30 protein-coding genes are annotated in these 42,992 nt (G+C 46.6%); 15 read left to right on the top strand and 15 right to left on the bottom strand.

Features of this window, described 5'->3' with window-relative positions:
- Window positions 1–514: 514 nt before the first annotated feature.
- The 5 genes from QUA77_RS18855 to QUA77_RS18835 all read right to left on the bottom strand — a co-directional run bounded on the left by QUA77_RS18855 (window position 515) and on the right by QUA77_RS18835 (window position 3,536).
- Window positions 515–1,603, bottom strand: a complete 1,089-nt coding sequence (locus tag QUA77_RS18855) for an SPFH domain-containing protein (RefSeq protein ID WP_333451766.1) — start codon at window positions 1,601–1,603, stop codon at window positions 515–517.
- A 122-nt stretch (window positions 1,604–1,725) separates the two neighbouring features.
- Entirely contained in the window at window positions 1,726–2,496 is a 771-nt protein-coding gene (locus QUA77_RS18850; RefSeq protein ID WP_333451765.1) for a Uma2 family endonuclease, read from the bottom strand.
- A gap of 68 nt (window positions 2,497–2,564) precedes the next feature.
- Entirely contained in the window at window positions 2,565–2,975 is a 411-nt protein-coding gene (locus QUA77_RS18845) for a type II toxin-antitoxin system VapC family toxin (protein WP_333451763.1), read from the bottom strand.
- Window positions 2,972–3,265, bottom strand: a complete 294-nt coding sequence (locus tag QUA77_RS18840; RefSeq protein WP_333451761.1) for a hypothetical protein — start codon at window positions 3,263–3,265, stop codon at window positions 2,972–2,974. The genes QUA77_RS18845 and QUA77_RS18840 overlap by 4 nt, the downstream gene beginning before the upstream one ends.
- 139 nt (window positions 3,266–3,404) lie before the next feature.
- Complete coding sequence (locus QUA77_RS18835) at window positions 3,405–3,536, bottom strand: hypothetical protein (RefSeq protein ID WP_333451759.1); 132 nt, start codon at window positions 3,534–3,536, stop codon at window positions 3,405–3,407.
- A 55-nt stretch (window positions 3,537–3,591) separates the two neighbouring features.
- Between QUA77_RS18835 and dnaK the strand changes: the two genes are divergently transcribed.
- The 6 genes from dnaK to QUA77_RS18805 all read left to right on the top strand — a co-directional run bounded on the left by dnaK (window position 3,592) and on the right by QUA77_RS18805 (window position 10,820).
- Window positions 3,592–5,712, top strand: coding sequence for a molecular chaperone DnaK (gene dnaK, locus QUA77_RS18830; protein WP_333451757.1), 2,121 nt, complete (start codon window positions 3,592–3,594; stop codon window positions 5,710–5,712).
- A 131-nt stretch (window positions 5,713–5,843) separates the two neighbouring features.
- On the top strand, window positions 5,844–7,013 hold the full coding sequence (locus QUA77_RS18825) for a J domain-containing protein (RefSeq protein WP_333451755.1): 1,170 nt from the start codon (window positions 5,844–5,846) through the stop codon (window positions 7,011–7,013).
- A 286-nt stretch (window positions 7,014–7,299) separates the two neighbouring features.
- On the top strand, window positions 7,300–9,735 hold the full coding sequence (locus QUA77_RS18820; protein WP_333451753.1) for a dynamin-like GTPase family protein: 2,436 nt from the start codon (window positions 7,300–7,302) through the stop codon (window positions 9,733–9,735).
- Window positions 9,736–9,820: 85 nt separating this feature from the next.
- Window positions 9,821–10,009, top strand: coding sequence for a hypothetical protein (locus QUA77_RS18815; RefSeq protein ID WP_333451751.1), 189 nt, complete (start codon window positions 9,821–9,823; stop codon window positions 10,007–10,009).
- A gap of 80 nt (window positions 10,010–10,089) precedes the next feature.
- Window positions 10,090–10,524 carry a KGK domain-containing protein gene (locus QUA77_RS18810; RefSeq protein ID WP_333451750.1) on the top strand — a complete coding sequence of 145 codons (435 nt, stop codon included), beginning with the start codon at window positions 10,090–10,092 and terminating at the stop codon, window positions 10,522–10,524.
- A gap of 50 nt (window positions 10,525–10,574) precedes the next feature.
- Window positions 10,575–10,820: an HNH endonuclease gene (locus QUA77_RS18805; RefSeq protein ID WP_333451748.1), complete on the top strand. Its 246-nt coding sequence runs from the start codon at window positions 10,575–10,577 to the stop codon at window positions 10,818–10,820.
- 51 nt (window positions 10,821–10,871) lie between these two features.
- On the opposite strand, the gene QUA77_RS18800 is transcribed toward QUA77_RS18805, so the two are convergent.
- Complete coding sequence (locus tag QUA77_RS18800; RefSeq protein ID WP_333451746.1) at window positions 10,872–14,684, bottom strand: glycoside hydrolase family 2 TIM barrel-domain containing protein; 3,813 nt, start codon at window positions 14,682–14,684, stop codon at window positions 10,872–10,874.
- Between the two features lie 229 nt (window positions 14,685–14,913).
- Here QUA77_RS18800 and QUA77_RS18795 point away from each other — a divergent pair, with 229 nt between their 5' ends.
- The 3 genes from QUA77_RS18795 (at window position 14,914) to QUA77_RS18785 (ending at window position 26,530) form a co-directional block, all read left to right on the top strand.
- Entirely contained in the window at window positions 14,914–20,421 is a 5,508-nt protein-coding gene (locus QUA77_RS18795) for a PAS domain S-box protein (protein ID WP_333451744.1), read from the top strand.
- 549 nt (window positions 20,422–20,970) lie between these two features.
- Window positions 20,971–25,107, top strand: a complete 4,137-nt coding sequence (locus QUA77_RS18790) for an ATP-binding protein (RefSeq protein ID WP_333451742.1) — start codon at window positions 20,971–20,973, stop codon at window positions 25,105–25,107.
- A gap of 100 nt (window positions 25,108–25,207) precedes the next feature.
- Window positions 25,208–26,530 carry a response regulator gene (locus QUA77_RS18785; protein ID WP_333451740.1) on the top strand — a complete coding sequence of 441 codons (1,323 nt, stop codon included), beginning with the start codon at window positions 25,208–25,210 and terminating at the stop codon, window positions 26,528–26,530.
- Window positions 26,531–26,916: 386 nt separating this feature from the next.
- On the opposite strand, the gene QUA77_RS18780 is transcribed toward QUA77_RS18785, so the two are convergent.
- Together QUA77_RS18780 and QUA77_RS18775 are read right to left on the bottom strand one after the other, a co-directional pair.
- A complete protein-coding gene (locus tag QUA77_RS18780; protein ID WP_333451738.1) occupies window positions 26,917–27,456 on the bottom strand; it encodes a GIY-YIG nuclease family protein in 540 nt (179 codons plus the stop codon).
- A gap of 59 nt (window positions 27,457–27,515) precedes the next feature.
- Window positions 27,516–27,842, bottom strand: a complete 327-nt coding sequence (locus QUA77_RS18775; protein ID WP_333035800.1) for a hypothetical protein — start codon at window positions 27,840–27,842, stop codon at window positions 27,516–27,518.
- Between the two features lie 229 nt (window positions 27,843–28,071).
- Here QUA77_RS18775 and QUA77_RS18770 point away from each other — a divergent pair, with 229 nt between their 5' ends.
- A complete protein-coding gene (locus tag QUA77_RS18770) occupies window positions 28,072–28,872 on the top strand; it encodes a hypothetical protein (RefSeq protein ID WP_333060177.1) in 801 nt (266 codons plus the stop codon).
- Between the two features lie 93 nt (window positions 28,873–28,965).
- Here the strand turns inward: QUA77_RS18770 and QUA77_RS18765 are convergent, their stop codons facing one another.
- Complete coding sequence (locus QUA77_RS18765; protein ID WP_333035797.1) at window positions 28,966–29,829, bottom strand: sulfite exporter TauE/SafE family protein; 864 nt, start codon at window positions 29,827–29,829, stop codon at window positions 28,966–28,968.
- Window positions 29,830–29,916: 87 nt separating this feature from the next.
- A complete protein-coding gene (locus tag QUA77_RS18760) occupies window positions 29,917–30,759 on the bottom strand; it encodes a pentapeptide repeat-containing protein (protein WP_333035969.1) in 843 nt (280 codons plus the stop codon).
- Between the two features lie 419 nt (window positions 30,760–31,178).
- On the opposite strand from QUA77_RS18760, the gene ilvD reads away from it, so the two are divergent.
- Window positions 31,179–32,864, top strand: coding sequence for a dihydroxy-acid dehydratase (gene ilvD, locus QUA77_RS18755; protein ID WP_333451736.1), 1,686 nt, complete (start codon window positions 31,179–31,181; stop codon window positions 32,862–32,864).
- A gap of 116 nt (window positions 32,865–32,980) precedes the next feature.
- On the opposite strand, the gene QUA77_RS18750 is transcribed toward ilvD, so the two are convergent.
- The 3 genes from QUA77_RS18750 to QUA77_RS18740 form a co-directional block, all read right to left on the bottom strand.
- Complete coding sequence (locus QUA77_RS18750; RefSeq protein WP_333035792.1) at window positions 32,981–33,511, bottom strand: hypothetical protein; 531 nt, start codon at window positions 33,509–33,511, stop codon at window positions 32,981–32,983.
- Between the two features lie 234 nt (window positions 33,512–33,745).
- The gene (locus tag QUA77_RS18745) at window positions 33,746–35,677 is read right to left on the bottom strand and encodes an ATP-binding protein (protein WP_333451734.1); all 1,932 of its coding nucleotides are present in this window, start codon (window positions 35,675–35,677) and stop codon (window positions 33,746–33,748) included.
- A gap of 260 nt (window positions 35,678–35,937) precedes the next feature.
- Complete coding sequence (locus QUA77_RS18740; RefSeq protein WP_333035787.1) at window positions 35,938–36,192, bottom strand: hypothetical protein; 255 nt, start codon at window positions 36,190–36,192, stop codon at window positions 35,938–35,940.
- Window positions 36,193–36,290: 98 nt separating this feature from the next.
- Here QUA77_RS18740 and QUA77_RS18735 point away from each other — a divergent pair, with 98 nt between their 5' ends.
- Both QUA77_RS18735 and QUA77_RS18730 read left to right on the top strand, forming a co-directional pair.
- Window positions 36,291–37,934 (top strand): GTP-binding protein, encoded by a 1,644-nt coding sequence (locus QUA77_RS18735; protein WP_333035786.1) that lies wholly within the window; start codon window positions 36,291–36,293, stop codon window positions 37,932–37,934.
- 242 nt (window positions 37,935–38,176) lie between these two features.
- Complete coding sequence (locus tag QUA77_RS18730; RefSeq protein WP_333035784.1) at window positions 38,177–39,106, top strand: phosphoribulokinase; 930 nt, start codon at window positions 38,177–38,179, stop codon at window positions 39,104–39,106.
- Between the two features lie 117 nt (window positions 39,107–39,223).
- On the opposite strand, the gene QUA77_RS18725 is transcribed toward QUA77_RS18730, so the two are convergent.
- On the bottom strand, window positions 39,224–39,736 hold the full coding sequence (locus QUA77_RS18725) for an ARC6/PARC6 family protein (protein WP_333035783.1): 513 nt from the start codon (window positions 39,734–39,736) through the stop codon (window positions 39,224–39,226).
- Between the two features lie 154 nt (window positions 39,737–39,890).
- Complete coding sequence (locus QUA77_RS18720; protein WP_333035781.1) at window positions 39,891–40,097, bottom strand: hypothetical protein; 207 nt, start codon at window positions 40,095–40,097, stop codon at window positions 39,891–39,893.
- Between the two features lie 110 nt (window positions 40,098–40,207).
- Here QUA77_RS18720 and QUA77_RS18715 point away from each other — a divergent pair, with 110 nt between their 5' ends.
- Together QUA77_RS18715 and QUA77_RS18710 are read left to right on the top strand one after the other, a co-directional pair.
- Window positions 40,208–41,188, top strand: a complete 981-nt coding sequence (locus tag QUA77_RS18715; protein ID WP_333035778.1) for an ABC transporter ATP-binding protein — start codon at window positions 40,208–40,210, stop codon at window positions 41,186–41,188.
- Between the two features lie 589 nt (window positions 41,189–41,777).
- A partial coding sequence (locus QUA77_RS18710; protein ID WP_333451731.1) for a DUF4114 domain-containing protein occupies window positions 41,778–42,992 on the top strand: 1,215 nt, incomplete at its 3' end.

Raw genomic sequence — 42,992 nt, 5'->3', positions numbered from 1 at the left:
ATTGTTCGTAATTCATATTATTCAGCTAATTTTTTCTTTTATTTTACTAGAGCGCTCGCACTTTCGCAAGAGGTCTACTGCATCCATTAAGTCGAATAGGGCATCCCTTGCGTTTCCTAATATCTGATATGTCTGCTTGCGAAATTTCTCAAGTTTCTCCAAACTGATCATGATGAAGCCGATGAGTTTATCAATTATCAGCTTCCATCATTTAGTGGTCAGTCAGCTATGGCTGGCCATTTTTCTTGCTTGACTTATGAATCAATACGCTTGGGTAAAGACAGTGCAGTCGGCTTTCACGATCTGAAAAATAGACACTGCGATTACTTCGTTCGGGAACTCGCAATGACAAAACAACCTTAAATGAACTGTATTAGACTATGGATGACTGTTTTTAGTCTAAACTCCAAATTTAAGATGCGTTTACCCTGAATTGGTGATGTAATTGATAATTGGTAATCGGGAAAGCATACCAATTACCAATTACCAATTAACTAAATATGCAAACAAAAATTTAGGCTGCTGCTGGCGGGGGAGGCGGCGGTACTGTTGCCAACAAAGATGCTAATTCCGGCACTTGCGATGCTAACTTCCAGCCGTCAAAACCCGCACGCCACACCATTACCTGATGTGTCAAACCATTTTGCAGAAGTTGATGCAATTCAAAAGGGCCTGATTGTTGACCGTTGTGGGCAATATACCACTGAGTTTGTATTGGCGGGGGAGGTGGCGGTGGAGTCTGCGATGCTGGTGGCTGCATCATATTTGTCATGTGCTGACCTAGTGCCATCCCCATGCCCAATTCTAATGCTTGATTGCCGCCGCTGGGGTTATTTGCTGATGCTTCTACGGCTTTAGCAGCTTGATATTGGGTATATTGCTGCATATTTCCCAGAAGCCCGATCGAGGCTCGTTTGTCGAGTGCTTCTTCAACTTCTGGAGGCATCGAGATATTTTCAATTAATATCTGAGTTAACTCTAACCCGAACTGCTGGATACTTGGCTCTATGGCAACTCGTACCTGTTCGCCCATGTGGGTGTAGTTTGCTGCAAAGTCCAGCAGGGGAACGCGGGAATTGCCAACCCAATTGGCAAAGGCGCTGACTATTGTATTGCGGAGTTGATCGGTGATTTCATCTACTTGAAATAGTCCGTCAGTGCTGATTAGTTGTTTTAAGAGTTGTTCTGGATGGGAAACTTTAATGTTGTATGTGCCAAAAGCCCGCATTCTCACTGGGCCGAGTTCTGGATCGCGGATAATTACAGGGTTAGAGGTTCCCCATCTCAGGTTGGTAAATATTTTGGTGTTAAAAAAGTAGACTTCTGCTTTAAAGGGAGAGTTGAAACCGTAGGGCCAACCTTTTAAGGTGCTAAGAACGGGTAAATTGCGGGTGTACAGTTCGTGCATTCCCGGAGCGAATACATCGGCAACTTGACCTTCGCTGACAAAGACTGCTATTTGTCCTGGCCGTACAGTTAGTTTAGCACCTTGTTTAATTTCGTTTTGGTGACGCTCAAATCGATAGGCAATGGTGTCGCTGGTATTGTCCAACCATTCGATGATATCGACAAATTCGCCGCGAATCTTGTCAAAGAGTCCCATAGATTTATTTGGGGTTGTTGTTTGATATTAGCTTCAATAGGAGCGATCGATATTCCCGATCGCCATTGTAAAGTTTTTACGTGCGATCGCTGGGGAGGGGCGCGATCGCCCTTGCAGACAATTCACAATTGCGGTTCAATTCCAGCCGATCGCAACTGAGCGCGCAATTGCTCTAATTGGTCTTCGGCGCGATCGGCTCTTTGCCGCTCTTGTTCTGCTGTTTCAGATCCAGATAACAACAGATTCCCTTCACTATCCCACCAGCGCAACCAAGGTAATTCCACATTTTGATACATTCCTTGCCAAATTCCCAATTCCACTCCTAACGGTGCGATCGGATAATGACCGCGCTCGTTTGCAGCAACTAATTGATACCTATCTTCGATCAGGTGATAGACTTCAACGCTAGCCTTAGTTACTTCATAAATTCCGTAAAATGCCGGATGGATGACATTTTCATAAATCCAGAATTTACCCGGCTTAGTTTCCTGTTGACCCGATCGCAATAAAGGCGTTCTGTCCCGTTCTTCTGCCCCATTGCCCGATACAAATTCTAACACAATTAACGGTGATACAAACTCTTGCCACATCACATAAGAACGGCGCAATAGACCGTCAATTGTTGGCGGGACATTAGGTACATAAAACCAGTCCGGTGCTTCCGCACCCCGTTCTAGCGGCTCAGTTAATCGCCAGTAAATGCCGCAGTCTTGACCGATGCAATAGTTACCGTCAGCGTGGATTCTTTGCAAAAAGGGAGTAATTGAATCGGTTAATAGAATGCTTTGGGGATGTTCTTGAAAGTTTTTCACAAAAGTGCCGTCGGATTCTGGTAATTGAGTGTGATCCGGCCAGCCTGCGGGATTGTTTTCGACATCGAGGGTGAATTTCATAATTTTATTTTGATTGCAGGCATTGTTGGAGCGAGATTGTGATTGTAGGCGAACCCGATACATCTAACTCATGCCTCTATCTCCCAATCTTCCAGACGCAAACCCTCAACAGGGCTGAACTCGCGGGTATTGTGAGTTACAAGAATTAGGTTGTTGGCAAGAGGAATAGAGGAAATCAAAAGGTCATTAGGGCCAATGGGTGTTCCAGATGCAGCTAATTGAGCGCGAATTTGACCGTAAATTAGGGCAGACTGGTCATCAAAAGGAAAACTTACAAACTCATTGAAAAAACGTTTTAGTCTAGCTAGATTGCTATCTTGACGAGAACTTTTAAAAGCACCCCAGTAAAGTTCGGCTTTAACTACAGAGCATCTTGCTACATCACCTGACCGCATCATTGCTAGTCGGCGAGATACCGATGAGTTGCGGTCGGGATTTAACAAACGGATGCAAGTATTGGTGTCTAAAAGATAAATCACAGCAATTCTTCCCGGATTTCATATTCCAACTGCTCAGGACGAACAAGCGGTTCTCCCTCCCAGCTTCCTATTACTGTCTCAAAAAAACCGGGCGACCAGCCTAAATCTTCGGGTGTTTTAGCCTCAGTTGCAATTGCTATAGGCTGGAAAATTACAATAACTTCCAAATCTGTATCTTTGATACCACCGGGGATTTGCAAATGCAACATCCCGTCGGAACCAACGCGCGATCGCACTTTAATACTTTGCATAATTAACCCGCTAAATTTGCTTTCTAAGCTGTTCATCATTTAAATTTTAGAGGCTATCTAAGGCAGTAAAGGGTTTCAGCCTCTGAAACACCCAGTTTAAATGCTAAACAGCTTATTCTAGTTTAAACAGCATAGGTTGGGCCAGTAAAACGAACCCAACAAATAATGCCGATCCGGGTTAACGCAAATTCCAGCTACACGCGCCTGCAACCCGCCGCGCGCACCCAGCCAACCCCAGCAACCTGAAGCGCAGGTGAGGCAATCCCCCTGCAGCCCCCGCTTCTCGACGCGGTACAATAAATGCAATCATACTTAACGCTTATATTGAAAAGGCTACACACAACGCCACAGGAGACAACTGACGCATGGGTAAAGTAGTTGGCATTGACCTCGGAACAACAAACTCAGTAGTAGCCGTCATGGAAGGCGGCAAACCGGTTGTGATTGCCAATGCAGAAGGGATGCGGACAACTCCCTCGGTAGTCGCTTTCACAAAGGAAGGAGAACGCCTTGTCGGACAGATGGCCAGACGCCAGACTGTTCTCAACCCGCAAAACACCTTTTACGCCGTCAAGCGGTACATCGGACGCAAATATACCGAACTGACTCCAGAATCAAAGCGCGTCCCTTACACAACTCGCCGCGACGAGAACGGGAACATCAAAATCAAGTGTCCCCGCCTGAAAAAAGATTTTGCCCCAGAGGAAATTTCGGCGATGGTTTTGCGGAAACTGGCCGATGAAGCCAGCCGCTATCTGGGACAAGAGGTGACGGGGGCTGTAATTACTGTTCCCGCTTATTTCAATGACTCGCAGCGACAGGCGACGCGGGATGCTGGACGAATTGCCGGACTTGATGTCAAACGGATTTTAAATGAGCCGACAGCGGCTTCTTTGGCTTACGGTTTGGACAGGCGAGAAAGTCAAACTATTTTAGTGTTTGATTTGGGCGGCGGTACTTTTGATGTGTCGATTTTAGACGTGGGAGACGGAGTATTTGAAGTCAAAGCAACTAGCGGTGATACTCAATTAGGCGGTAATGATTTTGACTCCAAAATTGTGGATTGGTTGGCAGAACAATTCTTAGAAAAAGAAGGAATTGATTTGCGACGCAACCGGCAAGCTTTGCAGCGCTTGATCGAAGCGGCAGAAAAAGCCAAGATTGAGCTGTCGGGAGTCGGTGTCACTGAGATTAATTTGCCGTTTATCGATGCGAACGAAGACGGGCCTTTGCATCTGGAAACGCGACTAACTCGCGGTCAATTTGAGGGGCTGTGCACAGATTTGGTGCAGCGGCTGCGGCGTCCGGTGAAACAAGCTTTGGCTGATGCAAGTTTGAGTCCTTCTCGCATTGATGAAGTTGTGCTAGTCGGCGGTTCGACTCGCATTCCTTTGGTACAGGAAGTTGTTCGCAACTTGATTGATAAAGAGCCGAATCAAAATGTGAATCCCGATGAAGTTGTGGCGGTGGGAGCGGCAATTCAGGCGGGGATTTTGGGAGGCGAGGTCCGCGATGTGCTGCTGTTAGATGTAACGCCGCTGTCGCTGGGTTTGGAAACTATCGGCGGTGTGATGAAAAAACTGATTCCTCGGAATACTACTATTCCCGTCAGGCGATCAGACATTTTTTCCACTGCTGAAAACAACCAAACTGTGGTAGAAATTCACGTAATCCAAGGGGAACGGGAATTAGGCCGAGATAATAAGTCTTTGGGACGGTTTAAACTAACTGGAATTCCGCCAGCGCCGCGAGGGATTCCGCAGGTGCAAGTAGCTTTTGATATTGATGCTAACGGGATGCTGTTGGTGACTGCTTTGGACAAAACTACCGGCAGGGAACAAAGCATTACTGTGCAAGGTGCTTCGACGCTGACTCAACAAGAAGTGAATCAAATGATTCGCGATGCGGAACAGTTTGCTCAAGCTGATAAGTTGCAGCGGGAAAGGGTAGAAAAACGCAATCGCGCTGAAGCTTTAGCTTATCAAGCGGAGCGGCAGTTGCGAGAGGTAGCGCTCGATCGCGGAATGCAGTTTGCTCAAAGAAGTCGCCAGCGAATTGAAACTTTAATTCGGGAATTGCGAGACAGTTTGGAACGCAATGATGAGCGGGGAGTTGACCAAGTTGGTTCGGATTTGCAGGATGCTCTTTACGATTTGAGCCGAGAAGTTTCCGCGTTTGCGATGGATGACGATGATGACGATTTCTTTGAGTCTGTGAAGCGGACTTTTACGGGCGACGGTACGAAGCGGCGCAGCGATGACAGCAGCTATTATACCAATGCTAAGCCGTACAGGCGATCGACTGTCGATCCAATTCCCGATCGCCCATATGATCGCAGCGGCGATCGTATGGGCGATCGTATGGGTGATCGTATGGGCGATCGTATGGGCGATCGTATGGGCGATCGTAGAAGCAGTGCTAATCGCCCCACTCGCCCTTATCAAAATCAAAGCGACGATTGGGATGATGACGACGATTGGCTCTAATTAGTGGTTAGTCATTAGTCCCTAGTCATTAGTCCCTAGTTTGAAGCAGGGAAGCAGCATGACTAATGACTAATGACTAATAATTAATAACTAATGACTAATGACTAATAACTAATAACTAATGACTAACTATGCAGAATTTTCGCAATTACTATCTAATTTTGGGAGTACCCAAAGATGCCACGGCTGATGAGATTAAGAAAGCCTATCGACGGCTAGCCAGACAGTTGCACCCTGACGTAAATCCGGGGGATAAATCGGCTGAAGATAGGTTTAAGGATATTAATGAAGCTTACGATATTCTTTCCGATATTGACAAGCGAGCTCAATACGATCAGTTTAGTAAGTTCTGGAAACAAAAGGGATTTCAAGGCAAGCCAGGGGTGCGACTTCCCAATTTCAAAACTTGGGGAAATGGTAAAGCTACCCGCAAAAAACCGGCCGAAGATGTCGATTTTAGCGATTACTCTGATTTTAATAAATTTCTCGATCAAGTGCTCGGAAGGCGCCGGGAAGTGAGGATGGCGACAGCGAATGATGCACCGCGAGTAGACTCCTATGAACCGTGGAGTACGGCTTCTAAGAAAACGAGTTATGTAGCTAATTCTAGGGAAGATAGAAGGGATGTGGACGATCGCGAAATGCGACGAGAAACAGTCGATCGCGAAATGCGACGGGAAACAGTCGATCGAGAAATGCGACGAGAAACAGTCGATCGCGAAATCAGAAGGGATATAGCCGATCGCGAAATGCGACGGGAAATTAGGGAAACAGTCGATCGCGAAACGAGAAGAGACATTGAGGCCAGGCTAACTCTGCCTTTGGAAAGGGCTTATTCGGGCGGTACTGAGCGAATTCGTCTGGAAGATGGGCGAGCGATCGAGGTAAATCTGCCTCCTGCTATGGTATCAGGCCAGCGGATTCGCTTGCGAAATCAAGGTATTGGCGGGGGAGATTTATATTTGAAAATCACGGTTTCTCCCCATCAATTTTTTCGATTGGAAATGTCGGATGTTTGCTGCGAATTGCCACTGACTCCCAGCGAAGCGGTGTTAGGCGGAGATATTGAAGTACCGACGCTGGACGGCTTGGTAAAGATGAAATTGCCACCGGGAGTAACGTCTGGAAAGCGGTTGCGGCTGGCTAACAAGGGCTATCCGACGGGAAATGGTGATCGGGGCGATCAATTGGTAGAAATTCAGGTGTTAATTCCCAAAGAAATTAGTCAAGAGGAACGGGAATTATACGAAAAGTTGCGGCAGGTTGAGTCTTTTAAACCGCGTCAGGATTTATCGGTTTAATGTAGAGTAAGCAAGGCGCCAGTTTAATTTTGTAGGGGCGCAATAATGCGCGCCTTACTGCTAATTGTGTACGAAAAATTAGGAGATGCTTGGCTAAATTTTACTGACATATCACATTTAGCCACTTGGCTGTAAATAGATGATATCAAATCCGTGGGTATACCAATTATTCCTCTTATTCCTCAATCCTGAATCGCATAAGTAAAATTACTGTTGTGATTATTCCTGAACTAGCAGAGAATTAACAATAAGGTAATTTTCCCACAATCAGGAGCAGTCGGCAGCGATGACTCAAATGCCCCCTCAATGCAACAATCTGCAAGAACAAGTTGACTCTTTACTGCAACTGCTGCGTCAGGAATCTTCTTTGCGACAACAAGATATCACGGCGGTACAAGCTTCTCTGAAAAAGGCAATTTCTCCTGAGTTTGAAATTGTGTTTGCTGGCGCTTTCAGTGCGGGAAAATCGATGCTGATTAATGCTTTGCTGGAGCGGGAATTGCTCTACAGTGCAGAGGGACACGCGACAGGTACGGAATGTTATATCGCCTTTGCTGAGCCGGAACAAGAGCGCGTTGTTCTAACTTTTTTGAGCGAGTTTGAGATTAGCCAGCAAGCTTCTGTGCTTTGCCATCAGTTAGGTTTAACGACTGAACTTAATATTAATCAAACAGATGTAGTGTCGCTGTTGTCTCAGGGATGTAACATAATTATTGAAACGGAAGGCGGCGAAAATAAATCCGAGGTAGCCAAAAAAGCTAAGGCTTTGATGCTGCTGTTAGAAGGTTTTGAGGCAAATCGCGATCGCATCCAAACTCTCGAAAACGCTACCTATTCGATGGAACAGTTTAACTTTTCTAATCTCAAGGAAGCTGCTAGTTATGCCCGTCGTGGTAGCAACAGTGCTGTACTCAAGCGAGTTGAATATTACTGTTATCATCCTTTGCTACAAGATGGCAATATTATTATCGATACGCCGGGAATTGATGCGCCGGTGCAGCGGGATGCAGAATTGACTTATGATAAGATTGAAAGCCCGGATACTTCGGCAGTTGTCTGCGTTTTGAAAGCAGCTTCGTCTGGGGAAATGACGACGGAGGAAACCGAGTTGATGGAAAAGACACGGGGAAATCCGGGAATTCGCGATCGACTGTTTTACATTTTCAACCGCATCGACGAAACTTGGTACAACACGCAACTGCGACAGCGCTTAGAAAATCTGATTAATTCCGACTTTCGCGATACTGCGAGAGTTTATAAAACTAGCGGATTGTTGGGATTTTACGGGAGTTTGATTCGAGGGACAACAGGGCGCGATCGCTTTGGTTTAAATACAATCTTTGCCAGCAGTCAAGGGCGAGTTTCTGGAGATGATAAATTAGATTCAGAGTTTCTCGGTAATAGTGAAGAAACACCGCAATTTGTCAGCGAGTTTAACCGATACTGTGCGAATTCCGGCAAGCTATCTCCGAGCAAATTTCGCATTTCAGTGAACAGCTACGAAACACCAAATGAAAATTACGTGCGGATTCTTGCAGAACAAGGACAACCATTAATTGCTCAATTAATTCAAGATAGCGGTATCGAAGATTTTCGCACAGCCATCACCCGTTACCTCACCGAAGAAAAACGCCCGCAACTGTTCAAAAATCTCGCTGACGATTTAGAAGATTTGTGCATTCAACTGCGGAAACATTACCAAACAATTCAGCGGAACTTGGACAGCCAGCCCCGGGAAATTGAAGCCATGAAAGCACAGGAACTTTTGCGGCTAAATCAAGAATTGCAGCAAGTCGGACAGGATTTTAGGGAACATATCGCCGAAGAAGTCAATGAAATGATTATGAACAGATGCGATATTTTCGATACAGACTTTCGGCAACTGCAATCTCGGATGATCCGGCGCTTGGATGAATTGTTAGACGGATTTTCTGTTGAGGCAGCTTACGGACGCACTTTGCGGAATCATCCCCGCAATGCGACAGCACCTTTAATTGCTGTTTTAGTAGAGGCACTTTACTATTTAGCCAATCAGTTGGAAGATATTTTAGTAGAGGCTACTAAGTCACTGGTTGATAATTATTTCCAGTATTTGAAAGATAGCGTTCGCAAGTCAGAATACTATCGATTACTTTATCGGTTGTTGGGGAACGACGGGGGAATTGAACAGCAGTTAGAGGAGTTATCAAAGCGGGTTTCTGATGCTTTGGTAAATGCGGCGGGCGTTGAGTGCGATCGCTACGTGCGAGAAAGTCCCCGTTTTTACGACGAAGGCACATTTTCGATTTATCAATTCCGGGAAACATTGCAGCAAACTTCTCAAGGTTTCGACTGCGAAAACATGGTGGACGCCCAACCGGCAATTCGGCAATTATTGCGGCTGGATTTTGAGCCGAAAGTATCTAGAACTATTCGGCAAACTTTCCGCCAAACTGTCAACCAAACGCTGAAAGAGCATTTGTTGCCGCTGGCCCAAAAGCAAGCTGATGATATTTTGCAGAAATACAGTCAAGCCCGCGATTATTTGGAGCAAACTTTGGCACAGGAAGCGGAGGAAAAGATTGCTGGGAATCTGCGGCGGCAAGCCGAGAATGAGCAGAAGATTCAAGAGTACGAGCGGGCGGTTTCTGGGATTAATCGTTGTTTGCAGGCGATGAAGTTGCACGAGCATTTGTTGCCTGTAATTGGACAAAATGATAGCGTTTCGGTGGATGGTGAATGATTGAAAGGTGGGCGAATTCTATTCGCCCGGTCTCTTTATTGTGTGTATAATGCTATAATAGCCAACAAAGAGCGACTTTAATCCTATGAACATTCGCGAAAAAGTTTTAACAATAATCGAACAACTTCCAGAGGCTAAGTTAGAAACACTTCTGAACCTAGCCCTATTCTTTAAAAGTGGAAAAGAACCTATTCAGCCGATGCTTGTATCCCAAGCTTATCAAGATTGGCTGAGTGCGGAAAATGACATTTTTGACGAAATATTTGCCGACTGAGCCATCAAACATCCGCGTTCATTCGCGTTCATCTGCGGTTAAAACTCATCGCTAAAAAACCTATTAGGTGAGAGATCAATATGGAAGATAAATTTGATTTTCACAACTGCGGTAATGAGGATGCTTTATCTTTCGGTAACGCAATGCTTAAAGTTGAAAAACTCAAGGAAACAGTAAATGGAGTTTTGCCTGAATATGGGTTAGGAGAGAAACTAACTCACTTGTTGAATCAACAAAAACTCTACATTTATGTAGGTTCAAATACTGACGAACAACCTAATGCTTATGAGAACTGGTTTGGTGAAGGTATAGATTGTGAAATTCTCAGAGTGGGTGCTAATGGCTGGAAGAAAGGAAAGATGAAGCTTAAACTCAATGTCACTATAGAGTTTTGTCCAGACGAACCAGAAGTTGAAGAAACACCAGAAAACAACGAGTCAGAAACTAGCAAACCCGAATCCCCCCTCGATGATTTGCGTCGCCAACTTCTCAATCAAGAAAACTTACCCAGCTAATCCATCAAACATCCGCGTTAATTCGCGTTCATCTGCGGTTAAAAATCATCATGTCTAAAACCCCTAGAATCCCCATTCCCCCAGAAGTCAGAAAATACGTATTTACTCGCAATAAATACCAATGCCAAAGCTGCGGCCACACCAAACTAGAAACCCAACTGACGATCGATCATATCATCCCCCTAGCGCGCGGCGGCAGCAACGACATCAGCAACTTGCAAACCCTCTGCGGCACCTGCAACCAAAAGAAAACAGACAAACTAGACCCCCGCTTCCGCCGTAACTTTGACCTGTAATATCCTCCATAACATCCGCGTTAATCCGCGTTAATCTGCGGTTAAAAACTTCTACCATCTATAATACCGATAAGGATCGTCCCCATTCTCAAAATCCGTTCTGTAATCCCAGTGATAAAACTCCCGACTCGAACCGTTAAACACAGAACCATCCGCCTTAAAACTCGCCCCTAAATTAGCCAAAATCTGAGCATTTGCCCTGGTTTGCCGCCAGCGAGTAAAACGCAAATAAGTCTTAGTATCAGCATCCAAACTGTCCGGTTCAATCTGAGAGAAAATCGCCACACCCTTGCCCACTTGTACCCGACTTAACAACCCGTCAGCACCGATTTCTCCCCCAGACTTAATCAACCAAGTATCATAAAAAGAGCGCGATCGCAAATCTGAGGCACTAACCCCCTTCACCTCATCCCAACTCGGAACCGCCAGCGAACCCCCAAAATCCTGCGCTTGCTGCAAACCCACGCCCAAACCCGCAGCAGGCACTTGACGCGGCAAGAAAAACGCCTTTCCGCCAGCATTCAAATAACCGCGCAAATCTGCATCTTTCAGATTCGCTTCTCTCCCCACAATGACCAAACCAACATCATTAGAAAGCGAACTAGCGCGCTGATAAATTACCCCCAAACTGTCCAACTTTTGGGCATCTTCATCTCCCCCAATTAAAACCACTTGATCCGGCTTTCCAAGTACCGGAGAATTCATCCCGTAACTCACAATTTGTTGCACTAACTGCGCCGCCCCAGCATCTACAGAATAATGGTCTTCCAAATCCAATTCGTTTAAAATTAGCCGCCCTTTTCCGTAATCCAATTCCATCAGCGGCGAATAAGCTAAATCAAACTCAGATTCCAAAATGGGACGCCAACCGCTGCGGTGCGGCTTCTCAATTGAAGCGCTGCTGACACCGCCGCGATTTCCCCAACGCCAGCCGTACCAAGGTTTATTTGCCGGACTCAAATTAGGGCCAGTTTGGATCGTATCTGGATAAGCTTCAAGCAGCGTGCTTTCCCCCACCCAATCCCGCAAATCTTCACTGTCTAAACCGTTAATTGCCGGATGTTTGCTGTCAACTGGATAAGCGCGGCGGCTGACGTGGGCAGCAACCCGGAAACCCGTATTTTCCAGCCATTCCCTGCGCTGAGGAAACACAATTACTTGGCCGCCGTTCCTCACAAAACTTTCTACACTTCCCGGCAAATTTTCCCCGCTTGAAAACGCTTCCCTACCGATAATTAATAGCGATGAAACTTGCGAACCATTCCACGGTACAAGCTGATAACCTAATTGTTTTAACATTGCCGATGTTTTGCCGACTGGATCGAAAATTGTCACCGAATCTTTGATGTTGGATTGTTTGGGAAAAACGCGGAAATCAAATGTATCAGAATGCGAGCGATCGCCCACCCGTGCAGTCAAGCGTATTTCGCCGTCAGCCTTGCTAGAAATGGTATTTGGCAATTTTACGTCTATTGGGAAAAACAGCGTCTCTGCCGCCTCAATCATCCCTTTTCCCTCGCCTTTTTTTACTTCTTTTCCCTTCACCAAAACTCGCCAATTAAACGTAAATTCTTGCGGCGTTCGCCTATCGTTAATTAACACTACTTGCTTGGCCACTTTTCCGCCCACAAACAAATTGTGATCTTTGGCAGTAAAAACCGGGCTAGCACCAGCAATCCAAGCCAAAGTCGAGCTATTATTATTCATAATTGCCTCGCCCCCAGGATGAACAGTGTAAGCTTCGGGCTGCAAATAATTCAAAAGATTATTCGAGACTTGCTTCAAATAAACTCCCCGGCGACCCGGTTGAAAGGCCCCAATATCCACCTTTTTTCTGCCTGCTTCGGAAACTTCCCAACCATGTCCGTCATTCCAAGGAATCATCCCCCCAGACATTCCAAAAGTCCGCCAACTCCGCCAAGTATTTGTACTGAATAACTGCTGCAACTTTTGAAAAGCTGGGGCAAAATCTAATTCTTTTTTTAAATGCCAGTTTTGATACTCCTGACCCTTGACAAATTGCTCGCGAATTTTAGCTTTATAAGCGGCAGTTTCCAACTCGTAAGCCTGCTTGCCAAAATAAATGGCCGCAAACTCAGTCATCCAAGGTTCGCTGAGAATCACCTGACCAAAACCTTTGCGATTCCGCATCATTGTTGCGTGCAGAGGAGTCCCAAACTCGACTGCCATGTAGGGCTTTTCCCCGGTTTTGCTCCACTCAGAAATCCACTCTTCCCGTTCTTGCAAGGGAATCATATTTAAATAAGAATTCAGCGCATAAACATCGCCGAAGTGGGCGCCTTGGTGTACCATCACAGGTCTGGTTGGGTCTGCCGATTTAATAGTAGCTAAAGCATCATTTCCTAGGGGAGTGTTGACCCGCAAACGCTGGTTTTCCGGGGGACTGAGAGTTCCTTCTACTTTGCTTTTGCCGATGCGACGGGGATTTAGGTCGTCAGCGTTGCCGAAAAAATTAGGACTTGTCGCCCACATTAATACTGATGGATGATTGCGGTAGCGGCGCATTTCAGTCACCATTCGGTCTTTCCAGCGGTTTTTCCACAGGGGGTTCTTCCACTTGCCATTCCAAGCGATAGGACTAATGTCTAAAGCGGGAGCCATAATGGGAAAACCTTTGAGGTCTGCTCTTTCGGAAAACAACTCTCGGAAGTGCCATCTACCCCGTTCGTCGTGATTCCAAGGCCACATTTCTGTTATGTTAAACCCGGCTTTGACGTAGCCATCAATTAGGCTATCTGCAACTTCTACTGTGCCGCCTTGCCAAGTATCGGAGTGCAAGATTGGTCGCAGTCGAATTTCAGTTCCGTTTAAGAAAAATTTGCGCCCTTCTATCCAAAATTCGCGGAAGCCAAAAGGTTGGTTGTATTGTGTGTCAATGCCGCTGCCTTTTACTTCTAATTGCAGGGTGTAAAGGTTTGGTTGCCCGAGATCCCAAAGACGGGGATTTGGCCAATTCCAATGAACTTGAACGGTTTGAATTGGTTTAGCTTTAACGTTGGTAGTGGCGGTGAATTTTTGTTGTACTTTGCCTTTTTCGTCGAGCATTTGCGCGATTATTTCTACTTGACCGTTTTGGGCAACGTCTTTGAGTTCAACATCTAATTTAACTTGCTTTTTTCGGGTGGAAGTTTGGACGAATACGTCCCTAATTAGCGGGCCTGGAGGAAGGCTCAGAAGCCTTACTTCGCCGATTATTCCCCGCGATTGCAACTTTGATTTTTCTGTGTAGATTTCTGTGGGACCCATGATGACGGCTTTTTCCTTTTCATCGGATACTGCCACCACTAAAATAGATATGGTGTTTTGACCTGGTTTTGCTGCTTTGGTAATTTCAATAGTGCCGTAGGGCCAGGGGATTTGACCGCAGTTAATGCCGTTGACAAAGATGACTGCATCGGTGCTGACTCTGGCTAAGTCGAGAAAAATTCGGCGGTTTGTCCAGTCGCCGGGAAGGTCTATATTTCTCTGATACCAAGCTTTTGATAGTTGTTTACTGTTGAAGTTTTCCCAATCTTTGCCGTTGCCGCGAGTGATGATTCCGGGTACGGATTCGTTGTTTTCTTTTTGCCAATCTCCGGGCACCGAGATGGAGCCCCAATTTGGGGAGACAGGGGGGTTTTGGGGGTTGCCAACTGCGGGGACAAATTGCCAAGTTCCGTTGAGATAGATTTGCGATCGTTTGTTGTCGATCGCCCCGACGGCCAGGGTGGTAAGATTGGGGAAGCCGATCGATATCGCTGAGTTGCTGGCGAAGTTGGGATTTTGCAGCGCGTAACCGACGAATCCAAAGAGGGTGGCGGCTGCGAAAAATAATCCGATAATTTTGGCCAGCTTGTGATTCACTCGCTTATTGCTCCCAGAAATTAGATAATCTAATCTGTCCCTTGATCTATGATAGCAGTTGATTTAGCAGAAATTCCCGTGCCAATCTGTCTCTGGGAAGATGGCACAGAGCCGACAAATGTGGTTTTGTATAGAAAAAATAAATACTTAGTTTTAACTAAGTTTTAACAAGGTTGTTTCATAGACATAAGCAATAGTGCGATCGCGCCATCGCTACAGGTCAAAAAAAATGAGTCCGTTTGAGGTCTTGCCCTTACCCATTAAATCTTACAGTATTGCTACATTTAGCGCCGGCACGGCTTTACTGCTGACAACTCTGTTACTGTTTTCCTTCCAGGCAGCTCCTGCAATCTTACTTTTGGCGGCTGCAATGGTCATCGCTTGGTATGCGGGCTTAAAGTCCGCAAAACAAGAACTAGAAATAGAACGTAATATTATTTCCAAAGTAATTGACACGACGGCTTGCTTGATTGTAGTTCTAGACAGCCAAGGACGGATTGTCCGGTTTAACCAAGCTTGCGAAAAAACTACTGGCTACTCGACAGCAGAAGTAATCAATAAATATCTTTGGGATTTGTTTTTAATTCCAGAAGAAACCGAGCCAGTTAAAACTGTTTTTACAAAGCTCAAGCTCGAAAATTTTAACAGCCAATATCAAAACTATTGGCGCACTAAAAATGGGCAGAAGCGCTTAATTTCTTGGTCTAATACTGTGACCCTAGATGGCGATGGCTTGGTGGAATATGTGATAGGAACTGGTATTGATATTACCGATCGCAAAGAAGCAGAAATAGCCCTGGCTTTATCCTACACTAACCTAGAAAGCCACGTCAAACAACGCACAGCAGAACTGACAGTAGCTAAAGAAGCCCTGCAAGCTCAAGAAGAACGATTTCGCTGTTTAAGTTCCTGTTCGCCTGTCGGCATTTTTATGGCAGATTTTGAGGGGCGCTACACCTATGCCAACCCTCGCTGTCAGGCTATTTGCGGCTTAAGTTTGACAGAAATTTTAGGAGACGGTTGGGAGAATTGCATTCACCCGGAAGACAGCGATCGCGTATTGAGCCGATGGCTGGATTATACTCGGCAAGGTGGGGAATATGCGATCGAGTATCGCCTGCAAACACCACAGGGGATTGTGCGCTGGATTAACGTTTGTTCCTCGCCGATGTTTTCGGACTCCGGCGAACTCATCGGACACGTGGGCACGGTGAGAGATGTCACGGAAAGACAACAGGCGCAAACAGCTTTGGCAAGCAGCGAACAGCAACTGAGAAGGCTGCTAGAAAATACGCCAGATATCATTATCCGCGCTGACAAAGAACTGCGTTATATTTATGTCAATCAAGCAGTTGAAAGAACCCAAGGAAAACCGCTTTCATTCTTCTTGGGCAAAACCAGTCAAGCAATAGGAATGTCGCCGGAACAGTGCCAGATGTGGGAGGAAACCCTGCACAAAGTGTTAGAAACAGGTCGAGAAGAAATCATCGAATTTCAGGCTTCCTCAACCAACGGCATCCGAAGTTATCAATCGCGGGTAGTTCCAGAATTTGACCAAAATGGCGTAGCAGAATCGGCTTTAATTGTCGCCCGCGATATCACAGAAATAAAACTTGCAGAAACTCAAAGATTGCAGTTAACAATCGAGCAAACAGCGAGGGAAAAAGCGGAAATAGAACAGCAGCGCTCGGCCTTTTTAGCAGAAGTCAGCAAAATGCTGGCTGATGCGTTTGACGGGGAAACGGTGCTGCAAAAGGTAGCAGAATTAGCAATAAATTCGATCGCCGACGGGTGCTGCATTCATTTGACCGAAAGCGACTCAAAAGTGCGTCGAGTCGCTGCAGCTCACGCCGAAGCCTCTATAGTTGATAGTCTGAATAACTTGAGAATCCGAAGTTTGAGCGCTGACAATGCTGTTAACGGCTATCCCCTGGTAATCCGCAGCGGAAAATCCGAACTAATTACCGAAGTGGATGAGGAGATTTTAGCAGCAGGAGCGGAAAATGCTGCAGAAATGGAAATATTGCGATCGCTCAATATCGGATCTCACGCTTGCGTACCGCTGAAAGCCCGCGGGCGGGTAATGGGTTCCATCACTTGCTTTACCTCGAAGTTGGGCCGCCGCTACACTGCAGAAGACATGGCAATGCTAGAAGATTTAGCATACCGCGTGGCGATCGCCCTAGACAACGCCAGACTTTACACAGAAGCGCAGGAAGCACTATCTCAAACATCGCAATCCTTCGCCTTAATTGACGCGCTGTTAGAAGCATCTCCCCTAGCGATTTGCTTTCTGGATCGCGAAATGCGCTTCATCCGTATCAATCAAGTTTTAGCAGAACTCAACGGTTTGCCGATAGAACAGCATCTCGGCCAAGACTTCCGGCAATTGTTGCCAGAACATGCAGCCAAATTTGCGCCGATAATTCAGCAAGTTTTAGAAACCGGCCAGCCTGTTTTAAACTTAGAAATGAGCGGCGAACCTGATGGAAAACCCGGATATTTCGGCTACTGGCTCGCCAACTACTACCCAGTAAAAAATGAAAGGGCAGAAATAATCGGAGTCGGCCTAATTATCACAGATATTACCGCAGAAAAACAAACTGAATTAGCTTTGCGGGAAAGCGAAATGCGATTCCGCAGCGTGGTAGAATCTAACATGATCGGCATCGGTTTCTGGGATGCCAGCGGCGAAGTTACGGACGCTAACGACGCCTTGCTGGAAATGATTGGATATACAAGAGAAGACTTAGCTTCGGGACATATCCGCTGGCTCGAACTTACGGCGCCGGAATATATAGAACTCGATCGCATCGCCCTCGCGCAAGTCGAAGCATCAGGAAGTTGCGCGCCTTTTGAAAAAGAATATCTCCGCAAAGACGGCACGCGATTCCCAGTTTTAGTCGGCGGCGGAAACTTCCAAGGATGCAAAGACAAAGGAGCATTCTTCGTACTAGATATCACCGATCGCAAACAAGTCCAAAATCAGGTCCGAGAAAACGAAATACGCATTCGTCGCCAACTAGCAGAACTCGACTTAGTTTACAACACCACACCAGTCGGGCTGTGCTTTCTCGATACCAATTTGCGCTACATCCGCATCAACGAATGCCTCGCTCAGATCAACGGGCGATCGATCTCAGATCACATCGGGCGCACCGTTAGAGAAGTAATTCCCGAAATGGCCGATATGGTAGAGCGGATTTACCGCCAAGTGCTGGCGACGCAAACCCCCGTGCTTGACTTGGAAGTTAAGTCCGCAACCAAGCAACAGCCAGGAGTTGTGCGGGATTGGCAAATCAGCTTTTACCCCGTGATCGATGAATCAGGAACACTGCTGGGAGTCAGCACCGTGGTTGCCGAAATCACCGATCGCAACCAAGCAAAACGGGTAATGCAGCAAAGCGAAGCCATATTCCGGCGGCTGTTCGAGTCAAATATTTTCGGAGTCGCGATCGGCGATTTTAGCGGCCGCATCGCCTACGCCAACCAATCCCTGCTCAACATGGTCGGCTACACCCGCTCAGACTTGCTCTCCGGTCAAATACGGTGGGACAGAATGACCCCCCCCGAATACCTGCACCTTGACGCCTTAGCGGCCCAAGAACTGCGGGCTAAGGGAGTCGCAACTCCTTTCAAGAAAGAGTACATCCGCAAAGATGGCAGCCGCGTGCCGATTCTGATGGGCGGAACCACTCTGTGTGCCGACGATCGCGAACCAGAGACGATCGTCGCATTCTTCATCGACTTGACCGAGATCTCCCGCGTGGAAGCAGAACTCAAAAACAATCAAGAACGGCTGCAAATCGCTCAGCAAGCAGGCAAAATCGGAACTTTTGAATGGAACGTCCAAACCGGCGAGATCGCCTGTACACCGGAGTTAGAGGCTTTGTACGGGCTGCCTGCAGGCGGTATCGACAGCTATCAAAATTGGGCCCAAATGGTGCATCCAGACGATCGCGCTTTGACTCAACAGCAGGTAAAAGCTGCGGCGGTGTCCGGGGAAGAATTAAACATTGAGTTCCGCATCTGCCGCCCGGACAAAAGCGTGGGCTGGATTGCTTGCAGGGCGAAGGTGTTTCAGGACGATCGGGGTTTGCCTTTGCGGATGATCGGGGTGAATGTCGATATCACCGATCGCAAACAAGCAGAAGCAGCGCGATCGCACATCAATCAAACTTTAGAAGCCTTGATTCAGGCTTGTCCCCTAGCAATTACCGTTTTGGACTGCGACGACGGCACTGTGAAAATGTGGAACCCAGCAGCCGAGAGGATTTTTGGCTGGCATGAATCAGAAACGGTAGGTCAATTTGTGCCTTGCGTTCCCGCAGACAAGCGGGAGGAATTCACGGCTAATTTGAAAAGAATTCGCGAAGGAAACGCGATCGCAGGCATGGAAACCCACCGCCAAAGGAAAGACGGCAGCTTGATCGACATCAGTTTGTGGGCAACTCCAGTCCGCGACAGCAACGGCAACATCAACTGTATGTCGATCATCGCCGACATCAGCGATCGCAAGCAAGTCGAGGCCCAACGCGCTCAGTTGCTCGAACGCGAACAGGCCGCGCGGGTGGAAGCAGAAGCTATCAGTCGCCGGAAAGACGAGTTTCTAGACTCTCTTTCCCACGAATTGCGAACGCCTTTAAATGTGATTCAGGGGTGGGCACAGATCCTGCGCGCCCACCCCTACAACGAAGCTAAATTAGCTTCGGGTTTGGAAGCCATTGAGCGTCAGTCGAAGGTGCAGAGCCAGCTAGTGGAAGATTTGCTCGACGTTTCCCGGATTACTCAAGGCAAGCTGGCCCTGAAACCCGGCTGGTTCTACATGGTAAAGACGATCGAGGCGGCTCATAATTCAGTTCGTTTGGCAGCCGAGGCCAAGTCTGTCACCGTTTCGTTAGAACTTGACCCCGCAGTCAGCTTGATGTGGGGCGACGCCCAGAGGTTGCAGCAGGTAGTGTGGAATTTGCTGACTAACGCCGTGAAGTTTACGCCTTCGGGGGGAAATGTGCAACTGCGCTTATCTGCGGTAGCTGTTAGCGATTCCTCATCACCCAATTACGTGCAAATTACTGTCAGCGATACCGGAAAGGGCATTCCTGCTGATTTTCTGCCCTACGTGTTCGATCGCTTCCGACAAGCAGACGCCTCGAAAACTAAGGCTGAGGGCGGTTTGGGACTGGGATTGGCGATCGTCGATCACTTGGTACAACTCCACGGGGGCACTGTGACTGCGGAAAGTCCCGGTAAAGACCAGGGTGCGACATTTACCGTGACACTCCCTCTCAAACAGCCTCGGAGTACGCAGCCGCAGTTGAGAGGAGAAAGGAAATCCAATCCAAGGCCTCCGGGTATTTTGGCTGGTTTAAAGGTGTTGGTAGTTGACGACGAACCCGAAAACCGCGAGTTTTTGATGCTTGCGCTCCAACAGTGCGGGGCGACTGCGACGGCGGTTGCAACGGCTGCAGAGGCGATCGACATTTTACAGCAGTCGCCGCCGGATATTTTAGTCAGCGATATCGGTATGCCCGTTGAGGACGGCTACTGGCTGATCAGCAAAGTGCGATCGTCCGAATCCGACAAAATCAAGGGCTTGCCCGCCGTGGCGCTGACAGCTTATGCTAGCGAAGAAGACCGCGATCGGGCGATCGCCATTGGTTACAACGAACATTTAACAAAGCCGATCGAACCCGCTCTCTTCGCCACCGTTTTAGCCAAGTTAGCAAAAGGGCATTAGGGCGATCGGGTTCGATGAACGCACAAATAAGATCATTTCCCTTTGATTCGGATTTGTATGATGTTAAATCTTGTAAGGGCGGGTTCACCAATAATAATTGCCCCTAATCTATAATCTCATAAACCCGCCCCCGCTGGATTTTAATTAACGACATGATTGCCGAAATACACAAAGAAATTAGAAAAGTTATCACAGTTTTTGTAAGTAAAAATGAATCAAATGCTCAACAGCTAGAAACAGAACTAACAGAAGCAAATTTTGACAGGCGCGTCCAATCTTCCATAGTAGTTGCCTATATTGCAATACGGTTCATTTAAGCTCGATTCCCCCTAAGCCCCCTTTTTAAGGGGGGGACAATAACTTACTCAAAGTCCCCCTTCTTAAGGGGGATGCGAGGGTGATATCCGAGGAATAAATAGTTTTAAATGAACCGTAGTGGGCTATATTGAACCGGGCGGAAAATTTCACAGTTTTTAGGGCGCGCCAATTGCCGGGAAAGGCACGCTACAGCAGTTAAAATAGGATTATCAGCGCAATTGGTTCACACCCATGCCCATTTATCACTTCAACCGCCTAACCGCCAAATTTTTCAGCAAGCTGCCACTGCGAACGGTTCTGATTGTTCCGTTTGTTTTGCAAACGGTAAGTGTAGTTGGGCTAGTGGGCTATCTTTCTTTCAAAAGTGGTCAGGAATCAGTCGAGGATGTGGCGCATCAGTTAATCGAACAAGTAGGAGAACGGATTAGCGATCGCCTCACGGATAATAATGGGCTGTCGGCAATCAATACCTTTCTGCCTAGGCTGCAATTCTCGGCGTCAGGACAAACTTTTATTATGGATCGATCGGGCAATCTGATTGCCACATCCACACTAGAAACACCCTTGGTGACGCCCGCAAAAAAGCAACCGACGCCATTGCTAGCCACCAACAGCAAGGATGCCCGCACGCGAGATATTGCTCGACAACTCACCAACCGATTTGGCAACTTCCGCACCCTGCAAACAACCCAGAAATTGACCCTGGTGAGCAAGGGCGAGAGGCAGTTTGTCCGCGTCACTCCCTATCGAGATTTCCGTGGTTTGGATTGGTTGATTGTGGTGGTGGTGCCAGAGTCTGATTTCATGGCTCCGATTCAAGCAAATACGGGCAACACATTGTGGTTATTGGCCGGTACACTGCCGCTGGCGATCGCGATCGGATTTTTGACTTCCCGTTGGGTGACAAAGCCAATTAGGCGCTTGAATACGGCAGCCCAAAATGTTGCCACAGGAAAATGGGATCAACCTTTAGAAATTAGACGCTGGGATGAAGTCGGATATCTCGCCAATTCTTTCAATTTTATGGCAGCGCAACTGCAACAGGCTTTTGCAGACCAAAAATCTTTAAACGAAGCTTTAGCGCAAAGAGAGAGCCAACTCAAGCAATTTCTCGAAGCCATACCTGCGGGAGTATCTATCCACGATGCCTCCGGTAAAGTCGTGTACTTGAACAAAACTGCCAAGCATTGGCTCGGCGTAGAAACTATCCCCGATGCGACTTTAGAAGAAGCAGTAGAAGTTTATCAAATCTACCGCCAAAACCAGCTTTATCCCACTGAAGAACTGCCCGCATTCCGAGCACTGCGTGGCGAAACAGTATTCGTGGAAGATGTAGAACTTCATCGAAATGGGAAATTTATTCCTTTTGAGGTGCGCGCCACACCAATTTTTGACGAAGGCGGAAATATTATTTATGCCATCCATGCTTTTTATAATATCGCACAGCGCAAACAATCTGAAAAAATATTAACTGACTACAATCACACTTTAGCAGCCGAAGTTGCCGAACGTAGCGGGGCATTAGCTCGTGCTAACGCACTATTACAATATGAAATTACCGATCGCCAATTGCTCGAACAAAAACTTTACACTTCTACTGAGCAATTTGTGAAAATATTTGAGTCAATTACAGATATTGTATTGATTTTTGATGTCCAAGAAGAAACCATCCAAATTATACCCACTAAGGGAATTTTTCAATACAACTATCATACGAATCAGATCGACACCATCATCGAACAATTTTTTCAGGAGGCCAGCGAGGCGATTTATTTCGCGCAAGTTCGACAGGCATTGGCAACCCAACAAACTATTAGTTTTGATTACAGTCTGCAGATTAATAACCAAGAAGTTTGGTTTGCTGCGAAAATTTCGCCGCTGTCGGATAGCTCTGCGGTTTGGGTAGCGCGCGACATTAGCGATCGCCAGTTGGCGGAAGCCCGACTGCTGGAAGCCCAAAAAATTGCCCGTATTGGCAGTTGGGAATACGATATTGCCACAGCAACAACCACTTGGAGTGAAGAACTCTATCGCATTTATGAGCTCGATCCGACTCAAAAACCGCTGCCCAGCGAACAATTAATCGAGCGTTTTCATCCAGAAGATCGATCGCGCTATCTGGCAATGGTGCGCGATCAAGCTATGTGTGGGAAAAGCTTTGAAATTGATCTGCGGCTGATCCGAAGAGATGGCTCGCTCAGTTACATTGAAGTCCGAGGGAAACCTGTTTATGATGAAAAAGGGCAGTTGATCCGTTTGTTCGGCACTGTCTTGGATATTAGCGATCGCAAACAAGCGGAGTCAGCTTTGCGAGAAAGCGCCCAGGGAGAACAAGCCATCGCCCGATCGATCGAGCGCATCCGTCAATCCTTAGATATTGACACAATATTCAAAACCACAACCTCTGAACTGCGACAAACCCTAAAATGCGATCGTGTCGGTATCTATCGCTTTAATCCTGATTGGAGCGGGGAATTTGTTGCCGAATCAATGGCTGCCGGCTGGAAGTCTCTGATCCCACAAGCCGACGATTTTAATGTGCCAAACACTCTCGTCGAAGACTCTCGCTGTACCGTGAAAACTATGCAAGCCGGCGGTACACCAGTTCTGGATACCTATCTACAAAAAAATCAAGGCGGTATGTACGCTAGAGGCGTTCCTTACCGCATAATTGAAGACATATACAGCGCTGGGTTGAGTCCTTGTTACCTAGAACTGTTAAAACAATTCCAAGCTAGAGCCTACGTTATTTTCCCCATATTTTGCGGCAGTCAACTTTGGGGTTTGCTCGCCAGCTATCAAAATTCTGCACCCCGCACTTGGCGCGAAGCAGAAATCAATATTGGGCTGCAAATTAGCACTCAACTGGGAGTCGCCTTACAACAAGCTCAATTGCTGGAAGCCACTCAACAGCAAGCAGTACAGCTTCAACAAGCCGCCTGGGCCGCAGAAGCTGCCAACCTTGCCAAAAGCACTTTCCTAGCAAATATGAGCCACGAACTCCGCACCCCGCTCAACGCAATTCTGGGATTCTCCCAATTGATGCAGCGCTCTACCAACCTCACTCGCGAACAACAGGAAAATATCCGCATTATCAACCGCAGCGGAGAACACTTGCTAGCTCTGATCAATCAAATATTAGATTTAGCCAAAATAGAGGCAGGACGCATTACACTCAACCCCACCGAATTTCAATTAAGCAGCCTGTTGAACGATCTGGAAGAGATGTTTCAACTCCAGGCAAGGGAGCAACAATTGCAGTTAATCTTTTACTGCTCTAGCGAAACTCCCGAATACGTGCAAACAGATCAAATGAAATTACGCCAAGTTTTAATTAACCTGCTTTCTAACGCCATTAAATTTACCAAACACGGAGTAATTAGGTTAAGAGTAAGTGCATCTATCGACAGTGAAAATCAGCACTTACCCATCAGTAATTACCAATTACATTTTGAAATAGAAGACACGGGTTCCGGCATAGCTGCTGATGAGTTAGATAAGCTTTTCCAAGCCTTTGTGCAAACCAAAACAGGAACCAAATCTCAGCAAGGAACAGGCTTGGGGCTGGCTATCAGCCAACAGTTTGTCAAGCTGATGGGCGGCGTGATTACTGTACGGAGTGAAGTAGGACGCGGCACCACCTTCGCGTTTGATATCCCCGTCAGCGCCGTTGATGCCCCGGCGACTCAACCCGTACAGCCACTGCGTCGGGTGATAGCCCTGGAACGCAACCAGCCACGCTATCGTATTTTGATTGTGGACGATCAATCGGACAACCGCCAACTGCTGATCAAACTCCTCGCGGGCTTTAACTTTGAACTCGAAGAAGCCAGCAACGGCATGGAAGCTATTGAAATGTGGTCGAGTTTTGAGCCACACTTAATTTTTATGGATATGTGGATGCCCGTGATGGATGGACATGAAGCAACCAAACGCATTAAAGCCACCGTTAAAGGTCAAGCTACGGCAATAATTGCCGTGAGTGCCGGTAACGCCGAAGAAGCGCAAAGCGTTACTGTATCAGATGATTGCGATGACTTTATCCACAAACCCTTTCGAGATACAGAAATTTTTGCCACCCTCCACAAACATCTGGGAGTGCGTTACATTTACGGTGAACCGGAGAGTGTACCCGAGTCAACTCAAATCGAGGCTCCGACTCCAGAGACTCTTGCAGCCTTACCCGCAGATTGGCTGGCAGCTTTAGAGAAAGCCACAATTGAGTGCGATTTAGAGTTAATTCTGATCCAAATTGAGCAAATTCGCGATCGCAATGACGCTTTAGCTAGTGCTCTAGCCGGATTTGCTAACCAGTTTCAGTTCAATCAAATACTAGCTCTCATCCATCCCGAAACGAAAGAGAAATGATATTATACCCGGTTCGTAGTGAGTACGACCGTCCTCATAAAACCCGCTAGGACGATCGTACTCACTACAAGCCTATAAAGGTTATTTTACCGAACTAGATATGAATTACGAAGCAACTCCCGTCTTAAAAGGGAATATTTTAATTGTTGATGATATTCCGACTAATTTGCAACTTTTAGCTCAAATACTCTCGCAGCAAGGGTACAAAACACGCACCGCACCCGACGGCAAACTAGCGCTGCGGTCGATCGAGTTAACTCCTCCTGACTTAATTTTGCTCGACATCATGATGCCCGGTATGGACGGGTACAAAGTCTGCCAAGCATTGAAAGCTTCTCCCAAAACCAAGGACATTCCGGTTATTTTTATCAGTGCTTTGAATGAAGTGTTAGATAAAGTCAAAGCCTTTGAAGTTGGTGGTATAGATTATATCACAAAACCGTTTCACGAACAAGAAGTTCTTGCCCGCGTCTCAAATCAACTCGTGCAGCGCCAGTTGTTCCAGCAAACACAATCCTACGCCCAGCAACTCGAACAAACCGTAACTGAACTCAAGAAAACTCAAGCTCAGTTAATACAGAAGGAAAAAATGGCTTCTTTAGGTCAGCTAGCGGCAGGAATTGCTCACGAAATCAACAATCCCGTCAGCTTTATCTACGGTAACATTGCTCTAGCGGCGGACTATGCACGAGATTTGCTTCGCCTCCTCGAATTGTACCGACATTACTACCCGCACCCGGTGGCAGAAATTATCGGCGAATTGGACGAGATTCAACCCGAATTCATCGCAGAGGATTATCCAAAACTTCTGAATTCGATGACAGAAGGTGCTTCTCGGATTAGCGAAATTGTGATGTCTTTGCGGAAATTCACCCGCCTTGGCGAACAAAAGTACAAGCCAGTGGATATTCATGAAGGCATTGACAATACTTTAGTTATTTTGCAGCACCGATTGAAGGGAGCAAACAAAGCTGGTGAGATAGAGGTCATTAAACACTACAGCCAACTGCCAAGAGTCACCTGTTACGCCAGTGAGTTAAATCAGGTGTTCATGAACCTGCTAAGTAATGCTATTGATGCCCTGGAAACTCAACCATATCCCCGAAAAATTACCATCAGCACTTCAGTAAGTTGTGAGTCTGAATCTGCCCTGCACAATCAAGATTCAAAATTAGCCACTCACAACTATAAATCCGTTGTTATTCACATTGCCGATAACGGTTGTGGGATGAGTGAGGAAGTGCGCCACCAGATATTTGACCCATTTTTTACTACGAAGCCTGTAGGCCGCGGTATTGGATTAGGGTTGGCAATCAGTCACGATATTGTAGTGGAAAAACATCGAGGTCAAATCAGTTGTATTTCTGCTCCGGGCCGAGGAACCAAGTTAATTGTGCAGATTCCGATATCTGTTAAATTTTAATAAATTTCAACATTTTAAAATTTAACCGACCCAGAGGATATATCAGATAGATTGTACGCGAGCATCTGTTTAAGGTAAAACCGATAGTCCCTCAGTCCGTCAGGGGTTGAAACCCCTGCCTCAAAGCGAAAGTCCTCTAAAAGAGGACTAATAAATTATCCAGTCCTCTTTTAGAGGACTTTTGCTATAAGCCCCGTGGAATTCATTCCCTGGTGGACTGCCGGGTGAGCGGGAGGGCTGGCGGACTAAAAGCTTAAGTTGACACGACGAAAGGCACGGCGCCGTCTCGAAAGCTGTGGGTAATATTAATTCCAATGCAACCGGATTTGATAGCAGTCCTCCTTACAAACAGGGGCTGATTGTGGGGAATTGACCAGAGAGCGTATTTACTTTAAATCCAACAATCCGCTCGTTTTGAGCTTGGGATTAAACCGGATTTCTTCAGTTACGCCGCGAGCTTTCAGCAGCGCGAAAATTTCATTTTCCACGCGCCGCGCGACATTTTTCAACAATTTATCTTTGGCAATTTCATCGGCGATGATACCTTCATAATTTGCTACTTCTTCGGTAGTCATCACAGTTTTGGTGTCGATGGGATCGTTCCACTTGGCAGCATCGGCACCGTTACCCTGGGGTTGGGAACCGTTTTCGGCAATCCAACTTTCTCTAATGCTTTCTAGAATAGTGCGGCTGGGCTTGTCAATAGTTTGCACTTTCAGCCAGTAGCAATACTGGGTTTGGCGTACCAAATGCTGTTTAAGGCTGAGGTAAATGTCGCGAGAATAGCCGACAAATTGCAGGACTTTCTCGTTATCAAAAATCGCGTAAACGCCAATTTTTCCCTGCACAAAATCGGGCAATTTTCCCTCGGAGTCTATGTAGGGAATGAATTCTAAGCTGGCGAGAGATTGAATGTCTTCTGTCATCCGATTTTAGATTTTAGATTTTAGATTTTAGATTAAACCACAGATTAACCAGCCTTGACCTAATTCTTGAAAACGCGATAAATTGCACAGAGGCGGCTGGGTTTAAATATTTTGGCTTGGAACATGAAATTAGGCGGGACGTTGACGATCGCAAAATCGCTCGATTGATGATACTTTTCAAATTCCGCAGGCATTCCCTTCGGCGTCTCGCTGCTGTAAGGGACTGGCTGAAAAAGTAATTCGGCAAACTCAATGCGCGAGCATTGCAATTGTAGCGCTACTTGTTTGACAAAGCTTTCACCGGTTAATAAACCGAACAGTGCAGTTTTAGCATCGGGTTCGAGGACAAAACTGCTATCGTAGCTTTCAATAATCTTAAGACCCATGTTCTGTATACTCCTGACAGACGGCGGTGAACGCTTATTGGTTAACTGTTGAGCGATCGACTTAATCCTGAATTTTACCTGAGATTGACCGTTTTGAAGGCAGAACGTATTCGGCACGAGGTCAATGAAAATACCACAATCAGGAAATTTTGACAAATAGCCCTGATTTATTTGCCGATCGCTTTTATCATGTCCGTATCGCCATCTATCCGACTACGACTAAAAGGCTATGCAGAAGATTGAAAAAGCATCATTCCCAGCTTTGAGAAGTGCCCCGAACCAGCCGGACTGGCTAGAATTGGTAGAATACGCCTCTGTTGCTGGTTCAGCGATTGGCACGATTGCTGCAGGATTGTCGGGCCAAATTGTCTACGCTGCAGCCCCCTTAACCGCAGCACTCTCGATAAATCTCGCCAATCGCCAGCGTTTCGAGCAACAAATGCAACAAAAGGCAAATTCTGCGATTGCGGACGTACAGGCCGCAGTAGAACGTCGATCGCAGCAAGTTCAGATACTACCTGGAGAACCTGCGGAACTCTACACCGCCGTCTCTGACTTGCAGCAGAAACTCCAGGGCTTGGAATCCGGGGCCATCGCCGAGGTACAAGCTGCCGTAGCCTCCCTCGAACGCCAAGCCCAGGCGCTGCCTGCAGATTCTCAGGAACTCTACACGATCCTCTCCGATTTGCAGCAAAAACTCCGCATTTTGGAAACTAGCGCCCTGAGAGAGCATGATTGGGAAAATGTCAACGTCCGATTTTTATTGATGGGCGAAAAGTTAACTGAAGTTAAAACTATTACGGCTCAGTTACAGGAGCGATCGAACGAAGTAGACTTCGATACCATCCAAGGTTCTCTCAAGCAATTGCAGGACTTGCTCGATCGACCCACAATAGATGCAGGGATGCTGCAAACCGAGATACAGCATTTGCAGCAGCAAGTGTCCGAGTTGCAGAGACAAAATCAAGAAATTGTCAAGCCTTATTTGCAGCGTCTGACTCGCGCCGTGAAGAAACTATCAGCAAATTAGTCTTACTTATTCGTTTTTCGTAGGGTGCAGCGCGGGCATCTTCCCGCATTCTTTCGTAGGGTGCGCCGGGTCGCGCACCTTACCAATTACCCATTACCCGTTACTAAATTTTTGCCAAGCTTGCCAGAAAACATAAATCGATAACACTGCCAAGAGCGATCGAAAAGCTAAACTAACAATACGATCGGGCAATCTCGGCAAAAACCGCGTGCTCACCTGCGCGCCCAACAAACCGCCGCCGCCAAGAATTAACCCCACAACCCACAAAACATTCCCGCGCGCCGCGTGTCCCGCCGTCGCCGAAATTGCCGTGATGACTATGACGCCCAAGCTGGTTTGAATTGCGGTTTTAATGCTTTCTCCTAACAGCAAAATTTGCAGGGGAACCATAATTACGCCGCCGCCTACGCCGAACAAACCGGCTAATAAACCCGCCGCACTGCCGGTAGCAATTTTAGCAAAAGTTGGATGAAATAAAATATTTGAATTATTGGGTAATTCGTGATTGGTAATTGGTAATTGAGCATTTTCTCCTTGTCCCGCTTGTCCTCCCAGTTCCCGTTGTTCTAGTTCCGCTTTCTTCTTAGCTGTCAGGTGCTTGCGAACTTCAATCAAATAAATATTCAGCCACAGCAACAGCCCAAAAGTAAGTAACAGCAAGTAAGGCGGAAATATCCCCGCCAAATAAGCACCGATTTGTGCTGTGATGACGGCGGGAAATCCGATGCCTGCGACTTGGCTCAAGCTGAGGTAGCCCATGCGCCAATTCTGGATGCTGCCAGAAATAGCTGTAATGACGATCGACAAACCGCTAGTAGCAACCGCTTGCACGGGGGCGTAATTGAGAGCCACCAACAAAGGCACGAGAACCGTACCGCCACCGATACCCAAAAATCCAGCTAGAATTCCGGCAAAAACTCCCGCCGCACCCAACATCAATAATTCAGTGATAGTCATTAGTCATTAGTCAACAGTTAACAGTCCACAGTCAACAATCAACAGTCAACAGTCCACAGTCAACAGTTAACAGTCAACAATCAAATTTTAAGAATCATTAGTTGTGCCGTCCGGCATAATTGCCCGCCTCAAATCGGCATCGCGGAAGTTAGTTCGATTGAGATTAGCATCAATCAAAACCGCTTCCACCAAAACAGCCCCGCTGAAATTAGACCAGCACAGCTTTGCCCGGTACAAATTAGCACCGCTCAAATTAGCTCTTGCCAGCGTTGACCAACTCACATTAGCAACTCTCAAATTAGCATTGCTCAGATTAGCGTCGGTGAGATTAGCTCCAACCATCGTTACTTGGCGCAAGTCTGCACCAGCCAAGTTTGCCCCGCTCACCATCGCCCCGCTGAGAATTGCCTGATTCAGATTAGCTCTTTCTAAAAGCGACTCGCTGAGGATGGCATTTGTCAGGTTTACCGCTTTGAGAGTTGACCAACTCAAATTTGCCTTCATCAAATTAATACGAATCATGCTAGCGTCGGTTAAGTTGGCCGCAAACAAATTCGCTTCGGTAAAGTTGGCTTCGGTCAAATTAGCTTCGGTCAAATTAGCCTTGGTCATGTTGACTTCTCTCGCCATTGATCCGCGCAGGTTGGCTCCCATCAGGTTAGCCCCGCTGAGATTGGCGCGGCTCAAATCGGTACCGATGAGATTTGCTTCGCTGAGGTTGGCTTCCGTCAAGTCCACCCCTGCCAATTTCACCTCGCGCAAGTTCGCTCCCGTCAGGTTAGCGCCTTTGAGGTTTGCGTCTTGGAAATTCGCTCGGGTAAAGTTAGCCTCGCTGAGGTTTACCCCTTTTAAGTCGGCCCCGACGAGGTTAATCTCTCGAAAATTTCTTTCTCCGGCCGCATATTGCCTCAGAATTCGATCGGCCTCCATGTCATTCGCCTCGCAATTTTTTTTAAACGTTAGAGTGATGGGTGTTACCACATCATCCCAGATAACTACGGTATTCACTCTGCACGCTGTACTATCTGTAGAATCTTTGCACTGCTTTCCGGACACTGCTGTGCCACTGCCTCCTAAAAGGTCTGACAAATATCAAAGCTTCTGAGAAAATCAACAATAGGGTAAAACTCTCGGCGCTCGGCACTGAGTCAGTCGAGTTTAGATTTTAGATTTTAGATTTGCTCCACAGATTCATGTGGGAGCCGGAACTTTGGTCTAAAATTATGGGCTCACCACGACGATTATCGGAAACTTGTATTCGTTTTTGGGCGAGCTGGCAGTTGACAACTGACAACTGTCAACTGTCAACTGTCAACTGTCAACTGTCAACAGACAAAGGAAATTTTAAAATGCCTGAAAATTTGAGAAGCCAAGCTGTGACTGGGGGTGTGCAGCGCGCGCCCAACCGAGCAATGCTGCGGGCAGTCGGTTTTGGTGACGGCGATTTCACTAAGCCGATTGTGGGGATTGCCAACGGCTACAGCACGATTACGCCCTGCAATATGGGATTGAACGACCTCGCTTTGCGGGCTATTGCGGGTGCAAGGGAAGCCGGCGCGATGCCACAGATGTTCGGTACGATTACTATCAGCGACGGAATCTCGATGGGAACAGAAGGGATGAAATATTCTCTGGTGTCGAGAGATGTAATTGCTGATTCGATAGAAACTGTTTGCAACGGCCAAAGTATGGACGGGTTGCTGGCTGTCGGCGGTTGCGATAAAAATATGCCGGGGGCGATGATTGCGATCGCCCGCATGAACATTCCTGCTATTTTTGTTTACGGTGGCACGATCAAACCAGGACACCACAACGGACGCGATTTAACCGTTGTCAGCGCTTTTGAAGCAGTCGGTCAATTCAGCGCAGGCAAAATTGACCAAACAGAACTCAATGCAGTGGAACAGAATGCTTGTCCGGGTGCGGGTTCTTGCGGCGGAATGTTCACAGCAAATACGATGTCGAGCGCTTTTGAAGCGATGGGCATGAGTTTGCCTTATTCTTCGACAATGGCTGCTGAGGATGCCGAAAAAGCTGACAGCGCTGCCGAATCTGCAAAAGTTGTGGTGGAAGCTGTCCGCAAACAGTTGTTACCGAGCCAAATTTTGACGCGCCAGGCCTTTGAAAATGCGATCGCGGTAATCATGGCAGTCGGCGGTTCAACCAATGCTGTGCTGCATTTATTAGCCATTTCCAATGCGATCGGCGTTGAGTTGTCCCTCGACGATTTTGAAACTATTCGAGCAAAAGTACCAGTGCTGTGCGACCTCAAACCCAGCGGCAAATACGTAGCAACGGATTTGCACAAAGCCGGCGGCATTCCTCAAGTAATGAAAATGCTGCTAGAAAAGGGTTTGCTGCACGGAGACGCCCTGACAATTACCGGCCAAACTGTTGCTGAAGTGTTAGCAGATATTCCAGCCGAACCCCGCACCGACCAAGATGTCATCCGCCCTTGGAACAACCCGCTTTACGCCCAAGGACATTTAGCAATTCTCAGGGGAAATCTGGCAACAGAAGGAGCCGTTGCTAAAATTACGGGCGTTAAAAAACCCCAAATTACCGGCCCGGCGCGGGTATTTGAATCTGAAGAAAATTGTTTGGATGCAATTTTAGCGGGGAAAATTCAAGCCGGAGATGTGATTATCATCCGCTACGAAGGGCCCAAAGGCGGGCCGGGAATGCGCGAAATGTTAGCACCAACTTCGGCAATTATTGGCGCTGGTTTGGGAGATTCTGTAGGGTTAATTACTGACGGTCGCTTCTCTGGCGGAACTTACGGCATGGTTGTTGGTCACGTTGCACCGGAGGCGCAAGTCGGCGGGACAATTGCTTTGGTAAAAGAGGGCGATTCAATTACGATTGATGCTAACAATCGCTTGTTGCAGCTCAATGTTTCTGATGCAGAATTGAAGCAGCGGCAGGCTCTTTGGCAGCCTCCTAAACCTCGCTATACTAAGGGCGTTTTGGCTAAATATGCTAAGTTGGTTTCTTCTAGCAGTGTTGGTGCTGTGACTGATTTGGGTTTGGGTTAAAGTAGGAGTTTTTGTAACCGCCGATGAAGGCAGATAAACGCAGATGAACGCAGATAGGATTTTATCTGCGTTCATCTGTGTCCATCCGCTGATATCTGCGGTTAAAACATTCCAAATTAACTGCGTTGATTCAAAAAGCGGCCTGCCATCGACATGGCGTCAGTAATATCTACGTCGCCGTCTCCATCTCCATCTAAAAACGTATTCAAAACGGGATTTCCCCCCTGGGCTGGATTTTGAGCGTTACCACCGGTTTGTAGCAAATTCAGTAAGAGTGGCACCAAAACAGGTATCATCGCCTGCACTGTGGCGTTATTTAAACCGGTTCTTTGGGCGATATCGGCCACTATCTGCGTTAGTTGGCCGGCTCCGAACAAACTCTGTACCGCTTGCGGATTGGGATTTGTGCCGCTAAATTGGTTGACAAGTTGTTGAGCTTGTGCGTCTCCTGACTGCGATCGCACGTCTTGCAATGCCGATCGCACGTATCCGCCCAAAACCGACATCGCCAACTGAGTCGTACCCGCATCGACGCCCTGGTTGCCGCTCAACTGCTCTACCGCACCGATAATGTTGCCCAACTGATTGGGGCTTGCTTGTTGGTTGGGATTGTCGATCGCGCTCAAAATTTGGTCAAATAGTCCCATAATTTTCGCTCCGTACAGTGATTGCTCAACTTTAAATTATAGCAAATCCTGTTTTTCAAGATTATGGAAAATAGTTTTTATTTTGGTATTATCACTCAGCGGGTGGGGTAGCGGCAGGCAGTCAGTAAGCAATCTCATACTATTTGAAATGGGAGATTTGGCAAGAATTATGATCTCAGATTTTTTAGCTTGCTTGCAGTTGGATTTTTTTTACTATGTACAAAAAATATTTTTTTAAGTTTTTACAGTTCCTCTCTTTTCGGACTTGGTTGGCGCGTTCCCGTTGCCAAGGGAATTATATTCGCCAGCAATTGGAGGTTTTAACAGCGGATTTGGCATTGAATCCTCGTGCTTAATCGGCAGGGCGATCGCAAATTCCGTCCCCGTTCCCACCTCAGACCAAAAGTTAATCGTCCCGCCGTGTTTCTTGACGATAATTTCGCGACCGATTGCCAATCCCAAACCCGTACCTACACCTCTCGGTTTAGTAGTAAAGAATGTTTCAAACATTTTTTCTTGACTTTCTGGCGCTATTCCCATACCGTTATCGGAAATTCGCACTACCACTGAGTCGTCGTCCAAGTATTCTGTAGCAATCACAATTCTCGGCGAAAAACTCGGTGCTTCTTGTTTGCTTGAGTCCGAAGCCGATTGTTTTTTCGCCTCCTCAGAGCTAGTTTTCTCAATTTTTGCTTTCTCTTCCACAGCATCTAGTGCATTGTTCAGAAGATTCACAAATACCTGGTAAAGCAAACCCATATAGCCTTCAATACTCGGGATGTTCCCGTAATTGCACACCACTTCAATGCCTTGTTTTATTCGGCTGTTTAGAATCAGCAAACTGCTGTCTATGCAGGCGTGCAAATCGACGGGATGAGGGGCTGCCTCATCGAGGCGAGAAAAATCTTTCAAACTTAAGATAATAGCTTTGGCTCTTTCAGCGCCTACTTGCATTGAGTCAAATATTTTGATCAAATCTTCTTTGAGAAAATCGATGTCTATTTCATCGCCTTTCGCCAGCACTGCGGCAGGCGGGTTGGCAATTTCTGTTTCGTAAGTTTTGAGCAAATCTAAAATATCTTCAACATAATTTCTGGCTGGGTCGATATTGGCATAGATAAAATTGATTGGGTTGTTAACTTCGTGAGCAACACCGGCTAACATCCGCCCCAAGGTTGCCATTTTTTCATTTTGAAGTATCTGGGTTTGTTGTTCAGATTTCAATTCTTCTAGCAACTGATTTACTTTCTGAATCAGTTGATTCAGCGAAGCTGCTAAGACTCCCACTTCATCGGTGCTGGTAACTGGTACTTGCAACTGAAAATTAGATTCTTCAGTCACTCGCTGAGCGATTTTAGTTACAGCGGCTAGGGGTTTGGCGATCGCCCGACTGGTGAAGCCCGCCAGCACTGCTGCAACGACGATCGACAGTGCCATGCTACCCAAAATTATTTGCACCCGCAGCGCCTGGGCTCGCAGCAGATCCTCCCGCCCTGCATCTTCTTGCTGTTGGGCGCGATCGATAATTGCTGCTATATCATTGACAGCCGTATCTAGTTGCAATGCTATTTTATTTCGAGCGAAATTCGACAGCAACTTACGTTTTACGCTTTGTTGAGCGGGGTTATTTGGCAAATAACTAATTTTTTTATTAACTATTTCGAGTTGATAAATATAATTAGAGAGTAGCGAATCGCAAGTATTTCTAAATTTTCCTATCCCTTTTATTTGTTTCAGATATTTAGTTTTTTTTACTTCAAATAACAACAGTTTTAAACTGTAAATATTCTTTTGTAGTTGTTGATATTTGCTGTTAAATATTTGGGGCTTATCGATGCCGTAAATCAACCACTCTTGGCTGTTTTGCGTCCGCACTAAAGCCACCTGCAACTTATGTAAAAGCTGACTTTCTTGATCGATGTGTACTTGATTATTAGTTATTCGATAGTAATGAGTGCCCACCAACATCCCGACACTCGTTCCCCCAATCGCAACACAAAGAGCCAGTGCGTACCCACGGCAGATTTTCTCGTGAATACTGAGGTTGCCAAAGGAACGGGCTATGTGAGCGAAATAATTGGGCTTTGGTGGCTGGGTCTCTTTGATGTTATGCTCGCAAGAGGTAGAGAGTTCTTGTGAAGGCTGATTTAGATGTTTGAGCTGCATAGATGCTAACCTGTGAATAATTCACGCACTGACAATTCAGTCTAACTTAACTCGTGGCTGATTAGAGAGTACCGCATTGATATTTAATGTGATAATTTTTGTAAATTAGGATGCTCTTACCTTGCCTAAGAAACCCGGTTTCTCGTTTCTAGTTTCCGAGCTTCCAGGAGGCACTGGTGTTACAAAAGCGGATTTCTCTGTACTTAATGTCATATTTGTTTCTTAATAAAAAAGTATTGCTAGACTCGTGATCAAATAAATCACCGAATAAATAAGTAGGTAGATGCAAATAAACCCGTCTGCTGTTCCGGCGGGTGATAAGCTGTAGCTGAGTTATCGTGCAAGCTACAATTGCAGCAAGAGGGCGATCGCACTTGTCCGTCCCGCTGGCGATCAAACTCCGTAAACCGCGCCTGCAGTGCGACTGAATCGGGATTTGCGGGTTCGCGCAGTACGATCCTGTTCGAGGGCTTTCCTTCGGATCGCTTCGCTAACGCTAACGGGCGCTTCGCCATTTTAGATTTTAGATTTTAGATTTTAGATTTGCAATGACTGATGACTATCGGCGTAATGTAAAAATCAAAGCATAACCTTTTTATTTGCCACTTTCCTCATGCCTTTGCCACGCCTGTTAACCTTAATTGCTGCTTTCTGCCTCGCCCTGGGGCTGATTATTGGGCTGGTGAGTTCCTTAACAGGGCTTTACAGTCAAGTTGCGTGGTCTGCTTCTCCGCTGCTGGCTAATTTGCTGATTTTCCTGATAATTGTACTTTTGGGAACCCTAATTTTTGCGCTGGTTTACTATTTTAGGCTGCTGCAACGCCCTCAGAAAGTTAAGGGAAAACGGCCGATTACTCCGAAGGTTCCTGTTGTCAAAAGTGAAGCAGCTTCGGAAAATCTCAAAGCAATTCGGCAACAAGTCGATCGCATTCAAGATGAAGTAGCGCGGCAAGCTTTGCTGTTGAGAGCCCGCGAAATTGAAGCTAGCATGGCTCGCGGCAGCGTTCGAGTAGTTGTTTTCGGCACCGGTTCTGCGGGCAAAACTTCCGCTGTGAATGCGTTGGTGGGGCGGATGGCGGGACAAGTGGGCGCGCCGATGGGAACTACGGAAGTTGGCGAAACTTACACTCTGAAATTGAAAGGAATCGATCGAGAATTAGCAATTACTGATACCCCAGGTATCTTGGAAGCGGGAGTTGCGGGGACTTACAGAGAAGAATTGGCGAGGCAGTTGGCGGCGAGGGCAGATTTAATCTTATTTGTTTTGGACGGCGATTTGCGAAAATCCGAGTACGAACCGCTGCGGACTTTGGCGGAAATTGGCAAAAGGTCGATCGTGGTTTTTAATAAAGTTGACCTTTATCCCGACACCGACAGAGATGAAATTCTCGATCGACTGCGGCAGCGAGTCAAAGGTTTTGTAGCAGCAATGGATGTAGTAGCCATTAGCGCCAATCCGCAAAAAGTTGTACTAGAAGACGGCACAATTTTTCAGCCAGACCCGGATATTATGCCATTAATTCGGCGCGTCGCTGCCATTTTGCGAGCTGAAGGCGAAGACTTAATTGCGGACAATATTTTGCTGCAATCTCAGCACTTGGGAGATCAAGCGCGCAAGTTAATTGACGCTCAAAGGAGGCGGCAAGCTGATAAAGCAGTAGAGCGATTTCAGTGGATCGGAGCCGGAGTAATTGCCGTAACCCCTTTGCCAGTTGTGGATTTGTTAGCGACAGCAGCAGTTAACGCTCAAATGGTAGTAGAAATTGCCAAGATTTACGGCTGCGAATTAAATATCGATCGCGCGAAAGAATTGGCATTGTCTCTAGCAAAAACCCTAGCAAGTTTGGGAATAGTTGAAGGCGTAATTCAAGTAGTATCAAGGGCGCTGCAGTTAAGCGTAGCCGGGTTTGTACTTGGCAAAGCAATTCAAGCAGTCAGTGCCGCTTATTTAACCAGAATTGCCGGTAAAAGTTTTATTGAATATTTCCGCCATGACCAAGATTGGGGCGACGGTGGCATCACCGAAGTTGTGCAAAGGCAGTTTCAGTTAAATCGGAAAGACGAGTTTGTCAAAGCATTTGTCAAAGATGCGATCGCCCGCGTTGTCGAACCTCTGAACATTTATCAGCAGGAATCGGAACCAGAATTAGAAATGTCAGCGGAATTGGAACCCGAAATAGAACCCGAACCCTTGTATCAGCCACCCCAACAAGACGATTGGGAAACTTACAGCAACAAACGAAACGATGAATGGTAATGGGGCATTGGCCAAACAGGGAATTGGCCAAACAGGGAAGTGAGAATTGGGTAATTACGATCGTTCAATGAGATGTTCCCTGAGTATGCTTTGTTGAATTTTATTAAGAAATTTTACAATAATTTTACACATAGGGGAGACTCTGGGGGAAGCAAGTCAAACCGAGCGATCGGATCGAACACAATTTTGATAAGATTTAAGATTGACAACAAAATTTGCTATTGTGCGTCCGGGTAAAAACAATGAGCGATCGACCAATTATTCTCGGTATTGTCGGAGACAGCGCAGCGGGCAAAACCACCCTGACGCGGGGAATTGCCCAAGTATTAGGGCCAGAAAATGTCACTGTGATTTGCACTGACGACTATCATCGCTACGACAGAAAGCAGCGGGCCGAAATCGGAATCACAGCATTGCATCCCGACTGCAATCACCTCGACATCATGCAGCAGCACCTCAGCCTGCTGCGTACCGGACAAGCAATTCTCAAACCCATCTATAACCACACCACAGGTACATTCGACCCACCGGAATACATCAAGCCCAGCAAATTTGTAATAGTTGAAGGTTTGCTGGGTTACGCAACCCGAACCATCCGCGATTCTTACGACGTAAAAGTGTATCTTGCTCCTCCCGAAGAATTGCGAAGTCAGTGGAAAGTTAAGCGCGATGTCATGAAGCGCGGTTATACTGAAGAACAGGTGCTTGCAGAAATAAAAAAACGGGAACCGGACTCTGAAGACTTCATTCGTCCTCAGCGCAAATCTGCCGATGTTGTAGTTAGTTTTTACCCGCCAGAAGCGGACAATGAATCGAATTTGAGCGTCCGTTTAGTGCTCAGACCGACAATTCCTCACCCTGATTTTACTGAAATTTTAGGTCGAGGCAGCGATAGTTTTCAACCTGCAATTCGCTTGGGACTCGATCGCGACATGGGCAAACCTGTTGACGTTTTGGAAGTAGACTCCCATGCTACCAGTGAGCAAGTAAACGAACTAGAAAAGATTTTGTGCAGCGAGTTGCCACACCTGCGGGGATTTTGTTCCGCCCAAGGCAACCCGGAAATTGGCAAACTGATCGGCACAACTGGTGAAGTTTTGCAAAGTTACCCGCTAGCTTTGACGCAGTTGCTAGTTGCATATCACATGATGAAAGCAATTCATGTGTATTAGTTAGTTCTTATTAGTGAGTTGTTATTTGTGATTTGTTTATGGGTCTTTGGTCATTAGTTCCACTCACCATTAGCAATTACTAATTATAATTAGTAACAAATAACAACTAACCCATGACTAATGGCTAATAATTTGAGAGTCGGCAATTTTCCAGATGCCATCCCAATACTCTAAGGTATAGCGAACTAGCTTAGTGTTGAAACTGCTACTATCGACTTTGCCATTTCGGTAAACTGTGGCATCTTCGGTGACTCTGACTTCAATAGTGGCTTTGTTCCCAGATGCTGCAAAGCGTTCGACGGATTCAACTTTTTGGACACCGTATCTGTACTGAGAATTACTGTTTGTCAGATAGTCTATCCCTTTGACTGTATCGGCATACAAAATACCTGTAGTCATTTTAGCCAGCAATTGGCGATCGAATGGAGGAGCAAATATTGTCTGCTTTGCCTCCAGCCACTTGCTAATTAAATCTGAAGCTTGTCCGAGAGTAATATTCAGAGCTTGACTAATATGATCTTTGCAGTAATGTGTTGCAATCCGTTGTCGGGTACAAGTAATATTTTCCGCTTTCGCCGGCGGAGTCAACCACAAAGGAGTTAAGATAGCGATTAGAATTATCGGTTTCATATCTAAAATCCTCCATCATGCTAAATTGACTTTATTGAGCCAAAATATAGGTGAGAATTATTAGCCGATTATCTCAACCTATCGTTAGTTTATCGGTAATTTTGTCTACATCATGTGCTGGGGAAATTTCGGAATTTTAATTGTATTAATTTTCTCACGATTGAGAATAAATTCTTGGTGCTCGCAAAGTCGGGTTAGCAGTGCCTAATTGCTGAAATGGCATGGAGACGGGCAATTGACTTGGAGGTGCGGGCAGCATTTCGCCTCGGAAGTCGAGGAGGGTGACGAGCAGCAGGTAGGCAACTGCTAAAATTATAGAAATCACGCCGGTGATAATAGCAACAATTTTTGAACGATCCATATTCAGCAAGTTTTAACTACAGCTAATATTAGTTTAACATTAAAAATAGCAATTATTACTTAACTTATGCAATAGAATATAATCAGGTGCTAGTTATTTCTCTGACCAAAATGGAACCTCTTGTAGATGCGCCAAATCCCATCGAGATGCCCAGAGCTACCCCAGTGGTGGAAACATTTAATCTGGGGAAGTTCTACCGTACCGGCTTCTGGATGAATGAAAAAATTGAATCGCTCAAAAATTGCACTCTGACTGTCTCTGAGGGGGAAACTTTCGGGCTGTTAGGGCAAAATGGAGCGGGGAAAACTACGCTGCTGAAAACTTTGCTGGGTATAGTACGGCCGACTTCTGGCAGGGCGCTGCTGTTGGGGAGGCCTTTGGGCGATCGCACTGTGAAGCAGCGAGTCGGCTACTTGCCAGAAAATCCCTATTTTTACGATTATCTCACGGGCTGGGAATTCTTGCAATTTGCGGCGGGCTTATTTCAAATTCCCCCCTCAATTCAGCGGCAGCGAATTCCGAATTTGCTAGACTTAGTTGGGCTATCTCAATCGGCAGCAATTAAAAAACAGTTGCGCCAGTATTCTAAGGGAATGCTGCAACGGATCGGCATGGCTCAAGCTTTGATTAACAATCCAGATGTGGTATTTTTGGATGAGCCGATGTCTGGTTTAGATCCGATGGGCCGCTATCAGATGCGGGAGATAATTTTATCGCTGAAAAATCAAGGAAAAACAATTTTTTTTAATTCGCATATATTGTCTGATGTGGAGAAGATTTGCGATCGAGTGGCTATTTTGGCTAGGGGTGAATTAATCTGCATTGGGGCGATAGACGAACTCTTGGGTAATACTGAAACTTACCGAGTTGAAGGTAGGGGCGGCCACTTGAATATCCTGCAAAAATGGATACCGGATATGGAAGTTGATAATGATTTGTGGTACGGTCATTTGCAGGGCGAGCCGAAGGAGTTTATTTCTAGTCTGAGTGGTACGGGAGGGCAGCTAATTGCCATGAATTTGGCTAAGCCTAGTTTGGAAGAGTTTTTTATGCAACAACTGCAAGAAAGAGGGATTTATTCTAGTGGTTGAAGTCCATAAAATCGGCGGCTGAAACTCGGCGGTTAAAACCCGGCGGTTGAAAGCACTACTACACAAATGAAGCCGCTCTCTAAGAGACTAAGAAAACGGGATATTCCGCCCGTTCCACAACACATCAAGCAGGATTTACGCGCCATATCCAGATGTATGGAGTCTTCATCAGCGGGGGGATTGCCCTACAAAACCCTATATTTAGAGGCTGTGCGTAAGTCCTGTCTCATTGACTGACATCTAAATTCGCCAAGCTAGTAATCGTTCAGATTGCTTGTCAACTTTGCACACATAAAGTATCCTCAACAGATAGAAGGTAGTAATGAGCTTTCTTTCAAAAAATCTTTAACCCAAACTAATACTATATCCTGGCTACAAAGTAATGTCTGTAAAGTTTGCTTGCAGCGAAAAAAGTAAGACTTAATTCCGAGAGATAGGTAGTAGCTTACAATCGTAGATTTTGGAATGGGCGGATATCTGTGTTGTGGGGAGAGACCCGATCTGGGAAGCAGCCCAGATGTATTGAAACTCGATCGCTCAATTATGCCGACTGATTAAAATACAAGTAAGTTTGTGGGCAGGGTGCAAAATGTCTAACATTCAACTCGGCAGTCTTAACGATAACTATTTCAATATCGATTTCGTTGGTAAGCTCGATTCCACAGACATTTATCGTTTCAATCGTCCTGCTGCAGGCAGTTTCCAAGTCTTGGCTGAAGGTTTTAGCGGCGGTCTGAAAATGGAACTGCTCGACAGCCAAGGAAAGCCGATCGAAACTATTTCAACTAGCGGCAAAAATCCCGGAACTCTCAGTACCGATAATTTGGGCGCAGGAGACTATACTCTCAAAGTTTCTCCCATCTCCTCCGACACAACCTATCAGATTAGTCTGGCGGCAAATGACAAAGTTGACCCACTCACAGGTTTGAAGGTTGACTCCGGTTTTTTTACGCCCGATCCTGCCGGTGAAGTAGGCTTTGATTTCCTGTATGATGGCGGCGGATTCAAAGGACAATTAGCCATATTTAGTTTGCAGGGTATGGAGAAATTTACTCCAGGCTCTGAGGAGTTTATCAAGGAAGCTGCAAAAAGGGCTCTGAGTAATTCGGTGTTGGGTCACGTCGTGATTTCTGATATTACAGAAGGAACAGATCCTCAATTCAGGGGTACTTTAGGGAAGGTAAATCTGAACACCGGGCCCTACAAAGGTGTGAAGAAGTTTGCGATGACTCCTGGAGAAGCATTTGCTGTGATGCTGGTGCCGGATGGCACGGTTAAAGAAGTATTTGATAAACCGGATATTGGCGGCGACAATCGTCCGCTGTTTTCGCTATCTAGCAGTGACGCGGATGATGCTTGGCTGTTGGGTCAGGTGGCAGATATTACTGGCGATGGTAAGACATTCGCGATCGAGGATCGATCAATTACTCCGAAGTCAGATTACGACTACGAGGATGTGATTTTCCGTTTGACGGGTGCGACAGGCAAAGCGGTCGAGGTGAAAGAAGTTATCGCTCCGGCTAAGGATTGGACTAAATCTGAAGGCGGTAAGAAATTGATCGATTATGTCACCTCAAAACTGCCTGATGAGCGCAAACCGCCTGCGGATACAGAACCGCCAACACCTGCGCCAACACCTGCACCTGCACCTGCACCTGCGCCAACACCTGCACCTGCGCCAACACCTGCGCCAACACCTGCGCCAACACCTGCACCAACACCGCCTGTAGCCCCACTGCCACCTGCGGAGCCAACACCGCCTGTAGCCTCACCCCCACCTGCGGAGCCAACACCGCCTGTAGCC

It is taken from the genome of Microcoleus sp. K5-D4 (assembly GCF_036704575.1).
Lineage (GTDB): Bacteria > Cyanobacteriota > Cyanobacteriia > Cyanobacteriales > Microcoleaceae > Microcoleus.
This window is presented reverse-complemented; position numbering and strand designations above follow the sequence as displayed.

What these genes read in the sequence shown, in the direction of transcription:
- QUA77_RS18855 (WP_333451766.1), bottom strand. Translation starts at nt 1,603, where the DNA reads ATGGGACTCTTTGACAAGATTCGCGGCGAATTTGTCGATATCATCGAA.
- QUA77_RS18850 (WP_333451765.1), bottom strand. Translation starts at nt 2,496, where the DNA reads ATGAAATTCACCCTCGATGTCGAAAACAATCCCGCAGGCTGGCCGGAT.
- QUA77_RS18840 (WP_333451761.1), bottom strand. Translation starts at nt 3,265, where the DNA reads ATGATGAACAGCTTAGAAAGCAAATTTAGCGGGTTAATTATGCAAAGT.
- QUA77_RS18835 (WP_333451759.1), bottom strand. Translation starts at nt 3,536, where the DNA reads ATGATTGCATTTATTGTACCGCGTCGAGAAGCGGGGGCTGCAGGGGGA.
- dnaK (WP_333451757.1), top strand. Translation starts at nt 3,592, where the DNA reads ATGGGTAAAGTAGTTGGCATTGACCTCGGAACAACAAACTCAGTAGTA.
- QUA77_RS18825 (WP_333451755.1), top strand. Translation starts at nt 5,844, where the DNA reads ATGCAGAATTTTCGCAATTACTATCTAATTTTGGGAGTACCCAAAGAT.
- QUA77_RS18820 (WP_333451753.1), top strand. Translation starts at nt 7,300, where the DNA reads ATGACTCAAATGCCCCCTCAATGCAACAATCTGCAAGAACAAGTTGAC.
- QUA77_RS18815 (WP_333451751.1), top strand. Translation starts at nt 9,821, where the DNA reads ATGAACATTCGCGAAAAAGTTTTAACAATAATCGAACAACTTCCAGAG.
- QUA77_RS18810 (WP_333451750.1), top strand. Translation starts at nt 10,090, where the DNA reads ATGGAAGATAAATTTGATTTTCACAACTGCGGTAATGAGGATGCTTTA.
- QUA77_RS18805 (WP_333451748.1), top strand. Translation starts at nt 10,575, where the DNA reads ATGTCTAAAACCCCTAGAATCCCCATTCCCCCAGAAGTCAGAAAATAC.
- QUA77_RS18795 (WP_333451744.1), top strand. Translation starts at nt 14,914, where the DNA reads ATGAGTCCGTTTGAGGTCTTGCCCTTACCCATTAAATCTTACAGTATT.
- QUA77_RS18790 (WP_333451742.1), top strand. Translation starts at nt 20,971, where the DNA reads ATGCCCATTTATCACTTCAACCGCCTAACCGCCAAATTTTTCAGCAAG.
- QUA77_RS18785 (WP_333451740.1), top strand. Translation starts at nt 25,208, where the DNA reads ATGAATTACGAAGCAACTCCCGTCTTAAAAGGGAATATTTTAATTGTT.
- QUA77_RS18780 (WP_333451738.1), bottom strand. Translation starts at nt 27,456, where the DNA reads ATGACAGAAGACATTCAATCTCTCGCCAGCTTAGAATTCATTCCCTAC.
- QUA77_RS18775 (WP_333035800.1), bottom strand. Translation starts at nt 27,842, where the DNA reads ATGGGTCTTAAGATTATTGAAAGCTACGATAGCAGTTTTGTCCTCGAA.
- QUA77_RS18770 (WP_333060177.1), top strand. Translation starts at nt 28,072, where the DNA reads ATGCAGAAGATTGAAAAAGCATCATTCCCAGCTTTGAGAAGTGCCCCG.
- QUA77_RS18765 (WP_333035797.1), bottom strand. Translation starts at nt 29,829, where the DNA reads ATGACTATCACTGAATTATTGATGTTGGGTGCGGCGGGAGTTTTTGCC.
- QUA77_RS18760 (WP_333035969.1), bottom strand. Translation starts at nt 30,759, where the DNA reads ATGGAGGCCGATCGAATTCTGAGGCAATATGCGGCCGGAGAAAGAAAT.
- ilvD (WP_333451736.1), top strand. Translation starts at nt 31,179, where the DNA reads ATGCCTGAAAATTTGAGAAGCCAAGCTGTGACTGGGGGTGTGCAGCGC.
- QUA77_RS18750 (WP_333035792.1), bottom strand. Translation starts at nt 33,511, where the DNA reads ATGGGACTATTTGACCAAATTTTGAGCGCGATCGACAATCCCAACCAA.
- QUA77_RS18745 (WP_333451734.1), bottom strand. Translation starts at nt 35,677, where the DNA reads ATGCAGCTCAAACATCTAAATCAGCCTTCACAAGAACTCTCTACCTCT.
- QUA77_RS18740 (WP_333035787.1), bottom strand. Translation starts at nt 36,192, where the DNA reads ATGGCGAAGCGCCCGTTAGCGTTAGCGAAGCGATCCGAAGGAAAGCCC.
- QUA77_RS18735 (WP_333035786.1), top strand. Translation starts at nt 36,291, where the DNA reads ATGCCTTTGCCACGCCTGTTAACCTTAATTGCTGCTTTCTGCCTCGCC.
- QUA77_RS18730 (WP_333035784.1), top strand. Translation starts at nt 38,177, where the DNA reads ATGAGCGATCGACCAATTATTCTCGGTATTGTCGGAGACAGCGCAGCG.
- QUA77_RS18725 (WP_333035783.1), bottom strand. Translation starts at nt 39,736, where the DNA reads ATGAAACCGATAATTCTAATCGCTATCTTAACTCCTTTGTGGTTGACT.
- QUA77_RS18720 (WP_333035781.1), bottom strand. Translation starts at nt 40,097, where the DNA reads ATGGATCGTTCAAAAATTGTTGCTATTATCACCGGCGTGATTTCTATA.
- QUA77_RS18715 (WP_333035778.1), top strand. Translation starts at nt 40,208, where the DNA reads ATGGAACCTCTTGTAGATGCGCCAAATCCCATCGAGATGCCCAGAGCT.